This is a genomic window from Mucilaginibacter sp. dw_454 (genome assembly GCF_018449775.1).
Classification (GTDB): Bacteria; Bacteroidota; Bacteroidia; order Sphingobacteriales; family Sphingobacteriaceae; genus Mucilaginibacter.
On sequence record NZ_JAAVVB010000002.1, the window covers coordinates 402,634 to 460,304 of the forward strand.

Genomic DNA, 57,671 nt, shown 5'->3' on the forward strand with positions numbered 1-57,671 from the left:
ATACTTTTCATTAATTAATAAGAAAGCGGCGAAGATAATAGTTAAACCGTTGGCGCCGGGAAAACGAAGTGAGTTACCAATTTATCCAATAATATCAGCGACGCAATGATAAGCGCAGCTCCAGCCACTTCATTTAAGCGGTGTACAAACTTTTCAGATATGCGGTCGCGCAGTTTGTTGGCGTAAAAGGCTTTGGTGGTATCCAAACCAAATTGCACTACCAGGATGGTTAAAAACATAATGGCAATTTTAAAAGAGCGGTTATGTGTATCACTACGATAAATTGTGCTGGCAGTACCAATCACCGTGATCCAATGAAACAACAGTGTTGGGTTAAAAATGCACATCAAAAATCCCTTGAAAAAGTAGCCGGTGCGCTTAAGGCCGGTAGGCTGGGTATTGTCATAATTGACTTTAGCCTTTTTGATGATATACCTTATGCCGACGACAAACAGTATAATACTACCTATAACACCTGCAATAGTTTTAGTTTCGGTACTAACCTCGAAAAATTGAGAGCCAAATAATATCGAACCCACAAAAACCACATCGCTGCAAACCACGCCCAGTGCCATGAAAACACCTGCATGAAAACCGCGCTCGATACTGGTTTTAATCAATGCGAAAAATACCGGGCCTGTTAAAAATGTTAATACTATGCCAATCCCAATGCCCGAAATAACAGCTTCTATCATTAATCTGTAACCTTTGGTCAGTTTAAAGTATGCGAAGATGCGATTTTTATCGCTTATATAACGAAACTTTAATGTGGTATGTTTATTAAATTAACGTAATAGAATTATAAAAAATAGTTATGTTAGTGCTCGAAAAACCAATTTCAACACAACCAATATATAATGAAAGAAAACAACACCAAAAGTTACGGATCGGCGCTATACACGCTGGTTACCGTATTTTTCTTTTGGGGCTTTTTAGCGGCCTCAAACGGTATTTTTATTCCTTTTTGTAAATCGCATTTTCACTTAACCCAATTCGAATCGCAGTTAATTGACTTTACTTTTTATGGTGGGTATTTTATAGGCTCGTTAATACTATACTTCGCTTCGCAAATTACCAGGGTTGATATTTTAAATAAATTAGGCTATAAAAATGGTATTGTTTTAGGGTTAATTATTTCTGCCGCCGGTGCTTTGGTTATGATACCTGCAGTAGCTACCGGTTCCTTCCTGTTCATACTGAGTTCATTTTTCATAATAGCTTTAGGCTTTTCCCTGCAACAAACGGCAGCCAACCCATTTGTGGTTGCGCTGGGTCCACCAGAGACAGGTTCAAATCGTTTGAATTTTGCCGGCGCTATTAACAACATCGGTGGCTTATTAGGCCCGGTGGTAGTTAGCATAGTTTTGTTTGGCACAGCCAAAGGCGCTGCTGATGCAAGCACTGTTAAACTTTCATCAATTGATACTTTGTATTATATTTTAGCAGGCTTATTTATTGCAGTTGCAGCTTTCTTTTATGTTTCTAAATTACCGGTTGTAACCACCGATGAAAAAATAGAGGCCAGCAAAAAGCCCACATTGCCGCTTATCATTATGTTTCTGGCCTTCTGTTTAATTATGATTGCCGATCAGTTAGCGAACATTACCCATGTTCCAAAAGCCGACTTTATTTATGCTGCTTTAGCCATTATCATCTTTACGCTGGTTGGTTCATTATTATCTGCTCAAAAAAATAAAGAGGGCTGGGGCGCTATGCAGTATCCGCAATTGATTTTGGGTATGATTGCTATTTTTACTTATGTGGGTACCGAGGTAACTATCCAAAGTAACCTGGGCGCTTTGTTAAAAACTCCGTTATTTGGTGGTTTTACAGAGAACCAGATGTCACCATATATCTCGCTTTATTGGGGGAGTTTAATGATAGGCAGGTGGACTGGTTCTATCGGGGCTTTCAACTTATCAAAGACCACAAAAAACATACTTACACTGGTGGTTCCGTTCGCGGCATTTGCAGGTATTTTATTAGTAAACAAGTCATCGGGTGTTGATGTAAGCAGTTTGTTTGTTTATGCAATAAGCATAGCTATCATGATTGTGGCATTCTACATCGGCCAGCAAAAACCTGTGCGTACCTTGGTATCATTGGGTGTATTGGGTGTAATATTTATGTTGATAGGTTTATTCTCTACCGGCATGGTTGCGGTATTCGCTTTTATTAGCGGTGGCCTGTGCTGCTCAATTATGTGGCCTTCAATCTTCTCATTGTCTATCACAGGTCTGGGTAAATATACCGGCCAGGGTTCTGCATTTCTGATCATGATGATCCTGGGCGGATCAATTATCCCACCGGTACAAGGCTTAATTGCCGATACTGTAGGCATTCACCAATCGTATGTTGTTCCGGTAATAGGTTTTGCATACATCGTATTCTTCGCCTGGAAAGTACGCGTTGAGTTGATTAAACAAGGCATCAACATCGACCACGTACAAGTTGAAAAAGCAGGAGGGCATTAATGTGTAGTGATTGGAGATCAGTGATTAGAGATTAGGTTTGAATCTATTATTTTATAATCACTGATCTTTAGTCTTTTCAACTAATCAATAATCTCCAACCTCTAATCACTAACATGAAACCATCTTTCGATCATATCTTCATGAAACTGGCTACCGACCTTGCCCTTCGCTCGCATTGCGTGAAGGCTCATGTTGGGGCGGTTTTAACGCGAGATACAAGGATTATCTCTATAGGTTATAACGGCCCGCCTGCGGGTACGCATAATTGCGATGAAGAATGGCCTGAAACCGGCTGTGCCCGCGATTCAAAAGGCAGCTGCTCTTTAGCGTTACACGCTGAAGAAAATGCCATTTTATATGCGGTGAAAAGTGGCGCCAAGTTGGAGGGAGCTACTCTCTATACAACCCTATCGCCATGTATTGCTTGCGCCAGGTTGATATTTTCGGCAGGGATAAAGCAGGTATATTTCAGTAAATCTTACGCTAAATATAAGGGCATCCCGAGCGATGAGGGTGTGGATTTTCTGAATAAGTTTGGTGTGCCTACCCTAATGTTGGAAGACGAGGAAGTAGTTTAAATTAGTCCAACCTCTTTATTTTTCTTTCCTCCAAAAGATCGTCAATGATAACGTCGATACCTGTGAGTCTTGTCGCCAGCTCGGCTATTGTTGTTTCCAGATTATTATCATCAAATTTCACCCAACCTTCCATCAAAGTAAGCGGTCCAAATTTCGTGCTCACATTGGGCCATTGGCTTTCGGATGATTTGAATTTAGCTCTGAAAGCTTCTGCAAAATCACGGCTTTTAATTTTGTAGTCTTTAAGCTCTCTTAATTTTAAAGCGTGGATATTGTAGTACAATTTGTTTTGGGCGATACACCCATCACTCACCCAAACAGAAAAGAAAATAGCCTGCTTTGCTAACGAATGATTATACCAGGAAGGCTTTTGAACTTTTAAGCAAACAGAATCCAACCATACACCAACCCGTAGTTCCAGATTTTTTTCGGTAAAGAGTTGCTTATTTAATAGATCAACGCCTTTTTGAAATTTATCCAGGTAATAAGTGTTATCCATCAATTTGCTAATTAATTATTTAGCCGCAATTACAAATGGCATAACCAAGTCAATTGCCAGTTGCAATTGCTGTTCGGGGGTAAGATCGGTGTTATCCAGTATTATCGCATCATCGGCACGGGTAAGCGGGCTTTCTTCTCGGGTAGTATCCGCATAATCGCGATGAGCCAGATTCTCAAACACATCTTCCAGCGTCATGTCCGGATTGGTTGGCAAAAGCTCTTTATAACGTCGCTCTGCGCGGACTTTAGGATCAGCAGTCATGAACAGTTTGATTTGCGCATGTGGGAAAACCACAGTGCCAATATCACGGCCATCCATCACCACATTTTTTAATTTACCCATGCGCTGCTGCTGGCGAACCATCTCTGTACGCACTTCTTTTATAGCGGCCACTTCGCTCACTTTATCTGACACCGGCATCTGGCGAATCTCGGCCGAAACCTCTTCGTCATTTAAAGTAATATGTGTTTGGTAATCGCGCGAATGGAAATTGAGGTGGATGTTTTTTAAGGCCTCGGCTACCTGCTCATGATTTTTGCTATCTACCTTATTACGGATAAAATACAAGGCAACAGCGCGATACATGGCGCCGCTATCAACATAAATAAAATGGAGTTTTTTTGCCAGAGCTTTTGCTAAAGTGCTCTTGCCACACGATGAATATCCGTCGATAGCTACTACTATATTGCTGCTCATAACGGGTACTAAGTTAGTAAAATTTGATATTTAATTGATAGGAGGGTGTCGCTGTTGATAATTTAAAAGATCAAACTTCATTACCTTTAGCCATGAATTTTTCGAAAGACGACCTGCAGAAGGAAGTTAAATATAAAACTTCGCGTAGTGGCGGCGCGGGCGGACAGCATGTAAATAAAGTATCCAGCAAAGTCGAATTGCTGTTTTTGGTAAGCACCTCGGCTTTATTCAACGACGATGAAAAAGAGCTGCTTAGTAAAAAGCTTGCTAATCGCTTAAATAAAGACGGCTATGTACAAGTTATTTGCGATGAAGAGCGCAGCCAATACCTCAACAAGGCCAAAGCATTAGACCGCTTGCTTAATTTGCTAACGCGATCACTGCAAGTTCAAAAACCACGAACAGCCACCAAACCCGGCAAAGCAGCCAAAGCCAGGCGCCTGGATGAGAAAAAGCAACAATCGGCCAGGAAAGAAGGCCGAAAAAGAAACTTCGACTATTAGTTAAACTTGTAATATACCGTTACAGAACCCCATGCATCAGAATGAACCATTTCTTTGGTATCTTTTGAATGGATTATCGCAGCAGCATCAAATAACCAGCGACTGGTAGAATAGGTTACACCAATCTGGTTGCTTAACACAAAGCGTTCCGGGTTACCTGTTATCTCTAAGCTATTGGGGTCATCATGTTTATTGAAAAGGCCGCCTTGTATAGTAGCATCATAGCCCACAAAGTTTGCCATAGGTTTGTAGTACAAAAAGAATTCGTGCTTGTTAGTCGGTTGCGTCGTGCTTGCTGTAACTGAGCTTTGCGTACTGGCAGAGTTAAATAACTGGTTAAACATACCCAAACGCAATAATACGCCGGCTCCTGCGCCGGTAATACCGGTACCCAGGTTTCCGTACGATTCAAAGGAAATGTCGACACCATCAGTTCTGCCTAACAACTTGTTATACTCGGCAGACAGGTTTAGTTCAACATCATTCTTGATTTGATATTGCCAGCCGGCAGTATGATAGAAGCCGAAATTATCATGCACCCAATTTTGTGCGGTCTCGCCACCTGAGGCAGGGCCGACAACGGCCATCTGGGCGCCAAATTTTAAGTTACTCTCGTTCTTATACAAGTAATTCATGCTCGCACCTGCATATAGATACCCTGCAAACGGCCGGTCGACGTATGCAGCGGAAGGTATCGCACCATTTTGAGGGTTAAATATCTTCTGACCTAATTCAAAACCCAATACCTTGTTTTGTAAAGTGCTGCTGCCGTTAACATCAAGTGCATGGTTGAAATAAAAATATAGTCCGTCGGTATAGTAGCGATCATTGCCCTGGCCCAGGTAAGAGTCATTATCAGTTTGGATGCCAAATTCGCTGCGGTAATTTTGGGCAAAAGTGCAGGTAGCAGTTAAAACTAAAATCAGGGGTAAAAATAGTCTCTTCATTAAAATAGAATAATAGGTTATATAAAAACGGCCCGTTGTTACGGGCCGCTAATTTAATTTAAAATAGGTTTAATATCTTCTTTTACTGTCAAATCTATCGGATCAATTACTTTTTCATTTAGTAATGCCAGGTTTATCACCTCGCGCATTTCTGTAACGTAATGAAACTGCAGATCCTTGATATAGCTGTCTTTTATTTCCAGGATATCTTTCTGGTTTGATTTGCAAAGAATGATCTCTTTAATGTTGGCGCGTTTAGCGGCCAGTATTTTTTCTTTAATACCACCTACCGGTAGCACACGGCCACGCAAGGTAATCTCGCCGGTCATAGCCAAATGCGGTTTTATTTTACGTTGGGTAAATGCCGACGTTAACGCTGTAAGCATAGTAACACCTGCCGATGGGCCGTCTTTTGGCGTAGCGCCAGCCGGAACGTGTACGTGGATGTCCCATTGGTCAAACAGCTTTTGATCAATGCCAAAGTTAGCAGAATGCGCACGCAGGTAAGCCAACGCAATAGTAGCCGATTCTTTCATCACATCGCCCAGGCTACCGGTTAATGTTAAACGGCCTTTACCAGGGCTTAAACTGGCTTCAATAAACAAAATATCACCACCAACCGAGGTCCACGCAAGGCCCGTAACTACGCCGGCAACGTTATTGCCTTCATACAGGTCTTTATCAAATATCGGGGCCCCTAAGATTTTTTCAACGTCCTGCTTACTTACTACAGTATTGTAGGGTTCTTCCAACGCTATGTTCTTAGCCGTACCACGTACAACTGAACCTATCTTTTTCTCCAGACCACGTACACCCGATTCGCGGGTATAATCTTCAATTATTTTTTCCAGTACATCTGGTTTAAGCGTGATGTCTTTTGTTGCTAAGCCGTGCGCCTCGCGTTGTTTAGGTACCAGGTGTTGTTTAGCTATCTCAATTTTTTCTTCGATAGTATAACCGTTAACCTCAATAATCTCCATACGGTCTAACAAAGCCGGCTGTATGGAGCTTAGTGAGTTTGCTGTCGCGATGAACATTACGTTCGACAGATCGAAATCCATTTCTACATAATGATCATAGAAGCTTGAATTTTGCTCAGGATCTAATACCTCCAGTAAAGCTGATGACGGATCGCCACGGAAATCATTACCAACTTTATCAATCTCATCCAATATAAATACCGGATTAGCAGCACCGGCTTTTTTTACCGACTGAATAATACGGCCCGGCATAGCGCCAATATATGTTTTACGGTGACCGCGGATTTCTGCCTCGTCGCGAATACCGCCTAAAGCCATACGCACATATTTACGCCCCAACGCTTTAGCGATTGATTTACCCAACGAGGTTTTACCAACTCCGGGAGGCCCAACCAGGCAAAGTATAGGCGCCTTCATGTTATGCTTTAATTTCAGTACCGCCAGGTATTCAATGATACGGTCCTTTACTTTATCTAAACCAAAGTGATCCTTATCTAATACCTTTTGTGCTCGTTTAAGGTCGAAATTGTCTTTAGTGAATTCGTTCCATGGTAAGTCAAGCAGCAGCTCCAGGTAGTTCATTTGTACCGAATAATCGGCGGCAGCAGGGTTGGTGCGGGCCAGTTTCTCTACCTCTTTATCAAAATGGGTTTTAAGCTCTATGCTCCATTTCTTTTTGGCAGAATGCTGACGGAGATTTTCAATCTCCAGGTCGGGAGTGTTACCACCTAATTCTTCCTGTATCGTTTTTATCTGTTGATTCAGGAAGTAGTCGCGCTGCTGTTTATCCAAATCAACACGTACACGGGTTTGGATCTGGTTTTTAAGCTCGAGCAATTGCAACTCTGTAGTTAAATGCTCCAACACCACATTGGCCATTTCATGGCGATTGGTGATCTGCAATAACTTTTGTTTGGCCGACATATCGGCATTCATGTTCGATGAAATAAAATTCATCAAAAACGAAGTGCTCTCAATATTGCGAATGGCTATCCCGGCTTCGCTAGGAATATTTGGCGACAGCTGTATGATATTCATCGCCAGATCTTTAATAGATGAGATTAGCGCTTTGAATTCTTTGTCTTCTTTTGCTTTTTTAGCATCTTTAAAAGGCTCAATGGTCGCTTTTATATAGGGTTCAGACTGAACTTCTTCCTTTAAATAAAAGCGCTTTTTGCCTTGCAGGATAACAGTGGTATTGCCATCGGGCATTTGCAGCATTTTGATGATCAAAGCCACCGTACCCACTTTATTCAATTGGGCAAAAGCAGGGTCTTCAATAGCTACGTCTTTTTGCGATACCACACCAATCATGCGGGTGCCCTTATTGGCATCGCGTATTAATTTGATGGATTTATCACGGCCCACAGTAATGGGAATCACGACACCCGGAAACAACACGGTATTGCGCAATGGCAGAATGGGCAAAATCTCCGGCACTTGTTCATTGTTCATTTCCTCTTCATCTTCTGATGACATCAAGGGAAAAAACTCCGAATCTTCGTTTATAACGGGCATCGCACTATTAAAATCAAACGGGTCAAAACTCATCAATACTTTCTTTATAAAATAAACGTCATGTTGTCAGGCTAAGATCAAATCGTGCTGTTAAACATGGCTTAAATAACGGCTATTACTTACCTGTTGTTATGTTTCAAGAGCTATGCCAAGTTAAGGCAATATAAATATAAAGCCCGGGTCGGGTAGATAGTAGCTTGATTATTTGAGATTTACAAAGTTACGGCGTTTTTACTAAATGTGTTTGTTTTTATTGGTAAAGATGAAAAAAAGTCATACTCTTACAACGTTAGGTTTGAGTAAACCAAAGAAATAAAATTGTTATCCGCTTATAATAAAATTGCTGATACACAGTTAATAGTAAACAGTTTGTTTGAAAATTAAACTTTTGATGAGATTACCGGTCTTAATGTCTTTTCTGATTTTTTCGGCTGTTGAGCATGCTGCAGGTCAGAATGCGTACATCAAGTTAGGGCAGCAAGCCTACCTGGAAGGTAATTTTAAAACCGCCATTGCACAGTTAGAGAAAGGCCGTTTAATTGATTCGACCAATGCCAATGCATTGTGGATGCTGGGTTATTCTTATTTCCACAGCGACAATTACGCCAAATCTATTACTGCTTTTACTAAAGAGATAGCAATTGATCCTGCCGACGCACATGCCTATTACTTTCGTGCTAAAGCGCAATGCCGCTTAGGTTTGGATAGCCAGGTGCCTAACGACAAAGAAAAATATTTACTGGGCGCTATTATTGACTTAACTAAAGCTATTTCAATCAATCCTGCCGAAGCCAAGATCACTACGTTTTACCAAAACAGGGGTATAGCTTATAAAGAATATGGTTTTTTCCGGCTAGAGCCAAACAGCCGTTTTTGCGATAAGAATCGTGGTGCCAGCTCATTAAGAGCCGCCATTGCCGATTTTCAGAAAATAATGGATGCTGATAAAAGCCGGGAGGATATTGCAGCACTTATGGATGTCTGCAAAGAAAAACTCGCTACGGTGGTGGGTCACCACTAATTCAAAGCTCCTTTTATAAAATATTTGTTGGTACCCAATAAGCGCACGTGTTGTGTTTTTTTGATGGTATATAACGAGTCGGGGTAGTATGCCAACGCTTCTGTTGTTTGGTACAACATATTTTTACTGTAATTAATTATCATTATCCACTTTATGGTGTTGTTTTTATTGCGGGTAATGGCAATTTCGCGGGTTTTAAGATCGGGCGTTAGCGCTGTATCTATTACGGTGCCATTCTCGCCTTTTACTTCGCCATAACCATCTCGCCAAGCCGGCTTGTTAATGTCCGATTGGATAAACGAGCTCAACTCTAATCCCCAATCATCAATATGCACTTTTTTGGTTTCGGTGGTGTTGTCGTGTTTTACCGTTTTTAAAACAAGGTGGTTTAATTTCTTCAACCTGGCTGTTTCAGCTTTGAAATATCCCTCCAGGTCAAAATACTTTTGCTTAACACCGGTTTGGATATTGTCAGGCTTGCAGGAAGCGAAAAACGCTACTAACACTATAGCAACAACACCTGCTAACCGATAGTAATGCATCCTTAAGAAAAGGCCTGTCCGGTTATGCGGTCGTTGAGCTGAATTGTCTACCATTTATTTATTGTGATTATTTACTGTTGTCATTTCGACTGAAAGGAGAAATCTATACACATGTGTTTATCCTAAAAGCATATATATAGGTTTCTCACTCCGTTCGAAATGACAATTTGAGTTTGGTTTATCTTATCTACACCAACACATGGCCACCCATTTCCTGCGGGATAGTAACACCCAGAATGTGCAGGATAGTTGGTGCAACGTCACCCAGTTTACCGTCTTTTACGGTAGTAACATCTTTATCAATAACGATGCACGGTACCAGGTTGGTGGTATGTGCCGTATTTGGCGAGCCATCTTCGTTAATCATATAGTCAGCATTACCATGGTCTGCCAGGATAATAAATGAGTAACCGTTAGCTAAACCGGCCTCAACAACCTCTTTGGTGCAACGGTCGGCAGTTTCGGCAGCCGTAACTACTGCGCTAAAAACACCGGTGTGGCCAACCATGTCGGTATTGGCAAAGTTAAGTACAATCAAATCAGCCCAACCGCTTTGCAATTCGGGTAAGATGGCGTCACGAATACCTTCGGCGCTCATCTCTGGTTGCAGATCGTAAGTAGCAACTTTTGGCGATGGCACCATCAGGCGTTTTTCGTTAGTAAATTCTTTTTCGCGACCGCCCGAGAAAAAGAAGGTTACGTGTGGATATTTTTCAGTCTCAGCAATCCGGATCTGGTTTTTACCGGCATCCTGAATGATCTCGCCCAGGGTTTTGGTCAGGTCCTCTTTGGTAAATACCACTTTAACGTCTTTAAAAGTTTCGTCATAAGTGGTCATAGTTACGTAATACAAGCTTAACGGATGAAGATTATATTCAGGGAAAGCTTTTTGTGTAAGTGCTACGGTAATTTCGCGGCCCCTGTCTGTACGGAAATTAAAGCAGATCACCACATCGCCTTCTTTAATCACTGCGGTTGGTTGGCCATCGCCATTGGTTTTAACAATGGGTGGCATAAACTCGTCGGTAACATCTTTTAGGTATGATTCTTTGATGGCTTGTGTTATGCTGTCGGTCGGTTCGCCAATGCCATTAACCATCACGTCGTAAGCTTGTTTAACGCGTTCCCAGCGGTTATCGCGGTCCATGGCATAGTAACGGCCAATTGCCGAGGCCAACTTAACAGGCGTACCGGCAATATGATCCTCCAGCTCGGTAATAAAACCCAAACCCGATTTCGGGTCGGTATCACGTCCATCTAAAAAAGCGTGAATAAATACATTGCTTAAGCCTGAAGTAACCGCGGCATCGCAAAGGCCCTTTAAATGTTTGATATGTGAGTGTACACCTCCGTCTGACACCAGGCCGATAAAGTGTACGTCTTTATTGTTTTGTTTAGCGTAGTCGAAAGCGCTTTTTAATACCGGGTTGGTCACCAGCTCATTGTCATCAACCGCTTTATTAATTCGGCCCAGCTCCTGGTATACCGTACGCCCGGCGCCCAGGTTCATGTGGCCCACTTCTGAATTACCCATCTGTCCGTCAGGCAAACCTACGGCCATGCCCGATGCTTCCAGTTTTGAATGAGGATATTTCTCGATTAACGAATCAAAAAATGGCGTTTTAGCAGCCAATATCGCGTTAGACTGGTCGTTGCGGCCGTAACCCCAACCGTCCAATATAATTAATGCAAGTTTCTTTTTATTTTCCACGACGCAAATATAACCGCCATGCGGGATAGATTATAATTTAGTTGGGTTTTGTTATAGCAGACATTTTTGATGTTTATAATAAGTTTCGTATTATTGGGTATGAAAAACCTTATCCTGATTATTTGCATTGCTTTTATAGCTTTTGGCTGTGGAAAGGATAAAACAGTTGATAAATCTCAATACGTAGTGGGGGTTATTCCAGATTTGGTGTCAAATGCAGATGAACCTGTTCTGATTAAATACCGCATTAGCGGCCCAGATATCAAAACCATAGATAATCTGGGCCCGGGTTCAACTATTAATTATATCTACCTCCCCAAAGGAAAATCAACCACCATCACGGTGGCAATTTATGAAGGCCCGCAGCGCTATATTTCGGTGGGGATTTCTAAGGTAGATGACGAAGCACAACCAAGTGAAAATGTTGTTTTTAACCAAATGGCATTAAATCAAATAAGCGCTACATTTACGGTTAAATAGGTTAGCTGCTTTTTATTCTTTTATGTAGCTTTAACCAACCAAATAGCTACATCGTGAAAAAAATTCTGCAGACCCTATTTATACTTTGTGCTTTCTTAAATCAGGCTCATTCTCAAAACCAAAAAGATAACCGTTTACAAATCGCCAATATCGGAGACCTTAAAGTAACCGGTGGTACCATACTCGATTGTAAGATTGGTTACCGTATGTTTGGCAAGCTTAATACCGATAAAAGCAACGCTGTGGTATTCCTGACCTGGTTTGGCGGAGTGTCTGCAAATAATGCCGGTGGCGATACTTTCAGCACGATAGATACCAACCGCTTTTGCCTGATTATTATTGACGCTTTAGGCAATGGTATATCTTCGTCGCCATCAAATAGTGTGAAACAACATGGTACCCGGTTTCCACAAATTTCTATTGCAGATATGGTGGAGAGCCAACACCTGCTGCTTACCCAAAAGTTCGGTATCAAACATGTTAAGGCTATCACTGGTATTTCGATGGGTGGAATACAGACCTTTCAATGGGCGGTAAGCTACCCTGATTTTATGGATCTGCTGGCACCGGTAGTAGGTTCGCCGCAACCTACAGGGTTTGATTTGATGGAGTATACTACTTTTCGCCGGATCATACAGACAGATAGCGATTATAACCATGGCAACTATAAAGTAAATCCACGCATAGTAAATGGCAACTTGTTGGAGGCAATGTTTTTAACTACCCCTACAGAGAAAGCTCGCAGCTATCCGCATGATAAATTCGGCGAATGGCAAAAAAGTGTAGAAAACCAGTCCAGCAATGATTGGAATAATACAGTGTACCAAATGACGGCGGTAATAAACCATGACATTAGCAAGGCCTTCAACGGTTCGATGAAAGAGGCTGCCGCGCATGTTAAGGCAAAGATGCTGATCATATCGTCAAAACAAGATCAAATGGTGAATCCGGCTCCGGCCATCGCGTTTTCAAAATTGCTGCCGGCCAGGCTGGTACTGATTGATAGCGACGCGGGCCACTTAGCCGGTGGTTATGGTGATAGCGATGCCCGTAAAGCCATGGTAGAGATGTTGGGGGGCAACTAACATTTGAAAACGTAGAAGGGATGCATAAGCCTTCATCAAAACTATCACATCCCAAAAAAAGTTATTACTTTTGAACCTTCTAAAAAAATAACTGATTTGGATATAGAACTAATACAGCCGTTTATTGATAACGCCTTAAAAGAGGATGTTGGCGACGGCGATCACACTTCACTGGCAACCATTCCGCCAGATACTATCGGTAAAGCAAAATTATTAGTAAAAGACCATGGCATCATAGCCGGTGTTGAGCTGGCCGAATATATTTTCCACCGCGTAGATAAAAACCTAAAAGTAAATATCTTCATTAAAGACGGCACCGAGGTTAAACCTAAGGATGTTGTTTTAGAAGTTGAAGGTAATGTGATCAGTATATTGACAGCCGAGCGGTTGGTGCTGAATTGTATGCAGCGTATGTCGGGCATTGCTACCAATACAGACCATGTGGTTGATCTGTTAAAAGGTACTAATACCCAGGTTCTGGATACCCGTAAAACCACACCGGGTATGCGTTACCTGGAGAAATGGGCGGTACGTATAGGCGGCGGTGTTAATCATCGGTTTGGCTTGTATGATATGATCCTGATCAAGGACAACCATGTAGATTACTCGGGCGGCATTGCCAGAGCTATTGAAAATGCACATCAGTATATCGAAACGACAGGCAAGAAATTGGCTATCGAGATTGAGGTACGTAACCAGGAAGAGCTGGACGAGGTAATTCAAACAGGCGGGGTTGACCGCATCCTTTTAGACAATTTTAATTTTGCCGACCTTAAGCAAGCCGTTAATATTATTGAAGGACGTTATATTACCGAAGCTTCGGGCGGTATTACCGTTGATAATGTGCGCGAGTACGCAAACTGTGGTGTCGATTATGTTTCTATAGGCGCACTTACCCATTCGGTTAAATGCCTGGATTTGAGTTTAAAAGCAGTCAAGTAAACTGTTGCGATAATTGTCAGCATTTTATCCGGTTACGCTAAATATGAATAAACTTGCTAGTACGCTCATCAATTTTTAATATTGCGTTGATATGATAACCCCTTATTCTCTCTCGGCGCTCATACTTGCTTATCTATTTGGTTCTATCCCAACGGCTGTTTGGATAGGTATGGCGTTTTACGGAATTGATGTTAGAGAATACGGAAGTGGTAATGCAGGGGCAACTAATACTTTCAGGGTATTGGGCAAAAAAGCCGGCATACCTGTAATGCTGCTTGATATTTTGAAAGGATTCACTGCCACCAACCTGGCTTATTTTATCGGGGTTACCACCACCGGTGGTGTAAATTCAAACTCTTATAGCAACTATGCACTTGCCTTGGGCATTGCGGCAGTTATGGGGCACCTTTTTCCAGTATTTGCAGGGTTTAGAGGTGGCAAGGGGATTGCCACTTTATTAGGTATGGTGCTAGCCATACATTTTCATGCTGCGTTGCTTTGCGTAATAGTGTTTATTATCGTATTGCTGATATTCAGATATGTGTCATTAGGCTCTATTTTAGCCGGATTTACTTATTTGATTGGGGTGACATTTATCTTTCCCAGCAACCGATCTGTAGTAATATATGGCATGTGTATGTGCCTGCTGATTTTGGTTACTCACCAGAAAAATATTGAACGCTTGATACGCGGCACCGAGAATAAGGTTAATCTCTTTAAAAAGAAAAAACCGACAGTTATCGACGATAAGTCAACTGCAGAAGATTAATTAAGCGACTGCCCCAAAACTTCTAAAATAGCCTTAGCCTTAAGCAGGCATTCATCGTATTCTTTCTCGGCATCAGCATTATAGGTGATTGCCCCTCCTGTGTGAAAAGATAAGTATTTATCGGTAGTATTATAAAGGAGTGTGCGGATCACCACGTTAAAATCAAAATCATTATTTGGGCTGAAATAGCCTATCGCCCCTGAATAAATGCCGCGTTTGCTACGCTCGTATTTTTCCATCAACTGCATAGAGCGTATTTTAGGCGCCCCCGTCATGCTGCCCATAGGGAAGGTATTTCTGATCGCTTGTACTGCACTGATGCCATCGTTCAATTCACATACTACAGTTGATATCATCTGATGTACCTGGTTAAAAGTATAGATGCCAAATAGCTCTTCTGTTTTTACCGTACCTGGTTTGGCCGAGTGTGTCAAATCATTACGTACCAGGTCGACAATCATTACATTTTCCTGTAACTCTTTAGCATGATGACGTAACTGATCTTTGATAGCTTCGTCCTCTTCCGGTGTTTGGCCGCGTTTTGCTGTGCCTTTAATGGGCTGCGATATCAATTTATCACCACGTTTAGCCAGGAAACGCTCTGGCGAGGCGCAGAGGATATAATTATCCTGCCACTTATAGAATGTACCAAATGGGGTAGGTGATACCCTGCTAAGCTGTAAAAAGGTGGCTACCGGGTCGATATTGGCGTCGTCTGCAAAAAACTCCTGGCAGAAGTTGGTTACGTAGATATCTCCACGGACGATATGATCCTTGATTTGGTTAACGGAATCTACATAATCAGCTTTGCTGAATCTGGCTTGCAGGTTAATATCGTTAGGTTGATAATCCGCTAATATCTGTGAATTAATAGCTTCAAAAGCAGTCTGGACATCATCGCCGATAATTTCCACCAATCCGTTATTAATCAAAATATGATATCGCGGAGCAAAGAAAAATAAATCAGGGAAATGCAGATGATCAGGATTTTTTGAGGATAGTTGCTCGATCTCGTTCTTTAAATCATAGCTGAAAAAGCCTGTTAACCAACCCGGATGCCTTGCCCTGAATTTCTCCAGTTCATCAAATGCCGAGCCGGCGTTTAGCGTTACACTATCCTGAACGCCAGCCGTTATCAACGTATCAAATTTTGAATAAGGGTCATTAAAGCTGTTGGAGTCCAGGTAGGCGCAGACATCAAAACCGGCAGCCCACTGCAGTGCTTTGTGCTTAAATAAATCCAGATCAGTTACCTGTAAAATCACTTGGTAAAGTTACGTAATTGCCTTGTCGAATACTTTGAAAAGAAAAGTCCCGCGGGTGCGGGACTTTTTATGATTTAGTGTAGTACTAAAGTCTGTTTTCTGTCCGGGCCTACCGACAGCCATTTAATGGGTACACCAAGTTCCTTTTCCAGGTAATCAATATATGATTGCAGTTTAGCAGGGATTTCAGATAGCTCGGTAATACCGGTCAAATCTTCCTGCCAGCCATCTATTTCTTTCAATACAGGTACGGCATCCACAGAGCAGATATCGTAAGGCATATAATCTATTTGTTCGCCTAAATAAGTGTAGTGGGTGCAGGCATAGATCTTATCAAAACCGCTCAGTACATCAGCCTTGGTCATTACCATTTGGGTAACGCCGTTAAGCATAATAGCGTATTTTAAAGCCGGCAGATCAATCCAGCCGGTACGGCGCGGGCGACCGGTAGTAGCACCAAATTCATGGCCAATCCTACGCAGTTCTTCACCGGTTTCATCGTTTAACTCGGTAGGGAAGGGGCCACCACCAACACGTGTGCAATAGGCTTTGAAAATACCGATGACATCGCCAATTGTATTAGGCGCAATGCCCAAGCCTGTGCAGGCACCTGCAGAGGTTGTATTTGACGAGGTTACAAAAGGATATGAACCAAAGTCGATATCCAGCATGGTACCCTGTGCGCCTTCGGCTAGTATTTTTTTACCTTTTTTAAGGTAGTCGTTTACAAAATGTTCTGAATCAACCAGCGGGAACTGACGAATCAGTTCGATCGCTTCAAAGAAAGCTGCTTCGCGTTCGCTAAAATCGGCAACTTCGCCATATAATGATTGCAGCATAGATACGTGCTTGTCAACCAGTTTTTGATAGCGTTCTTTAAAGTCAGGCAGGGTTATATCACCAATACGCAAACCGTTACGGCCGGTTTTATCCATATAAGTAGGGCCAATACCTTTTAAAGTCGATCCGATCTTGCCTTCGCCCATTTTCTTTTCAGAAGCAGCGTCAAGCAATTGGTGGGTAGGTAATATCAGGTGTGCTTTTTTAGCGATCAGTAAATTCTTTTTCGCCAGCAGGTCATGTCCGGCATCTTTTAATTTATCGATCTCTCTTTTCAGAGTGATTGGGTCGATAACAACACCGTTACCAATCAGGTTTAATGTGTTATCAAAAAATATACCTGAAGGAATGGTGTTTAGTACAAACTTCTTACCGTCAAACTCCAGTGTGTGGCCGGCATTCGGGCCACCCTGGAAACGGGCAATCAGGTCATAACCTGCGCTCAGTACGTCAACAATTTTTCCTTTTCCTTCATCGCCCCATTGGAGGCCTAATAATACGTCAACAGCCATTAATTTTTTAATCTATTGTAATAATCGTCAAATGCTTTAATTATAGTAGCTTTCACCTGTTCCCAAGTCATCCCCTCCAAGCAATAAGGGTCGACATCATCTTCTGCATCCGTGAAATAAATCACTGACCTAATTACCGCAAAGGTATCATCATAATTATATCTATCATGATAAAATTGAAAAAGATTGTCCAGGGTATAAGTCTCTAATAGTTTTGCCAGGTCCCAGAAGTCTTTTTTAACTCCGCGGCCTTTTATAGCGTTAAGTTTTAATGCTATGATATCTTTGGTGTCAGCAAAGGGGATATTATCAATAACCTGTACCGGATGTAAAAACGGATCGCGCACAGACACGAAATCAACCTTTACATTTTGAATAATACATTGATAAATAGACGGGCTTCTATCATTGATAGTAACTATATTTCCAAAAGAATCTCTTAAAGCTTCGATTAAATTCTCTTTATCGATAGTTTGGTCAGTGAAAAAATCGAGATCGATTGATTTGCGATGTCCAAAAAGAAGAGATAATGCTGTACCGCCAACTAACCTGAATTGTTTAAGTTCAGGCAAAGCAACAATATTTTTTAGAAGTTCCAGTGTTGATGATTCAACTGTTTCTTCTCGTAACATTTAAAATCGGTCGGTTTAATTTTAAAAAGAGTACAACAAAAGTTTATGCTGATGTCTGATAGCCATAACGCCTGCTGAGCTAGTTGTTTTACCCTCTCAAAGCCGTAATAAGCTAATAGAGTTTCAAAATCTTCAGCTTTGCCTCTTTCAATCACTTTTTCAACGACAAATCGCGCGTTCTTTTCGTAATCGATATTATCCATATCGACATCCCAAAATGCTTGTTTGCTTATTGCAGGTTTATTCATACTCTAAACTTTTCTATCGCAAAAGCCCTCTTTTAGTTTTTCACAATTACCATAAAGATTTAAAGAGTGGTGTTTGATGTCGAATTTTAACAAGCTGCCCATCATGCTTTGAATCTGCTGAATGCGCGGATCGCAAAACTCAACTACCTTACCACAATCCAGACAAATAATGTGATCATGCTGCTTGTAGCCGTATGATTTCTCAAACTGTGCCATGTTTTTACCAAACTGGTGTTTGGTCACCAAATCGCATGATACCAGCAATTCTAACGTGTTATAAACCGTAGCGCGGCTAACTCGGTATTTTTTATTTTTCATGTGGATATAAAGAGATTCCACATCAAAATGGTCACTGCGTGAGTATATTTCTTCTAATATGGCAAAGCGCTCAGGGGTTTTACGCAAAGCTTTATTTTCAAGGTAAGCCTCGAAAATCTTTTTAACCATATCTATAGTTTCCTGTTGGGACATACTGTTTTATTGAAGTATCAAAGGTAGCGATTAGAATCAAGAATTAAGAGCCAAGATTCAAGACCTAAATCTGTTAAATGTCAATTATTAGACTTGAAAAGCAAAAATCAAGAGTTGAAAGAACAGACAATTTTTTGATAAACTATAGTCTTGACTCTTGATTCTTGGCTCTTGTTTCTAACTTAAGACGCTTTATCAATGGCATCAAAACGAGCTACCGAAGTAATTCCGTTTACGGTTTTTAGACGTTTGATCAGGTTGTCTAAGTGTTCGGTGTCATTTACGTAAACCATGATAGAGCCTTCAAAGATGCCGTTATCGCTGTCGACTGTGATAGAACGCATATTTACTTTAAAGTCGTGCGAGATAACGGTGGTTAGACGATTAATCAGACCTACATCATCAATGCCGGTAATACGCAGACCGGTTAAGAAAGCCAGTTCCTGCTGGTTCGTCCACCTGGCCTTTACTACACGATAACCATAATTAGCCATTAGCTTAGTAGCGTTGGGGCAATTGGTTCGATGGATCTTGATACCATCGCTAACCGTAATGAAACCAAATACATCATCGCCGGGGATAGGATTACAGCAAGCAGCCAGCTTATAGTCAATTTTCTGCATATCCTCGCCAATAAGCAGTATGTCGCTGTCTTTAGCTTTGATATTACGCAGCAAACCTTGTAATTGCTCGTTATCAATCTTATCCTGTGGCTTGTTCTCAACCACTTTTTCAGATAACTGATACTCCTTCAGATCTTTCATGTCGATCAATCCTTTGGCGACATTAAAGAACAAATCCTGCGTTGATGGCAGTTTAAAGAAATAGCTGATCTTATGGATATTTTCGGAGTTATAAGTGATCTTTAACGATTTTAACTTACGCTCCAAAATCTCTTTACCGTCTTCGGCAATCTTACGCTTTTCTTCTTTAAGTGCCGATTTGATCTTGGCTTTAGCTTTCGCGGTTACCACAAAACTCAGCCAGTCCTCTTTAGGTACCTGCTTGCTCGAAGTGATAACTTCTACCTGGTCGCCGTTTTGCAGTTTGTAGCTTAATGGTACCAGTTTATGATTAACCTTGGCGCCAATACAGCTTGCACCTACATCGGTGTGAATCTCAAAAGCAAAATCGAGCGCTGTGGCATTTAAAGGCAGTTGAATAAGCGCGCCTTTAGGCGTAAAAATGAAAATCTCGTCAGAGAATAAATTCATCTTGAAATCATCCAGAAACTCTAGTGCGTTTGAGTCGGGGTTTTTCAGCATATCTCGTACCTTTTGTACCCACTGGTCAAGGCCGCTATCGGTCGATGATTCCTTATATTTCCAATGCGCTGCGAAACCTTTTTCGGCAATCTCATTCATGCGTTTAGTACGGATCTGTACTTCAACCCATTGGCCACGCGGCCCCATTACTGTGGTGTGCAGTGACTCATAGCCATTTGCCTTTGGCGACGAGATCCAGTCGCGCAGGCGGTCCGGATTAGGGCGATAAAGGTCTGTTACTATCGAGTACGCTTTCCAGCAGTCCGCTTTTTCGTTTTCAGGTGTGCTGTCCAGAATTACACGGATGGCAAAAAGATCATACACTTCCTCAAACGGAACAGACTTTTTCTTCATCTTGTTCCAGATGGAATGGATAGATTTCGGTCTGCCGAACAAATCGGCTTCCAAACCCTGTGCCGATAAAACTTTTTTTACCGGCTCAATAAAATCACGTATAAATTTCTCGCGCTCGGTCTTTTTCTCGTTAAGTTTATTTTTAATGAATTGGTAAGTTTCCCGTTCCATGTATTTCATAGACAGGTCTTCCATTTCAGACTTTATAGCATACAAACCCAGGCGGTGAGCCAGCGGCGCGTACAGGTAAATTGTTTCTGAAGATATTTTTAACTGCTTGTCGCGCGGCATAAACTCCATGGTACGCATGTTATGCAGGCGGTCGGCCAGTTTGATCAAGATCACCCTAACATCGTCTGCCAGAGTAAGCAGCATCTTTCTAAAGTTCTCGGCTTGCAAAGAGCTGTTGGTATCAAATACACCCGATATTTTGGTAAGGCCGTCAATGATCTTGGCCACTTTTTTACCAAATTCCTGTTCAATGTCATCAAGCGTTACATCGGTATCTTCAACAACATCGTGCAGCAAGGCGCATACAATTGAAGTAGTACCCAGGCCAATTTCTTCGGCAGCTATCTGGGCAACGGCAATAGGGTGGTATATATAGGGTTCGCCACTTTTACGGCGCATATCTTTATGGCTCTCTAATGCCATGTCAAAGGCCTTGCGTATCATGCGTTTGTCGCCCTTTTGCAGGGTCGATTTACTTGCACGCAACAATGCCCGATATCGCTTTAGTATCTCGGTCTTCTCGGCTTCCAGGTCAATTACTAATTCTTTCATTTATAAGGCTGTATCAGCACACATCATTAACACACAATAAATAATAAAATTGCAGGTTATTATGGGATGCAAAAAAAAATTGCATTAATTTTGTATTAGGTAAATTTATGAAATTATTTGGGCTTTTAATAGGGTTTTGCTGCTTGGTGGGTACTGTTTGTGCCCAATCACGTCCTCCTTTACCTGTAACTGGCAAAAATGATACCATTAAGACCTATGTAACTATTCTTGATGGCGAGATGGTGCCCTGGGTTGTTGTGCCCGAGGTTATCATACGCGCATCGCGGATATTTAAGACCGATGCCGACCGCCGTGCCTATAATTTATTGCGTTATAATGTGAGTAAAGTTATACCGTATGCCCACTATGCCGGCGACAGGTATCGTAAACTACAACGCGACCTGGCCTTAACCGGTGATAAAGACAAACAAAAAGCCTTGATTGAAAACTGTAATACAGAGATCAAGAACATGTTTAATAAAAACATCAAAGACCTGACAATTAGTCAGGGTGAAATTTTGATCAAGTTAATCAATCGCGAAACTGATGTGACTACCTATGCTGTGGTAAAAGAGCTAAAAGGATCATTCAACGCATTTTGGATGAACGGGCTTGCACATGTTTTTGGGCATGATTTAAAAGAGACCTACGATCGTGATGAGCAACGCGATATTGAATCAATACTGCAAGAGTTCAATTATGACGCTTACAAACCAGCGTCCTACTAAATAATGAGCGATAAAACAATCTACCCATTTCAAGCCCACAAAATTTCGGGCGATGAAATCAATTTGTCAGAATATAAAAACAAAGTACTGCTGATAGTTAACACGGCATCTCAATGCGGATTTACACCGCAATTAAAAGATCTGGTTGCGTTAAAAACAGAATTTTCTGATCAGGATTTTGAAATACTGGCTTTTCCATCAAACGATTTTGGCGGGCAGGAGCCTTTAGAAGGCGAAGCTATAGCTGCTTTTTGCGAGAACTACGGGTCGAATTTCCCGGTGTTTGATAAGATACGGGTGCGTGGGCCGTATGCCGATCCGCTATATCAATTTTTTGCAGATAAGAAGCAGAATGGTAAAATAAGCTCGGTACCACGCTGGAACTTTCATAAATTCCTGATCAACAGAAAAGGGGAGGTTACAGACTTTTATTATCCGTTTACCAATCCAACATCTTCAAAAATTAAGAAAAAGATCAATAAGCTTTTAGCTGCCGATCAATAAATCATCCACAGAAAAAATGCTTAAATTAGATATATTGGTTTTAGCCGTACACCCTGACGATGCCGAGTTGGGGTGTGGGGGTACCATATTAAAACATATTGCCTCAGGTAAAAAAGTAGGTATTGTTGACTTAACCCGTGGCGAGTTAGGAACACGCGGCTCGGCCGAGATCCGGGATAAAGAAGCTGCCGCCGCCGCCGAAATATTGGGCTTAGCTGTGCGTGAAAACCTGGCTATACCCGATGGCTTTTTTGAAAACACTAAAGAATATCAGCTTAAAGTAATTGAAGCCATTCGCAAATTTCAACCTGAACTCATAATTGGCAATGCTTATCATGACCGCCATCCTGATCATGGCCGGGCCTGTAAGCTGATAACTGATTCGGTTTTCTTATCCGGCTTGCGCAAAATAGAAACTTACCAGGATGGCCAGTTACAAGAACCATGGCGCCCTGAATTACTGCTTCATTTTATACAAGATATGTATATAGAACCCGATATCGTGATAGACGTGACGGAGCATTGGGACAAAAAACTGGAAAGCATTTTTGCTTACGGATCGCAATTTCATAATCCCGAATGGGGGGACGAACCACAAACCTACATTTCGTCGCCCGAATTTATTGCAGTGGTTGAGAGCCGCGCCCGCGAATTTGGCAAAGCAATCCATGTAAAATTTGCAGAAGGCTTTACATCCCGCAAAATTTTAGGTGTAGATAATTTGTTTGATCTGAAGTAGATTTTTTAGTCCATGGTCGATGGTCCATAGACCATGGTTGTTTGTGATCAGCTAAAATAATCGTCGCCAAATAGCCACTATCGACTATGGTCCATGGACTATTAACCCTTAAATCGCTACGTACTCAAAACGATTATTATCGTGGTTACGCTGGCGAATAAGCTTGTTTTCTTTTGCCAGTTTTAACAAGATGCCGGACAATTCAGATGTTTTAAAGTCAGAATTGAAATGCTCTTTGCAGTAATCTGCTATACTGGATATAGAATGTGGCGCTTTAAAGAAATCTGTATTTAATAACTGATTCAGTATTTTGGTGGCTCCCGGTTTTTTACGGCTTATGGCATTACTGTAAACACCATTGTCGCCAGACTTTATTTTGGTTGCTTTCTTTTGTAAAAACTCCAAACCTTCTGCATCTCCTCTTTCAAACTCAATCATTGCATCTAACAGCTTGTCGACAACTTTTACCTGAACGGCTTCTGATTGGAATGCATTTACAACCTCTGATATTTCTATCAATTGTTTCTTCAGTTTTTCAATGGGTTTGCTCATGATATATTATAGGCTACGGTGAATGTATTATTCCGGAAAAAGGTAACAGCGCAATACTAGGGGAGATATTATTCTGTTGACAGAAATAGTGATAATAGATGTTAACGCAAACATACGATTATAGTATAGTTTGCCTAAAATAATTGTCGGGATACAACTAAAAACCGCTACTTGTAGCGAAATTATTACATTATAGCTTTTTAATAATATCTGCCAGGATATTTAATCCCTCGTCGATATTATTTTTTTCGATAATAAGTGCCGGCCTGAAACGGATAGTGCTGGTACCACACCCCAGGAACATTACGTCCCTTTCCATACCCATGCGGATAAAATTATCGCGCGTTGTTTTGTCGGCAAAATCAAAGGCAGTGAGCAGGCCCTTACCGCGCACATTACCTATCACCTGGTTGTCGTTGGCTATTTTTAATAATTGCTCCTGTAGATATTGACCGGTCTCCGCAGCCTTTGCACAAAGCCCATCTTCTTCGACAATCTCCAATATTTTTGATGATCGTACCATATCCACCAAACTCCCACCCCAGGTTGAATTAATGCGCGATGACACATTGAATACGTTATGCTCAACTTCGTCTACCCGCCGGCTGGCCAGTATACCGCAAACCTGCATCTTTTTGCCAAAAGCTATAATGTCTGGCCGGGCCTTCTCGCCAAAATGCTCGTGACACCAAAATTTGCCAGATAAAGCTACGCCGGTTTGCACTTCGTCGTAAATCAATAAAGCCTCATTCTCGTCAGCCAGTACACGTAACTGCTCCATAAATTCTTTGCGGGCATGATTGTCGCCGCCTTCTGCTTGTACTGGCTCAACAATAATGGCGCAGATATCGTCTTTGTTGTCGATGAATGCCTGTTTTATTTGGGCGATGGATTTTTCCTCGCGCGCAATCAGGTCGGCCAGATTAGCATCCGTCAGCGGAAATCTAATAGCTGGGAACGACACCCGTGGCCAGTCAAACTTAGCGTACCACTTGGTTTTAACGGGCAGGGTATTGGTTAAACTCATGGTATAGCCTGAGCGGCCATGAAAGGCATTTTCAAAATGCAAAATTTTCGTGCCTTTTTCGATAGTGTATCCTTTGGCAAAGTTCTTTTGCACCTTCCAGTCCATCGCTGTTTTCAGGGCGTTTTCTATCGCTAGTGTCCCACCGGATATAAAGAAGGCATGCGGCAAATAATCAGGAATGCCTATGCGCTCAAAGGTTTGCACAAATTGCGCGTATTGCTCGGTATAAATGTCAGAGTTAGATGGATTGGTGAGCGCAGCCAGCATCAGGCTTTTCTTGAATGCTTCGTCGTTTAGCATCTTTGGATGATTATAACCCAGAGGCACCGATGCAAAGCAAGTGAAAAAGTCCAGCAGTGTACGTTTATTCTTCGAATCGTAAATATGTACGCCCTGACTTTTCTCCATATCGAAAGTAAGGTCGAAGCCATCGGCCAGTACATGTTTGTTTAATGATTCGATAACATTTTCGGGGGCGACAGATAGCTTATACATACAATTACGCTTTTATCAAATTTAATAAAAAGCCCCTGAAATAGCTAATAAAGCGGTTTTTGAACCCATGCGTCAAAATCAGGGTTTAAATTGTTTAAACCTTGTTTTTGTACCGATGCCGGGTTTGGTATTAAAATCTTTTTTGTCGAAGAGTATTGAAAGCGACAGAAATCACCCAAAAAAGAACGGCCTTGTGGATTTAATTGCTAAATCCACAAGGCCGTTACATGGTTAATTGCTTATCTATTTCTTGTCGTTAAGATTCGGCAAATCTGTTTTGCCTTTTAAATGTTTTTCAAGGTATTGAAACTCTGTATTGGCGATCAATACATAACTAGCCAAATCGTAAGCCGCACCGTGTGCTCCTTTAGGGAAGATTCGTAAATCAACATCTTTGCCCGCCGTAATAAATGCGGTAAGCAATTGCATGGTATTAGCAGGGTGCACATTGTCATCGCTCATTGAATGGATCACCAGCAAATGATCCTTTAAGTTAGCAGCATGCGAAAGTGTCGAGGTTTCTTCGTAACCTTTGGCATTTTCTTTAGCCAGGCCCATATAGCGCTCGGTATAGATATTATCATACAAACGCCAATCGGTTACTGCCGAATTAGCTATGCCGGCGGTAAATACCCCCGGATGGTTCAATAGTGTAAAAATGGTTGAGTAACCGCCATAGCTGGTACCCATTATCGCTATTTTGCCTTTATCGACATACGGCAGTGTATTCATGTATTGTGCTGTTTCGGCAAAGTCGGCGCTTTCATATTTGCCCAATTGTTTGTAGCCGATCTTTAAGAATGCGCTACCGTAGTTGGATATACCACGGTTGTTTACATCAACCACAATGTAACCGTTTTGAGCCAGCCATTGCTGCCAGCCGTTCGCCGAAAATTTATTGTAAAACGAGTGTGATTCCGGACCGCCGTAGACGGTAAACACAACCGGGTATTTCTTTGCCGGATCAAAATCAAACGGCTTGATCATATAGGCGTCCAACGTAGTGCCGTCGCCGGTTTTTACTTTAAATGGCTCGGGTGCAGAATATGCGTGGTTGTTCAAGTAGGTAGTTACTGCTTTATTATCCTCCAGCATCTTTAACGCTTTACCCGTATTGTCAAACAAGCCAACATGCAGCGGCGTAGTGATATTACTGTAACGGTCTATAAAGTACCTCGTATCCGGCGACATATCTATATTATGAAAACCATCTACGTCGCTGATCTTTTTCTTTCCGCTGCCATCAAAATTGATACTGTAAAGCTCCTGTGATAATCCTGATGTTTCGGCAGATGAATAATAGATGCTTTGCGTTTTCGCACTAATGCCTTCCACTTTAATCATATCCCAATCGCCTTTGGTTACCTGGTTAATCAGTTTGCCATCGTAGTTATAACGGTAAATGTGGTAGTAACCAGAGCGATCTGAAACCCAGAAAAACTCCTTAGTTTTTTCGGGGAAGTAGATCATGTCATTCACGTTGGTATAAAAATCAAATACCGCCACCCAGGCATTGTTCTTTTCATCCAATACTACGTGGTGTTCGCCGGTTTTAACGTTGAAGAAATAAAGCTTCATGTGATTTTGCTCGCGGTTAAGCGTCATCATAGCCAATACGTCAGGGTTGCTGGTCCAATAGATCCGCGGGATATAGAAATCACCAGTTTCGTCAGGCTTTAACCAGATCTTCTTGCCGGTATTTACATCAACCACGCCAATGCGTACACTTGGGTTTGGATCACCCACCTGTGGTATGTTGATGTGGACAATGTCGGGATGCTGACCTTCATAATTGGTCATTTCAAAATCGGGTACCTTATGCTCGTCAAACTGCCAATAGGCGATATATTTATTATCGGGCGACCAGTTCCAGGCTTGCGGCTGGCCAAACTCTTCCTCGTAAACCCAATCATAATGGCCGTTAAAAATGCCTTTATCGCCGGTGGCGTCGTTGGTTAACTGTTTTTCTTTACCAGTGGTAAAGTCATACACGTACATATTGCCTTTACGCTCAATGCCAACTTTTTTGCCGTTTGGCGATAGTTCGGCGGTGCGCGCATCTTTAGCAGCCTGTTTTAGTTGCTTGCTTTGCAGGTTGTATACATAGTAATCTGATATGCCCGATTTACGGTAAATAGGTCTGAAATTAGATTGAAATACGAGGTTCTTTGAGTCATGCGACCACTGGAAAGAATCGTAAGCGAACGGGTTCTTGGTTCCCGGGAAGGTCAGCCCTTTTTTGTCAAAGATCAACTCGTCTTTCAAAGTGGCAGGCTCCATGGAACGAATCTCTTCACCGGCGATGTAAGAGTATTTTTGGCCATCGTTGATCCAGTTTACACTAGCCGGGCCTTGTTTGCCGCTTAGCTTACCTGCCCCAAATAGTGCATCGGTTAGATTGCTGTATTGTGTCTTGTTTTGTGCCTCTGCGGCGGTGGTGAAAATGCTCAATGATATGAGCGCGACGCACAAATATTGTGCATGAGTTTTGTTCATAGTTCAGTCAATTTGCCTAAAGTTAAGGTGTTTGCTGCATTTATCCGAACTTAATGCGTTTTAGCTTGTATATTTACCGTAATCGCATACTATGAACACAAAAACGCCCAAAGACTCACTGACCATCATGAACGAATTGGTATTACCGAATGATACCAATATGCTGAACAATTTAATGGGTGGCCGCCTGCTGCATTGGATGGATATTGCCGCTGCTATATCAGCACAAAAACATTGTAATAAAATTGCCGTAACCGCTTCGGTAGATAATGTTTCTTTTAAGCACGGTATTAAACTGGGCGATGTAGTAACCATAGAAGCTAAGGTTACCCGGGCTTTCAATACTTCGGTAGAAGTACGTTTGGATGTTTGGGCGCAAAACGTGCCTTCAAGTACGTTAGTAAAAAGTAATGAGGCGTATTACACCTTTGTAGCGCTGGATGCAGAAGGTCGTAAAGCAGAAGTGCCCGGCCTTGTACCTGAAACTACCCAGGAGATAGAATTACATGCCGGAGCATTACGCCGCCGCCAATTACGACTAGTGTTAGCCGGCAAAATGAATGCTCACGACGCTACTGAATTAAAAGCCTTGTTTATGGGTGATCCAAATAAAGCTTAACTTCCCAGCTCGATAATACGATCAAACTCCTCGCGTTTCATACCCATAACGGATAGACGGCCCTGGCGCACCAGGCCAATGTCTTTCAGGCGCTCATCGGCTTTAATTTGCTCCAGGGTTACCGTTTTTTTTAGGGTTTCGACAGGGGAGAGATCAACCACCAACCAGTTTGGATCGGTAGTGGTTGGGTCCTGGTAAGATTCTTTGACTACTTTGGCTATGCCCACAACTTCTTTACCCTCATTGCTGTGGTAAAATAAAACCAGGTCGCCTTCTTTCATTTCACGCAGATTGTTACGCGCCTGGTAATTGCGTACGCCGTCCCAAAAGGTGCGGCCATCTTGATTGAATTTTTCCCAGCTATATTTATGCGGTTCGGATTTGACTAACCAGTAGTTCATGTGTTGTGTGCTATTGTGCGGTAAAATTATTAAAAAATCGGCTATAAAAGGTACTCAAAGCTAATATGTCAAACCGTAAAACAAAGTTTCATAGGTTATAACTTAACCGTAAGATATCATTGATCTTACTTTCTAAGATCGTTATCAATTCATCATCCAGGTATGCGTAGTCATCAGGGATATTTAAAACCAGGATATCAGGTAAATCTATATGCCTGTAAATCTTTTTGATTTTTGAGCGATGATCGGTTTCCATCACCAAGACCAGGTCGGCCCAACCCAGATCATTTTCCGACAGTTTGTGATCGCTTTTGGGGCTTAGTCCGGCCGAGCGAATGTTAAAGCGATTATCGTTTTTAAAGAGGTATTCGGCGGTGCGACTCCTTCTTTTATTTTTTCCGCAGATCACCAGCAAATTTGGGCGTTCAAGCATCAATGCAATATCTTAAACATCAACTCTTTCATCAAACCACCATGGTCGGTGTTTGATTCTACTCCCTTGCTTTTAACATCGTACTCACGCAGGTAACTGATGATCTGCATAGTTTTACCGTAGGGATAACTTCTTGCCGCCTGCTCATAATCCTTTACGAAAAATGGATTTACGCCCATCTCTTTCGCCAGGTTTTGCTGCGATTTATCTTTAACGTAATGATAGATAAGCACCTTGGTGAAAAAGTTATTCAGGTTACCCAGCATCAACACAATGGGGTTGTTTTTGGGATTGGCCTCGAAGTAATTAATGATCTGGTTAACTTTCAATGCATCTTTGCGGCCAAGGGCGGTTTGCAGCTCAAATACATTATATTCTTTGCTGATACCGATGTTGTCTTGAATTAGTTTCAGGTTGATTTCCTGACCGATAGATACATTCAGCATTAACTTATCCAGTTCGTTAGCCACCTTGGAAAGATCATTCCCCAGATATTCTGATAGCATAGCAGAAGCCTGTGCGTTGATTTTGTAACCTTTCTCTGCAACATAACCCTCTATCCAGGCCGGTACTTTACTATCATACAAAGCCGCCGATTCAAATACCAGCCCGCTTTTCTCTATTGCTTTGTAGGTTTTCTTGCGTTTATCAAACTTGCCATATTTATAACAAAATACCAGGATAGTGCTTGGCAGCGGATTTTCTAAATAGTTTAGCAGCGGATTGATGCTTTTCTTGTCGTCGCTCTCACTGCCCCATTTCATGTCCTGCGCTTCTTTTACCAAAACAACCTGGTAGTCGGCCATCATCGGATAGCGCTTAGAGGCATTCAATACCATCATTACATCGGTATCCTTACCGTACAAAACCGTTTGGTTAAAACCTTTTTCGGCATCAGACAATAAATGATGTTCTACGTAATTACTTACCAGGTCAGTAAAGTACGGCTCATCGCCATGCAATAAATAAATAGGTTTGAATTTTCTATTTTTTAGATCCTTAATAATATCGACAGCACTCATTAAAGCAAAAGTAAAAATTCAAAAGTCAAAAAGCATTAGAGTTTAAAAGTAAAGTCTAAAATCACCGTTTTGAATTTTTACTTTTGACTTTTAACTTTCAAATGCTCCAACCCTTAAATCTGCCGCCTTATGCTTTTAAGATAACCGAACAGGATGGGCAGCTCAGCTTGTTTGACGAGATCCGCAAGCGCAATATCATCATCACGCCCGAAGAATGGGTGCGGCAACACTTTGTGCAGTATCTCATCGGCCATAAAAATTATCCTAAATCACTGCTGAAACTGGAAGGCGGACATAAGCTATATGGTAAGCAACGTCGATCAGATATTATTGCCTTTAATTCGGCAGGCGAGAAAGTTTTAATAGTGGAGTGTAAAGCACCATCTGTGGCTATCGACCAAAAGGTGTTCGACCAGGTAGCCCGTTACAATATGGTGCACAAAATTGGTTTACTGGCAGTAACCAATGGATTACAGCATTTTTACTGCCGTATTAATTTCGATCAGAATAACTACGAATTTATTAAGGAACTACCGGAGTATCAGAAAATTTGAATGAACTGGTTGGGAACTTCATAAGCATTTGTATTTTCTCAAATAACTCGTTCGGCTTGAAAGGCTTAGACACATAATCATTCATGCCCGAGTCATGCACACGTTCCCTGATATCAAACAATGCCGACGCCGTAAGTGCGATGATAGGGATGCCGGATTTCTGATGATCGCGCATTTTTCGGATCTCTTTAGCTGCATCAAAACCGTTCATCACGGGCATTTGCAAATCCATCAGGATGATATCGAAATTGCCGTATTGTACCAGTTCGACCGCGCGTTCGCCATTTTCTGCAATGGTTGGTGTAATACCCCATTTAGATAAAAGTTTTTTCATCAGCATAACGTTCACGGGGTTGTCTTCGGCAATGAGTATGCGTACAGCGCTTAAATTGTCGTTGTCTTCGGCCAATTGCTGTTGTTTAGGTGCCGGCTCATATATTTCTGTCGATACCGGGAAGATCATATTAAATGTAAACTCAGAGCCGGTGCCTGGCGTGCTGTTTACTTTAATCTTAATGCCCTGCAATTCCAGTAATCGTTTAACGATGGCTAAACCTAAACCTGTGCCGCCATATTGACGTGTTGTACTGATAGATTCTTGTGTAAAAGGTTCAAAGATCAGGTCAAGGCGGCTTTGGTCAATGCCAATACCGGTATCTTTCACTGCAAAATTAACGGTTACCTGGTTATGACGATCTTCAATACAAGTTGCCCGTACAGATACCGATCCTTCTGCAGTAAATTTTATGGCATTACTGATGAGGTTAAATACAATTTGGGTAATACGGGTTGGGTCGCCAAATAATACCTTACGGTTAAGGCCACTGTCTACATCCAGCTTAAAGGCAAGGCCTTTGGCATGTGCTGTGAGCGTTTGCCCGCCGCAAATATTTTGCATGAGCTCAACCATATTGAATTTAATATTCTCGAAAATCAGCTTTCCTGATTCTATTTTATTAAAGTCAAGCACATCATTAACAATAGACAATAGGTTGCCTGCTGAAAACTTTAAGACTTCCAGGTTTTCGCGTTGATCCGGACGGGGATTGCCGGTAATAAGCAAATTACTCATACCAATTACGGCATTAAGTGGTGTCCTTATCTCATGCGACATGGTCGATAAAAATTCAGACTTAGCTTCTGATGATTTTTGCGCCTTCCGCATGGCATCTTCAAATTCGGAAGTTAGCCCGTTTTGTTTTTCGCTTGTTTCTTTGAGTTCTGTAAAGGTTTTAATAAAGGCATTATAAAAGTGGCTTATAATAATGGCAATCAATACAAAGCAGGCAAACATGGCCACAATGGATGTATTTTGATCAACCTTTTCGGGCTTTAAAGGTATAACGTAGTTGTTGCTGTATTGCAGTAACATTAAGGCTAATGCCGGTACAATATTAAGTAAAGAGTAAATTAAACCTGGTTTTTGCCCCAGCATGTAAAAGCTGAAAAGCATGATTAAAATAATAACCTCGGCAGTAACTACATCAACGTTTTGGATAGCAACAAAGATGTCAACAACATTGGCGATTGTGCCAACAATAAGGATAAGGTGGGAGATAAGTGTCCACCGGGGGCGATAGGTTAAAAATTTGAATAAAACAGCCGCCGAAACAAACATTACCCCGGTAGTAATACTCAGGATAACGTGATGTTGATACAAAACATCAGCGAGGATAACAAAAAGAGTAAAGAAAGCTAAGGCTAGTCCATAATAAAGCATACGCAGGCGCGCACCATCCAGTATCGACAGGCCGTCGGCTAATACTCTTCGCAGTGATAAATTAAAAAAGCCTACTTTTTTGGTCATACCCAGTGGTTTAGCTGAAGCTATGCAATGAAAATTTTGAAAATTAACAATTGATAACGGATTAAGCTATAATCCGAATTTCAAAACTAACATGCAGACCACATGTGCAATTAATCGGCCAATCCCGCCAATCCTGCTTGTATGATTGTTAGTTTTGCTTCAGCATCAGCCTTCTTTTTCTGCTCGGCTTCAATAACTTCAGGTTTAGCATTAGCCATAAACCGCTCATTACCTAACTTGGCATCAACAGATTTTAAGAAACCATGGAGATATTCCTGCTCTTTTAGTAATCTTTCTTTCTCTGCTACCGGGTCGATATTTTCATCCAGAGGTATATAAAACTCGTCTGTTGATACTAAAAAGCTGCTTGCGCCTGTTAACTTATCATTAACCAATGTAAGCTCGCTAAGGTTTGCAAGCTTGGTTAAAATTGTTTGGTAGTTAAGATAATCAACTCCCGAATTTGCTTTTACCGAAAGTGGTAAAGCTTCTTTAGGCGAGAGCTGTTTACTGTTTCTAACATTTCTGATTTGCGTAATGATTTGTTTAACGTTTTCAACGTCAGCCAACAGTCGTGTATTTATTTCCCCATTAGCAGGCAATTGTGCAACAATGCAGCAATCTTGCTCACCGCGATTTCCAAACAACTCGTCATGCCACAGTTCTTCAGTGATGAACGGCATAAACGGATGTAAGATTTTCAGTATGTTTTCAAAAAAGGCTATGGTCTTGTTGTATGTACCACGATCTATCGGTTGCAGGTAAACCGGTTTGATCATTTCCAGGTACCAGGCACAGAAATCGTCCCATACCAGTTTATAGGTAGCCATTAACGCTTCTGATAAGCGGTATTGTTTAAATGTATCTTCAATCTCTATTAAAGCCTGGTTAAAGCGGCTGTCAAACCAATCAATAGCTACCTGGTTAGGGTTGCTTAAACTATCATCAACCTCCCAACCTTTTACCAATAGGAACGCGTTCCATACTTTATTGTAAAAATTACGGCCCTGCAAGCAATGGCTTTCATCAAACATCAAATCATTACCGGCGGGCGAGCTTAGCAGCATGCCTACGCGCACACCATCTGCACCATATTGAGCAATCAAATCCAAAGGATCAGGCGAATTGCCCAATGACTTTGACATTTTACGACCCTGTTTATCACGAACGATACCCGTCAGGTAAACATTCTCAAATGGGATTTTGCCTTTAAACTCGTGCCCGGCCATGATCATCCTGGCTACCCAGAAGAATAAGATCTCCGGTGCGGTAACCAGATCGTTGGTAGGGTAGTAGTAGTTAATGTCGGCATTGTCAGGGTCCTTGAATCCGTCAAATACAGATATCGGCCATAACCATGATGAGAACCAGGTATCAACAACATCTTCGTCCTGGCGCAGGTCATCAATAGTCAATTCCGGATTATTGATTCTAGCTTCTGTTAAAGCTTCTTCAATAGTTTTGGCAATAACATGCTGTCCGTTTGGTAAATAATAAGCCGGGATTTGCTGTCCCCACCATAACTGGCGGCTAATACACCAGTCTTTCACATTTTCCATCCAATGACGGTAGGTATTTGTGAATTTTTCGGGGATCAGCTTGATCTCGCCGTTTAATACATAATCCAGCGCTGGCCTGGCCATTTCTTCCATCTTGCAAAACCATTGCATAGATAGTTTAGGCTCAATAACTGCGTTAGTACGCTCAGAAAAACCAACCTGCGATTTGTATTCTTCTACTTTCTCCAGCGCACCCGCTTCTTCCAGCATCACGGCTATCTTTTTACGCGCAGCGAAGCGATCCTCGCCAACCAAAATTTGTGCTTTAGTGTTTAGGGTACCGTCGTCATTTAAGATATCGATAACGGGCAGCTTATGTTTCTGGCCCAGCTCATAGTCGTTTAAATCATGCGCAGGGGTAACTTTTAAACAGCCGGTACCAAAATCCATGGTTACGTACTCATCCAGTATAACCGGTATTTCACGGTTAATTAGTGGGATGAACACCTTTTTGCCATGCAGATGGGTATACCGTTCATCGTTAGGGTTAATACAAATAGCCGCATCAGCCATAATGGTTTCCGGGCGGGTGGTAGCGATAGTTAAATGACCAGCGCCACCAACAATCGCATAGTTAATATAATATAACTTTTGATTTACCTCTTTACGAATAACCTCCTCATCGCTCACCGCGGTTTTACCTTGCGGGTCCCAGTTTACCATGCGCACGCCGCGGTAGATCAGCCCTTTTTTATGCAAGTGGATAAAAGTATCAATTACCGCTTCAGACAGGTCATCGTCCATCGTAAAACGGGTACGATCCCAATCGCACGATGCACCCAGTTTCTTTAATTGATCAAGGATGATACCGCCGTATTTTTCCTTCCATTCCCAGGCGTAATCCAGGAATTCGGCGCGGCTCAGGTCTTTTTTGCTGATGCCTTTTTCTTTGAGCATGGCAACAACCTTGGCCTCGGTAGCAATACTGGCGTGGTCGGTACCCGGTACCCAGCAGGCATTTTTGCCTTTCATACGGGCGCGACGGATCAGTACGTCTTGTATGGTATTGTTTAGCATATGGCCCATGTGCAGCACGCCGGTAACATTGGGCGGAGGCATCACAATAGTATAAGGTTCACGATCATCGGGTACCGATCTGAAAAAGTTGTTTTCTAACCAGTAACTGTACCATTTCTCTTCGGCCTCTTTAGGCAAATATGTTTTAGCAATACTCATAAGGGCACAAAAATAACGTTTTGCCGCAAAACTTCGTAGATAGATTGTAGGGGCTTGCAATTGTTATGTTACACAGGTGCTTTTGCTTTAAATAATTACTAATATTGTATTAATAACTGACTCAATTATTCACATGAAATTAAAAATTGCACATCTGTTTGTGGCGGGGGGCGTATGTCTTGCTGCCAGCGCTTTTGTTATTGTAAAGCCAAAACCCAAGTTTATCGACCCGGCAAACATGGATAAATCTGTAAAGCCCGGCGACGATTTTTGGGAGTACGCCAACGGTAACTGGGTTAAACACCACACTATTCCTGCTAAGAAAACAAGTTGGGGCGCTTTTAACATCCTGGCGCAGGAGAACGTTGACCGTCTGGTTGGCCTGCTCAATGAAACCAGCAAACAAACCGGTATTAAAGGCAGCGTTACCCAACGTGTAGGAGATATGTACGCCAGCGGTATGGATAGCGTAGCCATCGAGAAAAAAGGTTACGACCCAATTAAATCTGATCTACAACGCATCGAGGGCATCAAAACTACTGACGACGTAGTTGCCGAAGTAATTTATCAACGTACACATGGTTTAGCAAGTCCGCTGTTTAGTTTTGGTGTTGGGCCAGATTCAAAACACCCTAATGTAAACATTGCCGGCTTTTACCAGGGCGGTACCTCTCTGCCCGACCGCGATTACTACATCAAAGACGACGCGCGTACCATAAAGATCCAAAATGCTTACAAACAATACATAGCTAACCTGTTCACATTTACAGGGGATACTAAAGACGCCGATAAGAACGCAAACACTATTTTCGGCCTTGAAGCTAAGATGGCTAAAGCTCAGCTAAGCCGTACCGAAATGCGCGATCCAAACAAAACCTATCACAAGTTTGCCGTGATGGATTTCCGCAAGACCACGCCGCACTTTGATTGGGTGAAGCTGATGGTTGATCTAAAAGCCCCCGGTCAGGATAGCGTTTTGGTTGGCCAGCCTGACTTCTTTAAGTTTGAGGATGATTTGGTAGGATCGACCACGGTAGATGACTGGAAAGTATACCTGAAGTGGCAAATCCTTAAGAACTCGGCTGGTGAGTTAAGCTCGCCATTTGTTAAAGCACAGTTTGACTTTAGCAGCGTATTAAGCGGTCAGAAAGTGCAAACCCCACGCGATGAGCGTATGGCGTCTGAGATTGACGGTAGCCTTGGCGAGTTGTTAGGACAGCTTTATGTAGCTAAATACTTTAAGCCTGCCGCAAAGATCTACATGGTTAACCTGGTAAATAACCTGAAAAGCGTGTTGGGTGATAGGATTAAACGTGTAGACTGGATGAGTCCGGAAACTAAAGCACGTGCCCTTAAAAAGCTGGCTGCATTCAGTGTTAAAATTGGTTATACCGACAAATGGGAAGAGTATAAAGGCTTAACTATTGTTCGTAATGATTACGAAGGTAACCTGCGCCGCATCAGCCAGTGGCGTTATAACTTCAACGTAAGTCAGTTGGGTAAACCGGTTGATAAAAAGCGTTTTAACATGACGCCGCCGACTGTAAACGCTAACTACAGTCCAACCAAAAACGAGATCACCTTCCCGGCAGGGATACTGCAATCGCCGTTCTTTAACTTTGATGCTGATGACGCTGTTAATTACGGTGCTATAGGCGCGGTTATCGGCCATGAAATGACGCATGGTTTTGACGATCAGGGCCGCCAATACGATGCTGATGGTTCATTACATGACTGGTGGACGAAAGCTGATGCGGACAAGTTCAAATCGCGTGCTGATAAGGTAGTTGATCAGTTTAATGCTTATACCGTTAATGATACAATTCATATTAACGGCCGTTTAACTTTGGGTGAGAACCTGGCCGACTTAGGCGGCGTTAACGTTGCTTACGAAGCTTTCAAGAAAACCAAGCAAGGGCAATCAAATGTTAAGATTGACGGCTTTACGCCAGATCAGCGTTTCTTCTTGTCATTCGCACAGGTATGGCGCGGTTCAACCCGCCCTGAAACTGCAGCGCAATTGGTATTGGTAGATCCGCACGCTCCGGGTAAATACCGCTCTTATGCTGCATTGACAAATATTGATGCCTGGTACAAGGCATTTAACGTGCAACCCGGCGACAAACTGTACAAGAAACCAGAGGACCGGATCAGAGTTTGGTAAGGGCCCGTGTTTTGTTTCACGTAAACGTGTACCAGATGAAACAAGTGAAACAGTATTTCTTGTTAATGCTTTGTATATCAATTAGTTGTTAAAATTTAGTGAAACAAAATGAAACAGTAAAAAATACTTTTAAGTCATTTTTTGTTTCATTGCTGATGATCTAATATTTAAAATTTAAAACATTTAAAAGCATTTAAAAACAATTAAAAACAGCAAAAGCCGCCTTTGAGGGCGGCTTTTGCTGTTTAAAGCACATACTTAAAATCTTATCTTTGCTTTTATGATCATCCATCAGTTTTATGACAAGGGTTTGGCCCAGGCGTCGTACGCCGTTGTGCGCGATAATAAAGTGATAGTGATCGACCCGTCTCGCAATCCGCAACCATATTATGATTTTGCCCAACTGCATGAGGCGGATATCGTCGGCGTGATAGAAACCCACCCGCATGCCGATTTTGTAAGCTCGCATTTAGAGATCCATCAAACCACCGGCGCTACCATTTATTGCAGCAAGCTGGTGGGGGCAGGGTATCCGCATGAAACTTTTGATGATGAGGATATTATTCACCTGGCCGATATCCAATTAAAAGCCATCAATACACCCGGCCATTCGCCCGACTCGATCTGTATTTTACTGGTAAATGAAGATGGCTATGAAACGGCCTTGTTTACCGGCGATACTTTATTTGTTGGTGATGTTGGCAGGCCGGATTTGCGCGAGGATGCCGGAAATATAACGGCTAAGAAAGAAGAACTGGCTGCCCGGCTTTATCACTCCTTACGCGATAAGTTGATGCAGTTACCGCCGCATATAACCGTTTATCCGGCACATGGTCCCGGATCGCTTTGCGGTAAAACTACCAGTCCTGATTTGTATAGCACCCTAAGCCGTGAGCTGAAAGAAAACTATGCTTTGCAGATAGCAGACAGAGACGAATTTATAAAAGTAATTATTGCCGATCAGCCTTTTGTGCCGCATTATTTCGGCTTTGATGTCGACTTAAACAAAAAAGGCGCGCCGACTTTGGGACCCTCTATTGAGGCCATTAACATCATAGAGGCGAATGAAATAGAAGCAGGGACTTTAATTATCGACACCCGAAAAAAGGAAGCATTCAGGCAGGGCCATTTAAACGGCGCCATTAACTTGCAGGATGCCGGGAAATTTGAAACCTGGCTGGGATCAATTGTCGAACCTTATGAATCGTTTTATTTATTGGCAGATAGTGAAGTGGCTTTAAATACGGTAATTGAAAAAGCGGCTAAGATTGGATACGAAGCAAATATCAAAGCGGGCGTAATAATTAATGGTGCTGAATTACAATCCTCTGATTTTGAATTAGGCCACTTCAAGTCGAACCCCGATAAATACACCGTTATCGACGTAAGAAATCGTAACGAAGTTAGCCATGGAAAGATCTTTGCCGATGCTTTAACCATCCCATTGCCCGAACTAAGAAAACGCTTGCACGAAATCCCGACAGGAAAACCAATTGTGGTGCATTGCGCTGCCGGGTATCGCTCTGCGGCGGCTGTAAGCATCATCGCCAATAAAATAAATTCGGTACCGGTTTATGATTTGAGCGACGCCATAACCCAATTTGCATGAACCCGGATTTGCAAATAGTGACTACTGCCGATGGTTCAAAAACTATTTTCAACCCATCAGTTGGCGAAAATTATCATTCCATCAATGGCGCTTTACAAGAAAGTCAGCATGTATTCTTAAACGCCGGCCTTCGTTATTTTTTAGATGAGCGCAACGCACAAACGGTCTCTATTCTGGAAGTGGGGTTCGGCACCGGGTTAAACTTTCTATTAACTGCCGATTATTGCGTCGAGCAGAAAATTAATCTTGATTATGTCGGTATCGAGGCTTATCCACTTACTGATGAGTTGATTGGCGATACAGGTTACAATCAATATACCTCTGGCGCAACCTGGCAGCAGTTTTTGAGCAACTATCAAGATGGATTAAATCAACCAACAGCTTTAAATGAGTTTTGCCGTTTACACATCGCCCATGTACCATTAATGGACTTTCAGTCCGCACAAAAATTTGATGTGATCTATTTTGATGCCTTTGCCTCCGCGCATCAACCCGAAATGTGGGGCGAAGAAGCCATAGGTCATACCATCAAATTTTTGAAACCCGGCGGCGTGTTTGTAACTTATGCCATCACCGGCAATTTAAAGCGGATGCTGAAGGGCCTGGGGTTAAAGATCCAGAAGATCCCGGGTGCGGCAGGCAAGCGGGAGATGTTAAGGGCACGTTTGTAAGTGGTATTTTCACTTACGACGAATTGAAAATCGTTTGTCATTGCGAGCGTAGCGTGGCAATCGCAAGGAGAAAAGTTCGCGATTGCTTCGTCGTACCTCCTCGCAATGACAATTTTATATATGATCCCCCAATCACTCATTAAAATAATCTGCACATCCGCACATCTGCATATCTGCACATCCCTATATTTGCACATCAAAAACGCACATCAAAACACATGGCACTAATTCCACCTCCGCACGCATCAACACCGGCTACTTCTTTTGAGCGTTTGCTCACCATCATGGACGACCTGCGACTTAATTGTCCATGGGATAAAAAGCAAACGCTGGAGAGCCTGCGCCACCTGACTATTGAAGAGGTTTATGAACTGTCTGACTCTATTTTGGCGGCTGATATGCCGGAGATCAGGAAGGAATTAGGCGACATTATGCTGCACCTGGTATTTTATTCGCGCATAGCATCAGAAGGCAACCATTTCAATATTACCGACGTACTGAATGGTATATGTGAGAAACTGATTAACCGCCACCCGCATATTTACAGCGATGTAGAGGTTAATGATGAAAATGATGTAAAGCGCAACTGGGAACAGATCAAGCTTAAAGAAGGCAATAAATCTGTTTTAGGCGGTGTGCCTGCATCATTACCCGCACTGGTAAAAGCATCGCGCATACAAGAAAAAGCCCGCGGTGTGGGTTTTGATTGGGAAGAGAAAAGCCAGGTGTGGGCCAAGGTTGAAGAAGAACTGCAAGAGTTCAAGAATGAATTTAATGCCGAGGATGAAACTACGATAGATCATGAACGGGCAGAGGGCGAATTTGGCGATCTGCTGTTTTCATTGATCAACTACGCCAGGTTTATCAACATCAACCCGGAGGATGCGTTGGAGAAAACCAATCGCAAATTCATCAAACGGTTTCAATATCTGGAAAGTAAAGCTGCCGAAAATGGCCAGCAATTACATAATATGAGCCTTGCCGAAATGGACACTTTTTGGGAGGAGGCCAAGAAATTATAAGTGTCGCTTATCAATAATTTAATTTGAGTTTGCAGGGCTCAAAATCATGAAAAGCAAGTTTTATATTCTGTTATTTTTAGTGCCGATGCTGATAGCCGGCTGTATTAAAACCGATCACAATCCCGATACCGATCCGCGGAATAACAATTATCCGCTGGGTACTTTCACCGGCAAGTTTATGCGTGTGCATATCGATCCGCAAACCAGGAAAACTGATACCATTAAAACGGATATTCAGTTGATGCTGTCAACCAATACGGGTTTCTATGTAAGCGGCGATACTTCTGTGTTTCACGCAGGCAGCTATGGTAGCTTTAGCGAAGATTATACAGACATGAGTATGTCATTCCATGATGTTACCTGGCCGGCACACGTTTATGATCATAAAACGCATTTGATGGGCAGCTACAAGTACAGCTATAACGGCTCTTACCTGGAAATAGTGGATAACAAAGCGTCTGACACTTTACAATACATCTACCACTTAAATAAAAAATACTAAGAAGCTGTTAAAATGGTATACCTCGCAATAGCGTTGAGAGATATACCATTTATTATGCGTTTAAACGAGCGGGTTCGGTTTATTATTAAACTCGTCCGTTATAAGCTGGGGTCAAATTCCACAATCCATTCAATACCATATTTGTCTCTGAACATTCCGGCATAGGTACCCCATGGGCTGTCGCCAATGGGTCCTTCAACCGCTCCTCCTGCTGATAATCCATTAAATATTTGGTCGGCTTCTTCACGGCTTTCTGCGCTCACTAATATTTTAGACCTGTTTTCGTTTTCGTTTACCCGGCCCATAAATTCCGGAACATCATTGGCTATTAATAGATTGTGCTTGCCAATAGGTAAACCAATGTGCATTATTTTATTTACTTCGTTTTCCGGAACCTGAAAATCAGGACCCGACAGATCTTTGAAGCGGATGATCCTTGTGAACTCTCCGCCAAAAACTGATTTGTAAAAGGTGAATGCTTCTTCGGCGTTGCCATTGAAGTTGATCCACGGATTGATTGTTCTCATAATTTTTAATTCTTTAAAAAAGTGATTATAAATTTTCTTCTTATGTTTTCTACGATAATGTGGCCAGCAAATCTTCCAGGTTTTTTAGCGTCATGGTGAAGCCTATTTTGAAGCCCTCTAATAATTTCTCCAATCGTTCAAACGATTCATTAAAAATGACAATGTCCACCTTGGTAATGCCATTTTGTTCACTGAAATTGTAATCCCATTCAGAACCCGGCAATTCACGGTTTTCGTCTTTATCTGCAAAAGCGTTGTACATTTTAAAATTGGTTTTTGGGGTAATCGATGTAAATTCCTGCACCGCCCAACGTTCCTGCCCATCGGGGCTTATCATCGCGTAAACCCGCCGCCCGCCAACTTCAAAATTCATATACCTGGTTTTGGCGCGCATAGGTGCAGGTGCTCCCCATTGGTCCAGCAGTTCGGCTTTGGTAAAGGCATCCCATACTAAAGACTGTCCGGCATTAAATTCTCTGGTTATATAAACCGTTTTCGCTGCCTTGTCAACGTTAAAATCAAATAGCAAATCGTTGTTCATTATTCCTGTTCTTTAATTGTTTTTAATAAATGGTCAAGCTGGTTAAATTGAGTTTCCCAGTTTTGTCTGAACTGGGCTAACCAATGGTCAAACTCCTGCATCTTTTTGGCGTTAAAATGATAATAGATCTCCCGGCCACTATGCTCAGGTTTAATCAAATCACATTCGTGCAATACTTTAATGTGTTTCGATACCGCTTGCCGGGTCATATCAAATTTTTCGGCCATCACATTAGGCGTTAATGCCTGAATGGCAATTAAGGTTAAGATGGCTCTGCGGGTTGGATCGGCTATGGCCTGAAATAGATCTGGTTTCATTTTTATTTAACGTGCAACTTTTGAGTTGCTAATTTATGTGCAACTTTTGAGTTGCGCAAATTTATTTGAAAATTTTTTGTGAAAGGGATCAAATTTTGAAAGAGCAGTCCTTCTACAGAAGGAAAAAAATCAATATTTTAAAGAAAAAAGGGCTGCCGTCTTGAGCTGGTAGAAGCGTAGGCACTATCGAGCGTTTATTGGCCTTTTGGGGTATGCTTAACACAGCTACTCCTAACGTTATAGAACGATTCAGAAAGAATTAATAACATTCGTTATCGTGAGCGAGGTACGAGCGTGACGATCTCTAAATAATTTGCTTGATACATATAGGCTAGAGATTGCCACACTCGTACCTCGTTCGCAATGACGTTGTGGTGGTAAGCTTTTTATTTGTATTGGATAGCTTTTACAGGAGAGATCTTTGCCACCAGCATTGATGGAATGGTAAGCACCAGTAAACAAATAATCATAGTGCCAATATTAAGCGACACCACATCCAGCCAGGTGAGTTTTATCGGAACAAAGGACATGTAATAAGACGAGGCATCCAACTTAAAAACATGTGTGTGGTATTGCAGCAAACCCAGGCCCAAACCCAGGATGTTGCCAAACAGCAGGCCCAGGCCAATAATGTAAGAGGCATTCAGCAAAAAGATTTTTTGGATGTTCCAGTTAGTAGCGCCCATTGCTTTTAGTATACCTATCATGGCGGTACGCTCCAAAATCATAATCAACAGGGCCGATATCATGTTAATTACCGCTACAACCAGCATTAATGCCACCATAATACGGTTATTTATATCCAATAAAGGCAGCCATTCAAATATCAGCGGAAAATTTTCAAATACGGTAGTAAATTTTAACCGGGGAGGGAGGTTATTATCTACAAAATGGCCCACCTCGTCAATCTGATCAAAATTGGCTACCTGTAATTCATAACCGCCAATTTCGTCGGGTTTCCAGTCGTTAAGGCGTTTAATCAGGTTAATATCGCCAATAACATAAATCTTATCAATATCCTCAACGCTGGTATCAAAAATGCCAACTACCTTAAATGGCCGGCGGCGCAATGGTTCCTGCACAAAAAACATCGTTAGGTTGTCGCCCAGTTTTAAGCGCAAGCGGTCGGCCAGCGTTTGCGATACCATTAGTTCGCGTTTTGATTCGCTGGTGTCGGCAAAATTTATGACCGTACCTGCCACCATGTTGGCCTTTAAAAAATCCCAGTTATAGGTTTTATCAACCCCTTTAAGCAGTACCCCTTCAATTTCGTTATTGGCTTTGATAATACCCGGCTTGGTGGCAAAGGGCGCAAGGTGTTTAATGGCCGGGCTGCCTTTTGCCTTGTTTTCAAAAGTGTCCGCGCGCGCAAAGGGCGAGTTCTCGTAAGAGGCATTGAGATCGTACTTTACGACGGTAATATCGCCATCAAAGCCACGCACCTTCGTTTGGATTTCGCCTTTAAAACCGCGAATAATAGCTAGTGATAGAATCATCACCCCTAAGCCCAGCGTAATGCCCGCAATGGCTATGCGCACAATCAATTTAGAGAAGGTGCGTTTAGATTTAAAGGAGATCCGGCTGGCTATGAAAGAAGCAAAATTCAATGCGATGTGTTGTTTTTTGTAACTTAGCAAATATGCAGTTTTAACGCCTAAAATGGTATTTTAATTTAAGGGGGATCAATATTTATGATGCGGATAAAATTTTTGTTTCTGTTGATAGTAATAACCGGGTGTCTGTTTTGCACTACTGGCGGCTACAGCAAACCGATTGGTTCGTCAAAACGCGTTCATCATCGAATGTCTGCATCGATAGTTACAGGAGCCGACCAAACCATATCATACCTCGGCTATTTAAAAGGTAAAAACATAGGCATGGTGGTTAACCCCACATCCATCATCGGCAAAAATAAAACGCCCTTGGTGGATAGCTTGTTGAAGCTGGGCGTCAATATAAAAAAAGTGTACGGCCCGGAGCATGGTTTCAGGGGCAATGCCAGTAACGGCGCTAAAGTCGACGATGCTGTCGACACCAAAACCGGCTTGCCGGTGATCTCGCTTTATGGTAAACATTTTAAACCTACGCCTGCCGATTTGAATGGGATTAACCTCATGATATTTGACATTCAGGATGTAGGCGCACGGTTTTACACCTATATATCAACCCTGCACTATGTAATGGAAGCCTGCGCCGAAAATAATATAGAGCTGATGATCCTTGACCGGCCGAACCCCAATGGTACTATTGTAGACGGGCCGATACTGGATACGGCGTATCGTTCCTTTGTGGGGATGCACCCAATCCCCATTTCGCACGGAATGACCATTGCCGAATATGCCAAAATGGTCAATGGCGAGCGCTGGCTTAAAAATGGTATTCAGTGCAAACTGAAGATTATTAAAATGGCCAACTATAAGCATGCTGACAGGTATGTTTTGCCGGTTAGCCCGTCGCCAAATTTAAATACGGAGCAGTCTGTTTTGTTGTATCCCAGCGTATGTTTGTTTGAGGGGACAGCCTTAAGCTTAGGAAGGGGTACGATGGTGCCTTTTACCGAAGTAGGGCATCCTGCATTAAAAGGCAAGTATAATTATTCCTTTAAACCGGTGAGCATCCCGGGCATGAGCGAGGACCCGCCGCAAAAGAACCAGGTTTGTTATGGTATTGATTTGAAAGATTATGATACCGCGAGTTTAAAACGTAGCGGCCAAATTAACTTGGGCTGGCTGATAGAAATGTACAAAGCATTCCCTGACAAAGCACATTTTTTTAATGCATATTTTACTAAACTGGCCGGCACAGATCAACTACAAAAACAGATAGAGGCGGGCAAGACCGACGTGCAGATCAGGCAGGGTTGGGAGGTTGGTTTAGCCAAATTCAGGGCGACGAGAAGTAAATATTTGCTATATCAATAATGGGCATTGGCGAGGCATTATCATTTAAATAATTTTTGATGTTTTGACCAAATCCCGACGCAATTTATTAGATTAAATTACGATATTATCAGCATGAAACTTGTATTTATGGGTACGCCACAGTTTGCTGTGGCATCGTTAGATGAATTGATAAAATCCGGTGCAGATATCGTCGGTGTCATTACCGCGCCTGATAAACCTGCGGGCCGTGGGCAGAAAATCAACGAGTCGGCCGTTAAGGAATATGCAGTGGCTAACGGCTTACGGGTTTTACAACCCACTAACCTGAAAGACCCGGAGTTTCTGGCCGAACTAAGATCATTAGATGCTGATTTACAAGTAGTGGTAGCTTTCAGGATGTTGCCCGAAGAAGTTTGGAACATGCCCGATAAAGGCACCATCAATTTACATGCTTCTTTATTACCGCATTACCGTGGTGCAGCGCCAATAAACTGGGCGCTGATTAACGGCGAGAAGGAGAGCGGTGTAACCACTTTCTTTTTAAAGCATGAGATAGATACCGGCAATGTACTGTTTACCGAAAAAGTAACGCTTACCGGCAAAGAAACAGCCGGCGAACTGCATGATCGCCTGATGAATAAAGGCGCAGGCTTGCTGGTAAAAACGGTTAAGGCTGTAGAGAGTGGCAGATATAATGAGCACCCGCAAACTGCATTACATGCAGATGATACAGAACTAAAATCGGCACCAAAAATTTATAAAGACGATTGCAAAATAGACTGGAACCAACCGGTTGTTAATATTTATAATTTTATCCGTGGCTTAAGCCCGGTACCAACTGCCTATACCGAATTAAACGGTAAAACTTTCAAAATTTACCGTGCAGAATACCAGGAAGCAGAACCCGGTATACAACCCGGCGCATTTTTAAGCGACAATAAAACGTACCTGAAATTTGCTACCAAAGATGGTTTCATCAGTGTAACTGACGTGCAGCTGGAGGGTAAGAAGCGTATGGAGGTTGCTGAGTTTTTGAGAGGAGTGAAGTTGTAAGAAATGATCCTTGTAATCTTGTCATCTCGAGCATAGCGAGAGATCTATACACGTGCATTTATACGGAGTTCAGACTTGCAATGTATAGATTGCTCCCGTTGGTCGAAATGACATCCTTTTTTATAAATTGCATATATGAAAACCATCGTTTTTTTGATTGCATTATTATGCCTCTCCATATTATCATCCGCCCAAAAAACAAGCAAACGCAAACTGGTTTTTGACGATGAATTCAACTACTCCGGCTTGCCCGACTCCACCAAATGGGGTTACGAAAAAGGCTTTGTCCGTGAAAAAGAACCACAATACTATACCGAAAAAAGATTACAGAACTGCCGGGTAGAAAACGGCATGTTGGTGATAGAGGGAATTAAAGAACAATTTCCTAACCCCGGCTTCAAAGCGGGTTCTAACCGTCGCGAGGAGCAACAGCAGTTTGCGCCTTATACCTCGGCATCTATCAATACTTCCGGCAAATATTCATGGCAATATGGGCGAATTGAAATGCGGGCTAAAGTACCACCCGGCAGCGGCACCTGGCCGGCGTTCTGGATGTTAGGCGACAGCTTTCATGATATCAACTGGCCACGCTGCGGCGAGATAGATATTATGGAATATTTGGGCCGCGACTCGACGCGGGTGCATGGCACTGTCCATTATGCTGATTCTTTGGGCAAACATCAGCAGCAGGGTGTTGGTCCGGTGGTTGGTAAACCTGCGGACGGTTTTCATATCTACGCCGTCGATTGGGACGAAAAAGGAATGACCTTTTATTACGATAACTTGAAGTATTTCACTTTTGATTATGCCGGCATGAAAAATGCCGATGCCAACGTGTTTAAGAAAAAGTTCTACCTGCTAATTAATCTGGCGCTGGGCAGTACGGATGATTGGGGCGGTTTGCAGGATGATAGCATTCTGCCGGCTAAATATTATATCGATTACGTAAGGGTCTATCAATAATTGAAGTTGTCATCCTTCGCTATCGCGAAGGATCTTATACGTTTCGCCTGTCAATTTTATAAGATTTTTCGCTATGCTCAAGAAAATAGTTCTTCGCTATCGCTCAGAATGACAAGTCTTTTAATCAGGCTTTATTGAGTTCGTCCAGCAGCAATTTACTCACCTTGCTGAAGTAGCGTCTTATCCCATAACCCATAACGCATTGAATGCCTTTGCTGGCATTGGTCAGAAAAACCTCGTCGGCCTCATATAAAATTTCAGGATTGATCTGGGCCTCCATAACGGGGATGTTATTCTTTTTGGCGATATTGATGATCACCTGGCGCATAACACCTTCTACACAACCCTCACTTAAAGCCGGGGTATACAAATGATTCTGGTACCATACAAAAACATTGGAACTGCTGGCCTCGCACAAAAAACCGGCTTGATTAAGCAGGAAAACTTCGTCCAGGTTATTCTGAGCTTTATATAAGCCTGCCATTACATAAGTAAGCGAGTTGCAGGTTTTAATGTTCGACAGGTAGTTTGACGGTTTAGGCAGATCTGTAAAAATATCAACGATTAAACCCTTTTCGTTCAGGAAATAACGCGGCTCATCGGCAGGCACAAATTCCATGCAATAGCCGGTTTTGTTTTGCGATGGTGCATAAAAACCCTCTGAGTCGCGGTAAACGGTTAGCCGGATGCGGCCATGTCTGGCTTTATTGCGTACGGCCAACTGTTCTGCCTTTTCTTTCAGAAAATAGGCATCCATTTGCGAGTAGCCGTCCATTTTCAAGGCTTTCATGCCCCGTTGCAGGCGATCGGCATGCAAGTCGGCAAACTTGAGCTGGCCCTTAAGCATGCGCATGCTTTCAAATAAACCATCGCCATATTTAAACGAACGGTTGCCCACCGGCAGCAATTTGCTATCCGAGGGTACTATCTCGCCGTTAAAATTAATATACAGTAAAGCCATGGTCAATTAATCGCTAATTTCACCATTTTGTGTGGCATTAGCACCAATATATTTTTGCCATTTCTGTAATACGCTTTCAAAATCCTGTGGCAGAGGTGCTTCAAAATGCATATATTTTTTGGCAGACGGATGCACGAAACCCAGGGTTTGCGCATGCAGCGCCTGGCGTGGCATCAGCTCAAAACAATTCTCAACAAACTGCTTGTACTTACTATAAACAGCGCCTTTCAGGATCTTGTCGCCGCCATAAGTGGCATCGCTGAATAGCGGGTGCCCAATGTGTTTCATATGCGCACGGATCTGGTGCGTACGGCCCGTCTCTAATTGGCATTCTATCAGTGTGACGTACCCCAATCGCTCTAAAACTTTATAATGCGTTACAGACCATTTGCCTTTCTCTTCGTCATCATAAATAGCCATAACCCGCCTGTCGTTTACACTGCGGCCAATGTAGCCGGTAACGGTGCCATCTTCGGGCAGGTCGCCCCAAACCAGGGCAATGTATTTGCGGGTAATAGAGTGATCAAAAAACTGGCGCGCCAGGTAGGTCATGGAGCGCTCGTTTTTACTTATAAGCAATAAGCCCGAAGTATCTTTATCAATGCGATGCACCAAACCGGGGCGGCCGTCATTACCCGGTAACGTAGGCAATTGCTGAAAGTGATAAACCAAAGCGTTAACCAGTGTGCCGGTGTAATTATTATATCCGGGATGCACCACCATGCCGGGTTCTTTGTTTACAATAAGCACGTCGTCATCCTCATACACAATATTTATGGGCAGGTTTTCCGGGTAAACTTCGGTGTCGCGCGGTGGGTGTGGCAGTACTACGGATATGATATCCTGGGGTTTAACCCGGTAACTGGCTTTGATAATCTTTTCATTAACCAGTACATTCCCGGCATCTATGGCATTCTGTATGCGGTTACGCGACGCGTTTTCAACGCGATGCATCAAAAACTTATCAATACGCAAAAGTGACTGGCCTTTATCAACCACTACACGCAGGTGTTCATACAGATCCTGTTCATCTTGCTCAAAGGCTTCGGCTTCATTTATCATATCAGCGGCAAAAATAACTGTTTTATAATCAATTAGCATTCTTAAATGATATAGCGTTAAAGTGTTGTGATATTGATTATTAAGAAATATATATTACCTTTATCACTGTAAAACCCTAACATAATTAAACTGTATGAAAAGACTCTACTCATTCATTTTTATTGCATTTTTAACGGCAGTAGCCTTTAACGCAAGTGCACAAGACGACGGCATCTCTGACTTGTTTAAAGGTAGCCCCGGCGACGTAAATAAATTAATTAACGCTTATGCAAACCCTTTATTTAAAGGCTTTGGTAACAGCTTAAATGGTGGCTGGACAAATACAGCTAAAACTCAAAAATTCTTGCGCTTTGTTATCAGAATAAGCGCCTCGGCAAGTATGGTTCCTTCTAAAGACAAATCTTTTGATATTAATGCTTTAGGTTTGGCTAATATTAAACCTACTAATGCAAGCCAGTCAATTGCTCCAACTTTTGGTGGCGACAAAAACCTGGAGACAGGCATTACTTATACCGATCCAAATAACCCTACTGCAAAGTATTCAACCAGTTTGCCTAAGGGTGTTACCCAGTATATCCCTGCGCCGCAAATACAGTTAACCATAGGCCTGGTTAAATACACAGATTTGACAATACGTTTTATACCTACAACTAAAATTACTGATGACGTAGGTTCTGTAGGTATGTTCGGTTTTGGTTTAAAACACGATATTATACAGGACTTTATTAAAAAAGGACCTGAAAAACCTTTTGATTTAGCTATAGCGTTTGGTTACACCCGTTTAAGCTACAACAAAACATTAGACGTAAAACCTGAGAACGCGCTTGTTACCGGTAATACAGATTTCAGTAATCAACGATTAGAAGGCAATTTCAATGGCATTAATGCATCAGTGATCTTGTCGAAAAAAATATTGTTCTTTACTCCATTTGTATCTGTTGGTTATCAAAAATCCAACACCAATGTATCTTTAAAAGGCAATTTCCCGTTTGTAACAGGTGCTACCAATGCAGGTACTCCAACTTACACTTCGTATGCCGACCCTATCACAATCAGTGGTTCAGGTTCAAGTTTAAGCGGCACACGTGCTGATATTGGTTTTCAGTTAAGCCTTACTGTTCTAAAAATATATGCTTCTTATGATGTAAGCAGCACTGGTTATAATTCGGCCAATGCCGGTATTGGCTTAGGTTTCTAATCGGTATTAGTGAATATCGATTTAGAAATTTTTAGTCCCGTTCATCAACTTAACAATAAGTTATTTGATGAACGGGACTTATTTGTTTATACCAAGCGCGACGACCTGATCCATCCCATTATCTCGGGCAATAAATGGCGCAAACTCAAATACCTGCTTAAAGAGGCGCAACGTCAGCATAAAAACCATTTGGTAACCTTTGGCGGGGCCTACTCCAATCATTTATTAGCAACAGCCGCTGCGGCCGCCAGGTTTGGCTTTAAGGCTACGGGTATAGTGCGGGGCGAAGAGGTTAACAACGACACCCTGTTTATGTGCCGCTTGCATGGCATGAAGCTGATTTTTACCGACAGGGAAAGTTATCGCGATAAGCAAATGTTATTTAATAATTATTTTGGCGATGACGATCAGGCCTTTTTTATTGACGAAGGCGGCACTTCGCCCGAGGCTGTAAAAGGCTGCAGCGAACTTGTTGACGAACTAAGCGAGCATTACGACCACATATTTTGCGCCTGCGGGACGGGCGCTACCGCAGCCGGTATTATAAGTGGGCTGACGAATCATCAACTCAATGCCGTTTTTCACGGCGTCCCGGTATTAAAAAATGGTGGTTTTATGGTTGACGAGATCGATAAATTACTGCCTGCGCCCGCGAGCTATCAAATTCACACAGATTATCATTTTGGTGGCTACGGCAAAACTACAGATGAGCTGATAGGCTTTGTTAAACAATTTGTGGCCGAAACAGGGATTTTGATTGAACCGGTGTATACCGGCAAAATGTTCTATGCTTTATACGATCTGGCAGCTAAAAATTACTTTAAACCAGGCAGCCGCATTTTGGCAATACATACCGGCGGTTTGTGGGGCCTGCTGGGAATGAAAGACAAATTCTGATTATTGGGTGCGATTAAATGTCATGGTTTTACCGATGAATTTGAGGTGCCAGTATCCGGTTACTTTTAAAGTGCCGTCTTTATCAAGCTTAGCAGAAGCGTTATACTCGTGCCCGGTTTGCGCTTCGTAGATCTTTCCATTTTCCCAACTGTGCGAGCCACGGTCATATTCCATGTCCCTTAAAATGTCCATTCCAATCAATTTACGATTACGAAGGGCAGGGTCGGGGTTATGCTTGTCGGTCCACTCATCCATCGCTTTGCTATTATCGGTGTTTTTAAACCATACCATGCGCCCGCGATAACCGTTACCAGCTTTGTAAACCTGCACTATTAAATTTTTATTCGACGATATCCATTTGCCGCAAATAAGGTCGGCGTCGTTTCCATCAATTGGTTTGATGGTAAAACTTGTTAAGAAAATTAAGGCTAAAAATTTAAACATTAATAGGTTATTTGGCATTATAGCTTCAGTTTACAACAGGTTTATTATAATCGCTTTTTGATAAGATTATATTAACTAAATTTATTGCGGGTTGTTTTGAATTCAAACCTAATACTAAAAAATGAAAAAGATATTATTTGTTGTTGCTATGTTATTGGGTGCCGGCCATTTTGCGCTGGCTGATACTGTTAGTATTAATCACTTCGTGGTAAAAGAAAATCCGTTTGCCGATAGCGAAGTTGCTTTGGTAGCTACTGATAGCTTGGGTAATATCCAGGAAAACGTAGGCGGTGTTTTTGCTTTTACCATCAACGGTTTCCAGGAACAAATGACTTTTGAAAAAGGAACAGCTTTTTATCGCCATAAATTAGATAAGTCGAGCTTTTTTTATGTGAAACATATCAACAACAGTGGTACACACAGCCTGTTGTATTACGTTTATAAGCAAGATGGTAAATTAAAACCCATTCATATAAGCTGGATGCTGCTGGTTATCATCCCACTGGCATTGATACTATTGGGCTATATGTTTAAGCGATTTATTATCATCGCGGTAGTGATATTCATCATCTTTCTATATTTCAATCATCACAACGGCCTTACTATGCCAACCTTCTTTGAAAGCATTTTTGATGGGTTGAAGGGATTGTTTTGATGCTGATTTTTTGATGTGCAGATATGCAAATGTGCGGATGTGCAGATGAATATTTGTCATTCTGAGCGGAGCGAAGAATCTTCTGTACGCGATTAGTGAAGTGTATAAGATTCTTCGTTCCGCTCAGAATGACAATAATATTTTAGGAATTTGAACAGTTCTACCTAAATCAGCAAATCAAAAAATCATCTGCATATCTGCACATCCGCATATTTGCACATCTAAATGCATCCGTCTAAAACGGCATTCCTATCCCGAAGTTTAGCTGCATAAAGTTGTAGGTGTCGCCTACGGGTTGTCCGTTGATCAAGCCGGTTCTGTTGGCATCCAGGTAAGCTTTCTTAAATGCGCCCGGGCGGAAAAGCTCGTCAGCGTGTTTGAGCAACACCCATTGATCTGAGCCGTCAAATTGAGGGTCTTTAAACTTAAAGGCAGCATCTAACCTGAATACGAAGAAGCTTACGTCGAAACGCAAACCGGTACCAATGCCAATAGCGGTTGATTGCAGAATGTTGTTGAACCTAAATTCGCCATTAGGATTATCAGGGTCTTTATGTAATCGCCAGATGTTACCGGCATCAACAAATACAGCCCCCTTTAATTTCGAACCAAAAAAATCATTGATTAGCTTGTAGCGATACTCGGCATTAGTGATGAATTTGACTTCGCCAAACTGATCGATGTATTTTAAACGGCTGCGCAATGTTGTATCGCCGCCATAAGCAGTACCCCGGTTAAACTGCCCCGGACCTAAAGTACGGGGTAGCCACGCACGCATATCGTTAGCGCCGCCAGCATAAAAGTTTTTCTCAAATATCAATTGATTGCTGTTACCATAAGGCACGCCTAAACCCGGATTAACCCGGAAAATAAACTGGCGCTCGCCACCAAAGCTATGGTAATATCTAAAGTCTATCTCGGCCCTTGTGTATTGGGCAAAGGTATAACCAAACAAAGTGCGTTTACCTAATGTGTCTTTCTTAGTATTAGCTAAATTAGAAACAGCCGATAAAAAATTGCCGCCAACATCCAACGATCCTTTAAAATAGGTAAAGTTATGGTAGCTGTTTAACAAATTGCCGTTTACCTGATAGGTGTACTGACTACCGGTTGTAAAAATGGTACGGCCAATCAGGTATATATACGAATAGCGATTTTGTTGCAGCAATAATTGATAAGCAACCGGGTCGATAGTGCCTTTAGAGAACTCTATGTCTATTGGCGTTATGCTGTGCACTTTATTGGCCGTCTCCAGGAAATCGTAAGTTATGGAGTTTACAAAACTGGTGCGGGTAACTAATCCCTTTTGGAAAAATAAAGAGTAGTTGGTAGACAGCGTAGTATGCGGCACCCCATATTTACCCGGTTTCGCAATGGTAAAAGGTGTAAGTAACCATGGATAGATCAGGCTGGCGCCTATTTTAAAATCCTGATTCTCTATGCTGCTGGCATTGGCAGATGCCGTGGTGCCGTTATCATATAAAACGCTTAGGTTGAGCTTTATCTGGAGCGTTACTGCGCGTTTAAAAATATTTCTGTCGGTAAATGTATTGCCGATATTGTAACCATACCGGCCATCGGCAAACAAAAACTCACCTTCTACCCGGTCAGACATTCGCTTAAGCGGCACCAGGTGCAGCACCGTGTTTAAGCGATTGGTACTATCAGATGTTTTTTGGTATTCAGGATTGGGTACGTTTCTAAAAACATTAAGCTCAGACAGGCGCGAGGTGGTAGCCGTTTGCATGTCAGAATTATAGAGGTCGCCTTTTTTCTGCAACACGTAATCAACCACCGGATGTGGTTTAAACCGGTGCGAATAATCAACAAATTTAAACTGCGAATCTACCTTGATGGTATCTGCCTTGCCGGTCATCTTATCATAACTGTTTGATATGGTAACCAGCGTATTATTCATTTTGTAGATGGGGTGCTCGGTTTTATCTGCCGGATTGTCTATAAAAAGCGTTAAATCAACCACACCACTGTTATAGGTCGAATCGACTGTGAAATTGATATACTGCCGGTAAAAATCATAATAGCCATTACGTTTCATCACCTGGAAAAATGCATCGCGATCATAAGCTAAGCTATCGGTATCAAACCGGCCGCCAGGTTGTAAATGCGAAAAGTCTGTACGCGCTTTACGGTACAGCCCGCGCACTTTTGCATCGGGAATACTATCCTGTATTTTGCGGATTCTGAATAATGGGCCCTGGTTTACGGTAAAAAGTAAATAAGCGTTTTTCTTTTTGGTGCTGATACTATCGTCAACCTTAGCTTTTAAATAGCCCTTACTTTGGATGAATTTTTCAATTTGAACGCGCGAAAACTCAACCAGGCTGCTATCCAGAATAGCGGGCGGCTCGCCTATGTTCCTTTTGCCATTTTTATTGAACCAGTAATATAGCTGGAGATTAAATTTGTTATTGGGCTGCTGTTGTTTGTCGACAAAATTGAGGGCCTGCTCCACAAAGTCTTTATTCATCCCTTTGATGGTGACTTTGCGCACCAGTTTTTCATTTCCTTTAAGTCCGCGTGTTAAACTGCAGCCTGAGCCTATAAAAAGCAGAAGAATACTTATTATTGCAATACGGTATTTAGTGGTGCCTATATATGCTTTCAAAATCAAATATCAGTTTCTTACAGTCCTTACAGCAAAAAAAGTTTCGCAGGGAACATGGCTTGTTCTTAGTTGAAGGCTTTAAATCTGTAAGCGAATTTGTTAATTCGGCTTACCAGGTTCAAGCTGTTTACTATACGGCCGCCATGGCCCCAAAAATGCTCAATTTATCGCAGAAAATAAACTCATTAGAGATATCATCTGCCATAATTGAAAAAATAAGCGCCTTAAAAACCCCCGCCGACGTTGTGGCTACAGTAAGTATACCCCAATGGCCGGCCTTAGTTCATGCTACCCTTAACAAAAAATTCTCCATTGTGTTGGATGGTATTCAAGATCCGGGTAATATGGGCACCATTATACGCACTGCCGACTGGTTTGGAATTAAAAATATTATCTGTTCTGAGGACTGTGTAGAGGTATATAATCCGAAAGTTGTGCAGGCCACCATGGGTTCGCTGTCAAGGGTGAACGTGCAATACGCTAATTTGCAGGATATGCTTTCCAAAACCAAACTGCCGGTATATGGCGCACTGCTGGACGGCGAAAATATTTATAACACCAATTTTGGCACGGAAGGACTAATTGTAATGGGTAACGAAGGCAACGGTTTAACCGAAAAAGTAAAGGCATTGGTAACTAAAGCAATCACCATTCCGCGGGGTGGTGAAGCTGAATCACTGAACGTTGCCATTGCCACGGCCATTTTTTGTTCAGAAATAAGCAGAAATAACCTTAAATAAATCTTGATAGGCAACAAATAATTACTATTTTTGCAGTCCTTAAAAATGGTCGGGTGGCCGAGTGGCTAGGCAGAGGTCTGCAAAACCTCCTACAGCGGTTCGAATCCGCTCCCGACCTCACAGGGTTAACAAAGACATTAAAAATAAAGATCATGGGCGTAACACGTTTAAAAAGAAAAGATAGAAGAAACAAAACCTTCTCAAGATTAGAAGTTCAGTTTTTAAAGAACGCTACTAACCTGGAAGCAGGAAGCCGTTCTCACGACTCAGCCAAAAGCCAAATCAACATCAATAATGTTGCTTTAGCTCAAGCTGCTGCCGCTCTTAAAGCTTAATTTTAAGATATTTAGCTATAAAAAAATCCCGCTGGTAATTTACCGGCGGGATTTTTTGTGGAATAATGTTTTTGATGTAGAGACGCAATATTTTGCGTCTCTTTTTGCAGTGCCTCGTTATGCGTGAGCTATATTTGCATGGCGGGAGACGCAAAATATTGCGTCTCTACGGTTATTGTTTTAACAATTTCTTATTGATCTTCTTAATCAACCCTGGCCCTTCATAAATAAAACCAGTATACAATTGCACTAACGATGCACCTGCCTCCAATTTTTCCAAAGCATCTTCTGCCGAATGTATGCCGCCTACACCAACAATTGGAAATGAACGGTTAGACTTTTCAGCCAGGTAACGTATCACTTCTGTAGATCGTTTAGTTAACGGCGCACCGCTTAAGCCGCCGGCTTCTTCTTTGAGTGTGGGATCAGATAGCGATGATTTATCAATCGTTGTATTGGTAGCGATAACCCCGGCTATTTTAGTTTCCTGGACGATTTCAACAATATCATTTAATTGCTCATCCGTTAAATCCGGCGCTATTTTTAGCAGGATGGGTTTACTCGCCCCGTCTTTATTATTTCGCTGTTGCAACGTGTTTAAAATAGCCATCAGCGGCTCTTTCTCTTGAAGTGCGCGTAAACCCGGTGTGTTGGGCGAGCTGACATTTACCACAAAATAATCTACCACATCAAACAGGCGGTCAAAGCATTTAATATAATCGCTTACCGCGTCCTCATTAGGGGTGTTTTTATTTTTGCCGATATTGCCGCCAATGATCAATCCTTTGTGGGCAGCCGGCATCTTTTTGCGATAAGCGGCTATGCGCTCTGCCACCACATCAACACCCAGGTTATTAAAACCCATGCGGTTAATAATGGCCCTATCGGCCGGACTGCGAAACATCCTCGGTTTAGGATTGCCGGGTTGGGGCAGGGGAGTTACCGTACCCACCTCAATAAAGCCAAAGCCCAGGTTAGCCATTTCGCCTATCACTTCACCATTTTTATCGAAACCCGCGGCGAGCCCAACCGAATTAATAAACTTTAAGCCAAAAACTTCTTTTTCTAACCGGTGGTCTTTGATGTCCCAAATCGCCCTGCTTAAGGCAGATCCCCCCGGGAATTTATTAAAACGTTTTAAATTGCGGGTTACAAAATAGTGGATGTTTTCGGGGTCGAACTGGAAGAAGATGGGTTTGATCAACTGGTACATGCGGCGAAGTTAGCAGTTTTAGTGCTGACCTTAAATAATTAAGTTGGTGTTAGATTTGA

At 42.2% G+C, this 57,671-nt stretch carries 56 protein-coding genes and 1 tRNA gene; 27 read left to right on the top strand and 30 right to left on the bottom strand.

What is annotated here, in order from left to right; genetic code table 11:
- Positions 1-41: 41 nt before the first annotated feature.
- Positions 42-695: a LysE family transporter gene (locus HB679_RS08960; protein ID WP_214071623.1), complete on the bottom strand. Its 654-nt coding sequence runs from the start codon at positions 693-695 to the stop codon at positions 42-44.
- Between the two features lie 162 nt (positions 696-857).
- On the opposite strand from HB679_RS08960, the gene HB679_RS08965 reads away from it, so the two are divergent.
- Together HB679_RS08965 and HB679_RS08970 are read left to right on the top strand one after the other, a co-directional pair.
- Positions 858-2,474: an MFS transporter gene (locus HB679_RS08965; RefSeq protein ID WP_214071624.1), complete on the top strand. Its 1,617-nt coding sequence runs from the start codon at positions 858-860 to the stop codon at positions 2,472-2,474.
- Positions 2,475-2,587: 113 nt separating this feature from the next.
- Positions 2,588-3,052: a dCMP deaminase family protein gene (locus tag HB679_RS08970; protein ID WP_255547565.1), complete on the top strand. Its 465-nt coding sequence runs from the start codon at positions 2,588-2,590 to the stop codon at positions 3,050-3,052.
- Between the two features lies 1 nt (position 3,053).
- On the opposite strand, the gene HB679_RS08975 is transcribed toward HB679_RS08970, so the two are convergent.
- Together HB679_RS08975 and cmk are read right to left on the bottom strand one after the other, a co-directional pair.
- Positions 3,054-3,551 carry a hypothetical protein gene (locus HB679_RS08975; RefSeq protein WP_214071625.1) on the bottom strand — a complete coding sequence of 166 codons (498 nt, stop codon included), beginning with the start codon at positions 3,549-3,551 and terminating at the stop codon, positions 3,054-3,056.
- A gap of 15 nt (positions 3,552-3,566) precedes the next feature.
- Entirely contained in the window at positions 3,567-4,250 is a 684-nt protein-coding gene (gene cmk, locus HB679_RS08980; protein WP_214071626.1) for a (d)CMP kinase, read from the bottom strand.
- 92 nt (positions 4,251-4,342) lie between these two features.
- Here cmk and arfB point away from each other — a divergent pair, with 92 nt between their 5' ends.
- Positions 4,343-4,753 (top strand): alternative ribosome rescue aminoacyl-tRNA hydrolase ArfB, encoded by a 411-nt coding sequence (gene arfB / locus HB679_RS08985; protein WP_214071627.1) that lies wholly within the window; start codon positions 4,343-4,345, stop codon positions 4,751-4,753.
- Here the strand turns inward: arfB and HB679_RS08990 are convergent.
- Together HB679_RS08990 and lon are read right to left on the bottom strand one after the other, a co-directional pair.
- On the bottom strand, positions 4,750-5,700 hold the full coding sequence (locus tag HB679_RS08990; protein ID WP_214071628.1) for a lipid A deacylase LpxR family protein: 951 nt from the start codon (positions 5,698-5,700) through the stop codon (positions 4,750-4,752). The genes arfB and HB679_RS08990 overlap by 4 nt on opposite strands.
- 53 nt (positions 5,701-5,753) lie before the next feature.
- Positions 5,754-8,198 (bottom strand): endopeptidase La, encoded by a 2,445-nt coding sequence (gene lon, locus HB679_RS08995; RefSeq protein WP_255547566.1) that lies wholly within the window; start codon positions 8,196-8,198, stop codon positions 5,754-5,756.
- Positions 8,199-8,607: 409 nt separating this feature from the next.
- On the opposite strand from lon, the gene HB679_RS09000 reads away from it, so the two are divergent.
- On the top strand, positions 8,608-9,219 hold the full coding sequence (locus HB679_RS09000) for a tetratricopeptide repeat protein (protein WP_214071630.1): 612 nt from the start codon (positions 8,608-8,610) through the stop codon (positions 9,217-9,219).
- Here HB679_RS09000 and HB679_RS09005 read toward each other — a convergent pair.
- Both HB679_RS09005 and gpmI read right to left on the bottom strand, forming a co-directional pair.
- Entirely contained in the window at positions 9,216-9,815 is a 600-nt protein-coding gene (locus tag HB679_RS09005) for a hypothetical protein (protein WP_214071631.1), read from the bottom strand. The genes HB679_RS09000 and HB679_RS09005 overlap by 4 nt on opposite strands.
- A gap of 133 nt (positions 9,816-9,948) precedes the next feature.
- Entirely contained in the window at positions 9,949-11,472 is a 1,524-nt protein-coding gene (gpmI, locus tag HB679_RS09010; protein ID WP_214071632.1) for a 2,3-bisphosphoglycerate-independent phosphoglycerate mutase, read from the bottom strand.
- Between the two features lie 99 nt (positions 11,473-11,571).
- Here gpmI and HB679_RS09015 point away from each other — a divergent pair, with 99 nt between their 5' ends.
- From HB679_RS09015 to plsY, 4 genes are all read left to right on the top strand, one after another.
- A complete protein-coding gene (locus HB679_RS09015; protein ID WP_214071633.1) occupies positions 11,572-11,952 on the top strand; it encodes a hypothetical protein in 381 nt (126 codons plus the stop codon).
- A gap of 53 nt (positions 11,953-12,005) precedes the next feature.
- Positions 12,006-13,037, top strand: a complete 1,032-nt coding sequence (locus HB679_RS09020; RefSeq protein ID WP_214071634.1) for an alpha/beta fold hydrolase — start codon at positions 12,006-12,008, stop codon at positions 13,035-13,037.
- A 96-nt stretch (positions 13,038-13,133) separates the two neighbouring features.
- Positions 13,134-13,979, top strand: coding sequence for a carboxylating nicotinate-nucleotide diphosphorylase (gene nadC, locus HB679_RS09025; protein ID WP_214071635.1), 846 nt, complete (start codon positions 13,134-13,136; stop codon positions 13,977-13,979).
- A 91-nt stretch (positions 13,980-14,070) separates the two neighbouring features.
- Positions 14,071-14,748 (top strand): glycerol-3-phosphate 1-O-acyltransferase PlsY, encoded by a 678-nt coding sequence (plsY, locus tag HB679_RS09030; protein WP_214071636.1) that lies wholly within the window; start codon positions 14,071-14,073, stop codon positions 14,746-14,748.
- Here the strand turns inward: plsY and HB679_RS09035 are convergent.
- The 6 genes from HB679_RS09035 to HB679_RS09060 form a co-directional block, all read right to left on the bottom strand.
- Positions 14,745-16,013: an anthranilate synthase component I family protein gene (locus HB679_RS09035; RefSeq protein ID WP_346345142.1), complete on the bottom strand. Its 1,269-nt coding sequence runs from the start codon at positions 16,011-16,013 to the stop codon at positions 14,745-14,747. The genes plsY and HB679_RS09035 overlap by 4 nt on opposite strands.
- 74 nt (positions 16,014-16,087) lie before the next feature.
- A complete protein-coding gene (locus HB679_RS09040; RefSeq protein ID WP_214071637.1) occupies positions 16,088-17,365 on the bottom strand; it encodes an adenylosuccinate synthase in 1,278 nt (425 codons plus the stop codon).
- Positions 17,365-17,997, bottom strand: a complete 633-nt coding sequence (locus tag HB679_RS09045; RefSeq protein WP_214071638.1) for a nucleotidyl transferase AbiEii/AbiGii toxin family protein — start codon at positions 17,995-17,997, stop codon at positions 17,365-17,367. The genes HB679_RS09040 and HB679_RS09045 overlap by 1 nt, the downstream gene beginning before the upstream one ends.
- On the bottom strand, positions 17,952-18,245 hold the full coding sequence (locus tag HB679_RS09050; protein ID WP_214071639.1) for a hypothetical protein: 294 nt from the start codon (positions 18,243-18,245) through the stop codon (positions 17,952-17,954). Before HB679_RS09050 ends, HB679_RS09045 begins: the two co-directional genes overlap by 46 nt.
- 3 nt (positions 18,246-18,248) lie before the next feature.
- Positions 18,249-18,716, bottom strand: a complete 468-nt coding sequence (locus HB679_RS09055; protein ID WP_214071640.1) for a transcriptional repressor — start codon at positions 18,714-18,716, stop codon at positions 18,249-18,251.
- Between the two features lie 182 nt (positions 18,717-18,898).
- Positions 18,899-21,118, bottom strand: coding sequence for a bifunctional (p)ppGpp synthetase/guanosine-3',5'-bis(diphosphate) 3'-pyrophosphohydrolase (locus HB679_RS09060; RefSeq protein ID WP_214071641.1), 2,220 nt, complete (start codon positions 21,116-21,118; stop codon positions 18,899-18,901).
- Between the two features lie 107 nt (positions 21,119-21,225).
- Between HB679_RS09060 and HB679_RS09065 the strand changes: the two genes are divergently transcribed.
- The 3 genes from HB679_RS09065 to bshB1 are packed head-to-tail and all read left to right on the top strand — an operon-like array spanning position 21,226 to position 23,089.
- Entirely contained in the window at positions 21,226-21,846 is a 621-nt protein-coding gene (locus HB679_RS09065) for a DUF4294 domain-containing protein (protein ID WP_214071642.1), read from the top strand.
- Between the two features lie 3 nt (positions 21,847-21,849).
- On the top strand, positions 21,850-22,350 hold the full coding sequence (locus tag HB679_RS09070) for a glutathione peroxidase (RefSeq protein WP_214071643.1): 501 nt from the start codon (positions 21,850-21,852) through the stop codon (positions 22,348-22,350).
- 16 nt (positions 22,351-22,366) lie between these two features.
- Positions 22,367-23,089 carry a bacillithiol biosynthesis deacetylase BshB1 gene (bshB1, locus tag HB679_RS09075; RefSeq protein ID WP_214071644.1) on the top strand — a complete coding sequence of 241 codons (723 nt, stop codon included), beginning with the start codon at positions 22,367-22,369 and terminating at the stop codon, positions 23,087-23,089.
- 108 nt (positions 23,090-23,197) lie between these two features.
- Here the strand turns inward: bshB1 and HB679_RS09080 are convergent, their stop codons facing one another.
- The 3 genes from HB679_RS09080 to HB679_RS09090 all read right to left on the bottom strand — a co-directional run bounded on the left by HB679_RS09080 (position 23,198) and on the right by HB679_RS09090 (position 27,659).
- On the bottom strand, positions 23,198-23,641 hold the full coding sequence (locus tag HB679_RS09080) for a hypothetical protein (RefSeq protein ID WP_214071645.1): 444 nt from the start codon (positions 23,639-23,641) through the stop codon (positions 23,198-23,200).
- Between the two features lie 190 nt (positions 23,642-23,831).
- Complete coding sequence (gene lat, locus HB679_RS09085) at positions 23,832-25,163, bottom strand: L-lysine 6-transaminase (protein WP_214071646.1); 1,332 nt, start codon at positions 25,161-25,163, stop codon at positions 23,832-23,834.
- Positions 25,164-25,406: 243 nt separating this feature from the next.
- Positions 25,407-27,659 carry a S9 family peptidase gene (locus HB679_RS09090; RefSeq protein ID WP_214071647.1) on the bottom strand — a complete coding sequence of 751 codons (2,253 nt, stop codon included), beginning with the start codon at positions 27,657-27,659 and terminating at the stop codon, positions 25,407-25,409.
- A 91-nt stretch (positions 27,660-27,750) separates the two neighbouring features.
- On the opposite strand from HB679_RS09090, the gene HB679_RS09095 reads away from it, so the two are divergent.
- Entirely contained in the window at positions 27,751-28,278 is a 528-nt protein-coding gene (locus HB679_RS09095) for an acyl-CoA thioesterase (RefSeq protein ID WP_214071648.1), read from the top strand.
- On the opposite strand, the gene HB679_RS09100 is transcribed toward HB679_RS09095, so the two are convergent.
- The 3 genes from HB679_RS09100 to holA form a co-directional block, all read right to left on the bottom strand.
- Positions 28,275-28,679, bottom strand: a complete 405-nt coding sequence (locus HB679_RS09100) for an EVE domain-containing protein (RefSeq protein ID WP_214071649.1) — start codon at positions 28,677-28,679, stop codon at positions 28,275-28,277. The genes HB679_RS09095 and HB679_RS09100 overlap by 4 nt on opposite strands.
- Positions 28,680-28,767: 88 nt before the next feature.
- Positions 28,768-29,112 (bottom strand): protein tyrosine phosphatase, encoded by a 345-nt coding sequence (locus HB679_RS09105; RefSeq protein ID WP_214071650.1) that lies wholly within the window; start codon positions 29,110-29,112, stop codon positions 28,768-28,770.
- Entirely contained in the window at positions 29,112-30,134 is a 1,023-nt protein-coding gene (gene holA, locus HB679_RS09110) for a DNA polymerase III subunit delta (protein WP_214071651.1), read from the bottom strand. Before holA ends, HB679_RS09105 begins: the two co-directional genes overlap by 1 nt.
- Before the next feature lie 101 nt (positions 30,135-30,235).
- On the opposite strand from holA, the gene HB679_RS09115 reads away from it, so the two are divergent.
- Complete coding sequence (locus tag HB679_RS09115; protein ID WP_214071652.1) at positions 30,236-30,688, top strand: type I restriction enzyme HsdR N-terminal domain-containing protein; 453 nt, start codon at positions 30,236-30,238, stop codon at positions 30,686-30,688.
- Here HB679_RS09115 and HB679_RS09120 read toward each other — a convergent pair.
- The gene (locus HB679_RS09120; protein WP_214071653.1) at positions 30,657-32,495 is read right to left on the bottom strand and encodes an ATP-binding protein; all 1,839 of its coding nucleotides are present in this window, start codon (positions 32,493-32,495) and stop codon (positions 30,657-30,659) included. The two genes, HB679_RS09115 and HB679_RS09120, sit on opposite strands and share 32 nt — an antisense overlap.
- A gap of 110 nt (positions 32,496-32,605) precedes the next feature.
- Positions 32,606-35,230, bottom strand: coding sequence for a valine--tRNA ligase (locus tag HB679_RS09125; RefSeq protein ID WP_214071654.1), 2,625 nt, complete (start codon positions 35,228-35,230; stop codon positions 32,606-32,608).
- Positions 35,231-35,363: 133 nt separating this feature from the next.
- Between HB679_RS09125 and HB679_RS09130 the strand changes: the two genes are divergently transcribed.
- The 5 genes from HB679_RS09130 (at position 35,364) to HB679_RS09150 (ending at position 41,198) form a co-directional block, all read left to right on the top strand.
- Positions 35,364-37,394 (top strand): M13 family metallopeptidase, encoded by a 2,031-nt coding sequence (locus HB679_RS09130; protein WP_214071655.1) that lies wholly within the window; start codon positions 35,364-35,366, stop codon positions 37,392-37,394.
- Between the two features lie 280 nt (positions 37,395-37,674).
- Positions 37,675-39,003 carry an MBL fold metallo-hydrolase gene (locus tag HB679_RS09135; RefSeq protein WP_214071656.1) on the top strand — a complete coding sequence of 443 codons (1,329 nt, stop codon included), beginning with the start codon at positions 37,675-37,677 and terminating at the stop codon, positions 39,001-39,003.
- Positions 39,000-39,674 (top strand): tRNA (5-methylaminomethyl-2-thiouridine)(34)-methyltransferase MnmD, encoded by a 675-nt coding sequence (gene mnmD / locus HB679_RS09140; RefSeq protein ID WP_214071657.1) that lies wholly within the window; start codon positions 39,000-39,002, stop codon positions 39,672-39,674. The genes HB679_RS09135 and mnmD overlap by 4 nt, the downstream gene beginning before the upstream one ends.
- 218 nt (positions 39,675-39,892) lie before the next feature.
- The gene (gene mazG / locus HB679_RS09145; protein ID WP_214071658.1) at positions 39,893-40,696 is read left to right on the top strand and encodes a nucleoside triphosphate pyrophosphohydrolase; all 804 of its coding nucleotides are present in this window, start codon (positions 39,893-39,895) and stop codon (positions 40,694-40,696) included.
- A 46-nt stretch (positions 40,697-40,742) separates the two neighbouring features.
- Positions 40,743-41,198, top strand: a complete 456-nt coding sequence (locus tag HB679_RS09150; protein ID WP_214071659.1) for a hypothetical protein — start codon at positions 40,743-40,745, stop codon at positions 41,196-41,198.
- Between the two features lie 98 nt (positions 41,199-41,296).
- Here HB679_RS09150 and HB679_RS09155 read toward each other — a convergent pair whose 3' ends face one another.
- From HB679_RS09155 to HB679_RS09170, 4 genes are all read right to left on the bottom strand, one after another.
- Entirely contained in the window at positions 41,297-41,725 is a 429-nt protein-coding gene (locus HB679_RS09155; protein WP_214071660.1) for a VOC family protein, read from the bottom strand.
- 49 nt (positions 41,726-41,774) lie between these two features.
- Positions 41,775-42,266 carry an SRPBCC domain-containing protein gene (locus HB679_RS09160; RefSeq protein WP_214071661.1) on the bottom strand — a complete coding sequence of 164 codons (492 nt, stop codon included), beginning with the start codon at positions 42,264-42,266 and terminating at the stop codon, positions 41,775-41,777.
- Positions 42,266-42,583, bottom strand: coding sequence for a metalloregulator ArsR/SmtB family transcription factor (locus tag HB679_RS09165; RefSeq protein ID WP_214071662.1), 318 nt, complete (start codon positions 42,581-42,583; stop codon positions 42,266-42,268). Before HB679_RS09165 ends, HB679_RS09160 begins: the two co-directional genes overlap by 1 nt.
- 386 nt (positions 42,584-42,969) lie before the next feature.
- Positions 42,970-44,190, bottom strand: a complete 1,221-nt coding sequence (locus HB679_RS09170) for an FtsX-like permease family protein (protein ID WP_214071663.1) — start codon at positions 44,188-44,190, stop codon at positions 42,970-42,972.
- An 84-nt stretch (positions 44,191-44,274) separates the two neighbouring features.
- Here HB679_RS09170 and HB679_RS09175 point away from each other — a divergent pair, with 84 nt between their 5' ends.
- The 3 genes from HB679_RS09175 (at position 44,275) to HB679_RS09185 (ending at position 47,481) form a co-directional block, all read left to right on the top strand.
- Complete coding sequence (locus HB679_RS09175; protein ID WP_214071664.1) at positions 44,275-45,504, top strand: DUF1343 domain-containing protein; 1,230 nt, start codon at positions 44,275-44,277, stop codon at positions 45,502-45,504.
- Positions 45,505-45,597: 93 nt separating this feature from the next.
- Positions 45,598-46,518 carry a methionyl-tRNA formyltransferase gene (gene fmt, locus HB679_RS09180; protein ID WP_214071665.1) on the top strand — a complete coding sequence of 307 codons (921 nt, stop codon included), beginning with the start codon at positions 45,598-45,600 and terminating at the stop codon, positions 46,516-46,518.
- Between the two features lie 135 nt (positions 46,519-46,653).
- On the top strand, positions 46,654-47,481 hold the full coding sequence (locus tag HB679_RS09185; RefSeq protein ID WP_214071666.1) for a glycoside hydrolase family 16 protein: 828 nt from the start codon (positions 46,654-46,656) through the stop codon (positions 47,479-47,481).
- A gap of 124 nt (positions 47,482-47,605) precedes the next feature.
- Here the strand turns inward: HB679_RS09185 and HB679_RS09190 are convergent, their stop codons facing one another.
- Complete coding sequence (locus tag HB679_RS09190) at positions 47,606-48,442, bottom strand: aminotransferase class IV (protein ID WP_214071667.1); 837 nt, start codon at positions 48,440-48,442, stop codon at positions 47,606-47,608.
- Between the two features lie 6 nt (positions 48,443-48,448).
- Positions 48,449-49,504, bottom strand: coding sequence for an RluA family pseudouridine synthase (locus tag HB679_RS09195; RefSeq protein ID WP_214071916.1), 1,056 nt, complete (start codon positions 49,502-49,504; stop codon positions 48,449-48,451).
- A 133-nt stretch (positions 49,505-49,637) separates the two neighbouring features.
- Here HB679_RS09195 and HB679_RS09200 point away from each other — a divergent pair, with 133 nt between their 5' ends.
- Positions 49,638-50,702, top strand: coding sequence for a DUF6588 family protein (locus HB679_RS09200; RefSeq protein ID WP_214071668.1), 1,065 nt, complete (start codon positions 49,638-49,640; stop codon positions 50,700-50,702).
- Between the two features lie 9 nt (positions 50,703-50,711).
- On the top strand, positions 50,712-51,599 hold the full coding sequence (locus HB679_RS09205; protein ID WP_346345143.1) for a pyridoxal-phosphate dependent enzyme: 888 nt from the start codon (positions 50,712-50,714) through the stop codon (positions 51,597-51,599).
- Here the strand turns inward: HB679_RS09205 and HB679_RS09210 are convergent, their stop codons facing one another.
- Entirely contained in the window at positions 51,600-52,043 is a 444-nt protein-coding gene (locus HB679_RS09210; RefSeq protein WP_214071669.1) for a DUF2147 domain-containing protein, read from the bottom strand. It abuts the gene before it with no gap.
- Between the two features lie 121 nt (positions 52,044-52,164).
- On the opposite strand from HB679_RS09210, the gene HB679_RS09215 reads away from it, so the two are divergent.
- Positions 52,165-52,698 (top strand): hypothetical protein, encoded by a 534-nt coding sequence (locus HB679_RS09215; protein ID WP_214071670.1) that lies wholly within the window; start codon positions 52,165-52,167, stop codon positions 52,696-52,698.
- 235 nt (positions 52,699-52,933) lie between these two features.
- Here HB679_RS09215 and HB679_RS09220 read toward each other — a convergent pair whose 3' ends face one another.
- Positions 52,934-55,324 (bottom strand): BamA/TamA family outer membrane protein, encoded by a 2,391-nt coding sequence (locus HB679_RS09220; protein ID WP_214071671.1) that lies wholly within the window; start codon positions 55,322-55,324, stop codon positions 52,934-52,936.
- On the opposite strand from HB679_RS09220, the gene HB679_RS09225 reads away from it, so the two are divergent.
- The 3 genes from HB679_RS09225 (at position 55,315) to HB679_RS09235 (ending at position 56,399) form a co-directional block, all read left to right on the top strand.
- Positions 55,315-56,064 carry an RNA methyltransferase gene (locus HB679_RS09225; protein ID WP_214071672.1) on the top strand — a complete coding sequence of 250 codons (750 nt, stop codon included), beginning with the start codon at positions 55,315-55,317 and terminating at the stop codon, positions 56,062-56,064. The two genes, HB679_RS09220 and HB679_RS09225, sit on opposite strands and share 10 nt — an antisense overlap.
- A gap of 47 nt (positions 56,065-56,111) precedes the next feature.
- Positions 56,112-56,182: transfer RNA gene (locus HB679_RS09230), tRNA-Cys, on the top strand.
- Positions 56,183-56,216: 34 nt separating this feature from the next.
- Positions 56,217-56,399 carry a spore protein gene (locus tag HB679_RS09235; protein ID WP_214071673.1) on the top strand — a complete coding sequence of 61 codons (183 nt, stop codon included), beginning with the start codon at positions 56,217-56,219 and terminating at the stop codon, positions 56,397-56,399.
- A gap of 172 nt (positions 56,400-56,571) precedes the next feature.
- Here HB679_RS09235 and HB679_RS09240 read toward each other — a convergent pair whose 3' ends face one another.
- Positions 56,572-57,612 carry a quinone-dependent dihydroorotate dehydrogenase gene (locus HB679_RS09240; protein WP_214071674.1) on the bottom strand — a complete coding sequence of 347 codons (1,041 nt, stop codon included), beginning with the start codon at positions 57,610-57,612 and terminating at the stop codon, positions 56,572-56,574.
- Positions 57,613-57,671 lie beyond the last annotated feature (59 nt).

Coding starts and splice junctions, on each gene's coding strand:
- HB679_RS09225 (WP_214071672.1), top strand. CDS start 55,315: ATGCTTTCAAAATCAAATATCAGTTTCTTACAGTCCTTACAGCAAAAA.
- arfB (WP_214071627.1), top strand. CDS start 4,343: ATGAATTTTTCGAAAGACGACCTGCAGAAGGAAGTTAAATATAAAACT.
- holA (WP_214071651.1), bottom strand. CDS start 30,134: ATGAGTGCTGTCGATATTATTAAGGATCTAAAAAATAGAAAATTCAAA.
- HB679_RS09125 (WP_214071654.1), bottom strand. CDS start 35,230: ATGAGTATTGCTAAAACATATTTGCCTAAAGAGGCCGAAGAGAAATGG.
- HB679_RS09240 (WP_214071674.1), bottom strand. CDS start 57,612: ATGTACCAGTTGATCAAACCCATCTTCTTCCAGTTCGACCCCGAAAAC.
- HB679_RS09000 (WP_214071630.1), top strand. CDS start 8,608: ATGTCTTTTCTGATTTTTTCGGCTGTTGAGCATGCTGCAGGTCAGAAT.
- HB679_RS09135 (WP_214071656.1), top strand. CDS start 37,675: ATGATCATCCATCAGTTTTATGACAAGGGTTTGGCCCAGGCGTCGTAC.
- HB679_RS09165 (WP_214071662.1), bottom strand. CDS start 42,583: ATGAAACCAGATCTATTTCAGGCCATAGCCGATCCAACCCGCAGAGCC.
- HB679_RS08970 (WP_255547565.1), top strand. CDS start 2,588: ATGAAACCATCTTTCGATCATATCTTCATGAAACTGGCTACCGACCTT.
- HB679_RS09105 (WP_214071650.1), bottom strand. CDS start 29,112: ATGCTTGAACGCCCAAATTTGCTGGTGATCTGCGGAAAAAATAAAAGA.
- HB679_RS09005 (WP_214071631.1), bottom strand. CDS start 9,815: ATGGTAGACAATTCAGCTCAACGACCGCATAACCGGACAGGCCTTTTC.
- HB679_RS09050 (WP_214071639.1), bottom strand. CDS start 18,245: ATGAATAAACCTGCAATAAGCAAACAAGCATTTTGGGATGTCGATATG.
- cmk (WP_214071626.1), bottom strand. CDS start 4,250: ATGAGCAGCAATATAGTAGTAGCTATCGACGGATATTCATCGTGTGGC.
- HB679_RS09185 (WP_214071666.1), top strand. CDS start 46,654: ATGAAAACCATCGTTTTTTTGATTGCATTATTATGCCTCTCCATATTA.
- HB679_RS09045 (WP_214071638.1), bottom strand. CDS start 17,997: ATGTTACGAGAAGAAACAGTTGAATCATCAACACTGGAACTTCTAAAA.
- HB679_RS08975 (WP_214071625.1), bottom strand. CDS start 3,551: ATGGATAACACTTATTACCTGGATAAATTTCAAAAAGGCGTTGATCTA.
- HB679_RS08965 (WP_214071624.1), top strand. CDS start 858: ATGAAAGAAAACAACACCAAAAGTTACGGATCGGCGCTATACACGCTG.
- HB679_RS09130 (WP_214071655.1), top strand. CDS start 35,364: ATGAAATTAAAAATTGCACATCTGTTTGTGGCGGGGGGCGTATGTCTT.
- HB679_RS09150 (WP_214071659.1), top strand. CDS start 40,743: ATGAAAAGCAAGTTTTATATTCTGTTATTTTTAGTGCCGATGCTGATA.
- HB679_RS09190 (WP_214071667.1), bottom strand. CDS start 48,442: ATGGCTTTACTGTATATTAATTTTAACGGCGAGATAGTACCCTCGGAT.
- bshB1 (WP_214071644.1), top strand. CDS start 22,367: ATGCTTAAATTAGATATATTGGTTTTAGCCGTACACCCTGACGATGCC.
- fmt (WP_214071665.1), top strand. CDS start 45,598: ATGAAACTTGTATTTATGGGTACGCCACAGTTTGCTGTGGCATCGTTA.
- HB679_RS09070 (WP_214071643.1), top strand. CDS start 21,850: ATGAGCGATAAAACAATCTACCCATTTCAAGCCCACAAAATTTCGGGC.
- HB679_RS09095 (WP_214071648.1), top strand. CDS start 27,751: ATGAACACAAAAACGCCCAAAGACTCACTGACCATCATGAACGAATTG.
- HB679_RS09040 (WP_214071637.1), bottom strand. CDS start 17,365: ATGGCTGTTGACGTATTATTAGGCCTCCAATGGGGCGATGAAGGAAAA.
- HB679_RS09015 (WP_214071633.1), top strand. CDS start 11,572: ATGAAAAACCTTATCCTGATTATTTGCATTGCTTTTATAGCTTTTGGC.
- HB679_RS09090 (WP_214071647.1), bottom strand. CDS start 27,659: ATGAACAAAACTCATGCACAATATTTGTGCGTCGCGCTCATATCATTG.
- HB679_RS09080 (WP_214071645.1), bottom strand. CDS start 23,641: ATGAGCAAACCCATTGAAAAACTGAAGAAACAATTGATAGAAATATCA.
- plsY (WP_214071636.1), top strand. CDS start 14,071: ATGATAACCCCTTATTCTCTCTCGGCGCTCATACTTGCTTATCTATTT.
- HB679_RS09160 (WP_214071661.1), bottom strand. CDS start 42,266: ATGAACAACGATTTGCTATTTGATTTTAACGTTGACAAGGCAGCGAAA.
- HB679_RS08990 (WP_214071628.1), bottom strand. CDS start 5,700: ATGAAGAGACTATTTTTACCCCTGATTTTAGTTTTAACTGCTACCTGC.
- HB679_RS09055 (WP_214071640.1), bottom strand. CDS start 18,716: ATGTCCCAACAGGAAACTATAGATATGGTTAAAAAGATTTTCGAGGCT.
- lon (WP_255547566.1), bottom strand. CDS start 8,198: ATGCCCGTTATAAACGAAGATTCGGAGTTTTTTCCCTTGATGTCATCA.
- HB679_RS09100 (WP_214071649.1), bottom strand. CDS start 28,679: ATGAACTACTGGTTAGTCAAATCCGAACCGCATAAATATAGCTGGGAA.
- lat (WP_214071646.1), bottom strand. CDS start 25,163: ATGTATAAGCTATCTGTCGCCCCCGAAAATGTTATCGAATCATTAAAC.
- mnmD (WP_214071657.1), top strand. CDS start 39,000: ATGAACCCGGATTTGCAAATAGTGACTACTGCCGATGGTTCAAAAACT.
- mazG (WP_214071658.1), top strand. CDS start 39,893: ATGGCACTAATTCCACCTCCGCACGCATCAACACCGGCTACTTCTTTT.
- HB679_RS09120 (WP_214071653.1), bottom strand. CDS start 32,495: ATGACCAAAAAAGTAGGCTTTTTTAATTTATCACTGCGAAGAGTATTA.
- HB679_RS09065 (WP_214071642.1), top strand. CDS start 21,226: ATGAAATTATTTGGGCTTTTAATAGGGTTTTGCTGCTTGGTGGGTACT.
- HB679_RS09200 (WP_214071668.1), top strand. CDS start 49,638: ATGAAAAGACTCTACTCATTCATTTTTATTGCATTTTTAACGGCAGTA.
- HB679_RS08960 (WP_214071623.1), bottom strand. CDS start 695: ATGATAGAAGCTGTTATTTCGGGCATTGGGATTGGCATAGTATTAACA.
- HB679_RS09235 (WP_214071673.1), top strand. CDS start 56,217: ATGGGCGTAACACGTTTAAAAAGAAAAGATAGAAGAAACAAAACCTTC.
- HB679_RS09115 (WP_214071652.1), top strand. CDS start 30,236: ATGCTCCAACCCTTAAATCTGCCGCCTTATGCTTTTAAGATAACCGAA.
- HB679_RS09155 (WP_214071660.1), bottom strand. CDS start 41,725: ATGAGAACAATCAATCCGTGGATCAACTTCAATGGCAACGCCGAAGAA.
- HB679_RS09210 (WP_214071669.1), bottom strand. CDS start 52,043: ATGTTTAAATTTTTAGCCTTAATTTTCTTAACAAGTTTTACCATCAAA.
- HB679_RS09215 (WP_214071670.1), top strand. CDS start 52,165: ATGAAAAAGATATTATTTGTTGTTGCTATGTTATTGGGTGCCGGCCAT.
- HB679_RS09175 (WP_214071664.1), top strand. CDS start 44,275: ATGATGCGGATAAAATTTTTGTTTCTGTTGATAGTAATAACCGGGTGT.
- HB679_RS09195 (WP_214071916.1), bottom strand. CDS start 49,504: ATGATAAATGAAGCCGAAGCCTTTGAGCAAGATGAACAGGATCTGTAT.
- HB679_RS09060 (WP_214071641.1), bottom strand. CDS start 21,118: ATGAAAGAATTAGTAATTGACCTGGAAGCCGAGAAGACCGAGATACTA.